51 protein-coding genes and 1 pseudogene (1 of these 52 cut by a window edge) are annotated in these 57,671 nt (G+C 46.0%); 9 read left to right on the plus strand and 43 right to left on the minus strand.

Features of this window, described 5'->3' with window-relative positions:
• The 3 genes from MHI15_RS24610 to MHI15_RS24620 all read left to right on the plus strand — a co-directional run.
• Window positions 1-80 carry the 3' portion of a hypothetical protein gene (locus MHI15_RS24610; protein WP_076189885.1) on the plus strand. 283 nt of this gene lie to the left of the window's left edge, so the window shows 80 of its 363 coding nt (coding positions 284-363); the start codon falls outside the window, past its left edge; it ends in the stop codon at window positions 78-80.
• A 112-nt stretch (window positions 81-192) separates the two neighbouring features.
• On the plus strand, window positions 193-462 hold the full coding sequence (locus MHI15_RS24615) for a hypothetical protein (RefSeq protein WP_076189884.1): 270 nt from the start codon (window positions 193-195) through the stop codon (window positions 460-462).
• Window positions 463-932: 470 nt separating this feature from the next.
• On the plus strand, window positions 933-1,793 hold the full coding sequence (locus tag MHI15_RS24620; RefSeq protein ID WP_341164982.1) for a YitT family protein: 861 nt from the start codon (window positions 933-935) through the stop codon (window positions 1,791-1,793).
• Between the two features lie 2,303 nt (window positions 1,794-4,096).
• Here the strand turns inward: MHI15_RS24620 and MHI15_RS24625 are convergent.
• The 4 genes from MHI15_RS24625 to MHI15_RS24640 form a co-directional block, all read right to left on the minus strand.
• Window positions 4,097-4,384: a stage VI sporulation protein F gene (locus MHI15_RS24625; protein ID WP_036686212.1), complete on the minus strand. Its 288-nt coding sequence runs from the start codon at window positions 4,382-4,384 to the stop codon at window positions 4,097-4,099.
• Between the two features lie 66 nt (window positions 4,385-4,450).
• Window positions 4,451-6,502 (minus strand): ATP-dependent DNA helicase RecG, encoded by a 2,052-nt coding sequence (gene recG, locus MHI15_RS24630; RefSeq protein WP_076179558.1) that lies wholly within the window; start codon window positions 6,500-6,502, stop codon window positions 4,451-4,453.
• Between the two features lie 9 nt (window positions 6,503-6,511).
• A complete protein-coding gene (locus tag MHI15_RS24635; protein ID WP_341086363.1) occupies window positions 6,512-7,375 on the minus strand; it encodes a DegV family protein in 864 nt (287 codons plus the stop codon).
• A gap of 83 nt (window positions 7,376-7,458) precedes the next feature.
• Window positions 7,459-9,243 (minus strand): DAK2 domain-containing protein, encoded by a 1,785-nt coding sequence (locus tag MHI15_RS24640; RefSeq protein WP_341164983.1) that lies wholly within the window; start codon window positions 9,241-9,243, stop codon window positions 7,459-7,461.
• Window positions 9,244-9,433: 190 nt separating this feature from the next.
• Between MHI15_RS24640 and rpmB the strand changes: the two genes are divergently transcribed.
• Entirely contained in the window at window positions 9,434-9,622 is a 189-nt protein-coding gene (rpmB, locus tag MHI15_RS24645; protein WP_036686205.1) for a 50S ribosomal protein L28, read from the plus strand.
• Window positions 9,623-9,724: 102 nt separating this feature from the next.
• Here the strand turns inward: rpmB and spoVM are convergent, their stop codons facing one another.
• From spoVM to MHI15_RS24725, 16 genes are all read right to left on the minus strand, one after another.
• The gene (spoVM, locus tag MHI15_RS24650) at window positions 9,725-9,805 is read right to left on the minus strand and encodes a stage V sporulation protein SpoVM (RefSeq protein WP_020431362.1); all 81 of its coding nucleotides are present in this window, start codon (window positions 9,803-9,805) and stop codon (window positions 9,725-9,727) included.
• Window positions 9,806-9,982: 177 nt separating this feature from the next.
• Window positions 9,983-10,648, minus strand: coding sequence for a ribulose-phosphate 3-epimerase (gene rpe / locus MHI15_RS24655; RefSeq protein ID WP_076189881.1), 666 nt, complete (start codon window positions 10,646-10,648; stop codon window positions 9,983-9,985).
• A gap of 4 nt (window positions 10,649-10,652) precedes the next feature.
• Window positions 10,653-11,558 (minus strand): ribosome small subunit-dependent GTPase A, encoded by a 906-nt coding sequence (rsgA, locus tag MHI15_RS24660; RefSeq protein WP_341144192.1) that lies wholly within the window; start codon window positions 11,556-11,558, stop codon window positions 10,653-10,655.
• Window positions 11,559-11,654: 96 nt separating this feature from the next.
• The gene (gene pknB, locus MHI15_RS24665) at window positions 11,655-13,901 is read right to left on the minus strand and encodes a Stk1 family PASTA domain-containing Ser/Thr kinase (RefSeq protein ID WP_341144191.1); all 2,247 of its coding nucleotides are present in this window, start codon (window positions 13,899-13,901) and stop codon (window positions 11,655-11,657) included.
• Window positions 13,901-14,674, minus strand: coding sequence for a Stp1/IreP family PP2C-type Ser/Thr phosphatase (locus tag MHI15_RS24670; RefSeq protein ID WP_076129149.1), 774 nt, complete (start codon window positions 14,672-14,674; stop codon window positions 13,901-13,903). The genes pknB and MHI15_RS24670 overlap by 1 nt, the downstream gene beginning before the upstream one ends.
• A gap of 6 nt (window positions 14,675-14,680) precedes the next feature.
• Window positions 14,681-15,721 carry a 23S rRNA (adenine(2503)-C(2))-methyltransferase RlmN gene (gene rlmN / locus MHI15_RS24675; protein WP_036686196.1) on the minus strand — a complete coding sequence of 347 codons (1,041 nt, stop codon included), beginning with the start codon at window positions 15,719-15,721 and terminating at the stop codon, window positions 14,681-14,683.
• Between the two features lie 151 nt (window positions 15,722-15,872).
• Window positions 15,873-17,189 carry a 16S rRNA (cytosine(967)-C(5))-methyltransferase RsmB gene (rsmB, locus tag MHI15_RS24680; RefSeq protein ID WP_405132627.1) on the minus strand — a complete coding sequence of 439 codons (1,317 nt, stop codon included), beginning with the start codon at window positions 17,187-17,189 and terminating at the stop codon, window positions 15,873-15,875.
• Between the two features lie 152 nt (window positions 17,190-17,341).
• Window positions 17,342-18,277 (minus strand): methionyl-tRNA formyltransferase, encoded by a 936-nt coding sequence (gene fmt / locus MHI15_RS24685; RefSeq protein ID WP_076129147.1) that lies wholly within the window; start codon window positions 18,275-18,277, stop codon window positions 17,342-17,344.
• 5 nt (window positions 18,278-18,282) lie between these two features.
• Window positions 18,283-18,762, minus strand: coding sequence for a peptide deformylase (gene def / locus MHI15_RS24690; protein WP_036686193.1), 480 nt, complete (start codon window positions 18,760-18,762; stop codon window positions 18,283-18,285).
• An 85-nt stretch (window positions 18,763-18,847) separates the two neighbouring features.
• Complete coding sequence (priA, locus tag MHI15_RS24695) at window positions 18,848-21,379, minus strand: primosomal protein N' (protein WP_341164984.1); 2,532 nt, start codon at window positions 21,377-21,379, stop codon at window positions 18,848-18,850.
• Complete coding sequence (gene coaBC, locus MHI15_RS24700; RefSeq protein ID WP_076183392.1) at window positions 21,379-22,614, minus strand: bifunctional phosphopantothenoylcysteine decarboxylase/phosphopantothenate--cysteine ligase CoaBC; 1,236 nt, start codon at window positions 22,612-22,614, stop codon at window positions 21,379-21,381. The genes priA and coaBC overlap by 1 nt, the downstream gene beginning before the upstream one ends.
• A gap of 215 nt (window positions 22,615-22,829) precedes the next feature.
• The gene (gene rpoZ, locus MHI15_RS24705) at window positions 22,830-23,030 is read right to left on the minus strand and encodes a DNA-directed RNA polymerase subunit omega (protein ID WP_036686188.1); all 201 of its coding nucleotides are present in this window, start codon (window positions 23,028-23,030) and stop codon (window positions 22,830-22,832) included.
• A 51-nt stretch (window positions 23,031-23,081) separates the two neighbouring features.
• A complete protein-coding gene (gene gmk, locus MHI15_RS24710; RefSeq protein WP_076129144.1) occupies window positions 23,082-23,651 on the minus strand; it encodes a guanylate kinase in 570 nt (189 codons plus the stop codon).
• A 19-nt stretch (window positions 23,652-23,670) separates the two neighbouring features.
• Window positions 23,671-23,931, minus strand: a complete 261-nt coding sequence (remA, locus tag MHI15_RS24715; protein ID WP_006209218.1) for an extracellular matrix/biofilm regulator RemA — start codon at window positions 23,929-23,931, stop codon at window positions 23,671-23,673.
• 48 nt (window positions 23,932-23,979) lie between these two features.
• A complete protein-coding gene (locus tag MHI15_RS24720) occupies window positions 23,980-24,873 on the minus strand; it encodes a YicC/YloC family endoribonuclease (RefSeq protein ID WP_076129143.1) in 894 nt (297 codons plus the stop codon).
• Window positions 24,874-24,911: 38 nt separating this feature from the next.
• Window positions 24,912-26,780, minus strand: coding sequence for a bifunctional homocysteine S-methyltransferase/methylenetetrahydrofolate reductase (locus tag MHI15_RS24725; protein WP_341165004.1), 1,869 nt, complete (start codon window positions 26,778-26,780; stop codon window positions 24,912-24,914).
• 185 nt (window positions 26,781-26,965) lie between these two features.
• On the opposite strand from MHI15_RS24725, the gene MHI15_RS24730 reads away from it, so the two are divergent.
• Window positions 26,966-27,223 (plus strand): hypothetical protein, encoded by a 258-nt coding sequence (locus tag MHI15_RS24730; RefSeq protein WP_036686181.1) that lies wholly within the window; start codon window positions 26,966-26,968, stop codon window positions 27,221-27,223.
• On the opposite strand, the gene MHI15_RS24735 is transcribed toward MHI15_RS24730, so the two are convergent.
• The 5 genes from MHI15_RS24735 to MHI15_RS24755 form a co-directional block, all read right to left on the minus strand.
• The gene (locus MHI15_RS24735) at window positions 27,196-28,296 is read right to left on the minus strand and encodes a GerAB/ArcD/ProY family transporter (protein ID WP_076129140.1); all 1,101 of its coding nucleotides are present in this window, start codon (window positions 28,294-28,296) and stop codon (window positions 27,196-27,198) included. The genes MHI15_RS24730 and MHI15_RS24735 overlap by 28 nt on opposite strands.
• A gap of 22 nt (window positions 28,297-28,318) precedes the next feature.
• Entirely contained in the window at window positions 28,319-29,605 is a 1,287-nt protein-coding gene (locus MHI15_RS24740) for a Ger(x)C family spore germination protein (RefSeq protein ID WP_081383232.1), read from the minus strand.
• Window positions 29,523-31,184: a spore germination protein gene (locus tag MHI15_RS24745; protein WP_076280822.1), complete on the minus strand. Its 1,662-nt coding sequence runs from the start codon at window positions 31,182-31,184 to the stop codon at window positions 29,523-29,525. The genes MHI15_RS24740 and MHI15_RS24745 overlap by 83 nt, the downstream gene beginning before the upstream one ends.
• 146 nt (window positions 31,185-31,330) lie before the next feature.
• Window positions 31,331-32,167: a diaminopimelate epimerase gene (gene dapF / locus MHI15_RS24750; RefSeq protein ID WP_076280823.1), complete on the minus strand. Its 837-nt coding sequence runs from the start codon at window positions 32,165-32,167 to the stop codon at window positions 31,331-31,333.
• Between the two features lie 137 nt (window positions 32,168-32,304).
• Entirely contained in the window at window positions 32,305-35,121 is a 2,817-nt protein-coding gene (locus MHI15_RS24755; RefSeq protein WP_076280363.1) for a calcium-translocating P-type ATPase, SERCA-type, read from the minus strand.
• Window positions 35,122-35,412: 291 nt separating this feature from the next.
• Between MHI15_RS24755 and MHI15_RS24760 the strand changes: the two genes are divergently transcribed.
• Window positions 35,413-37,302: an Rqc2 family fibronectin-binding protein gene (locus tag MHI15_RS24760; protein ID WP_076189873.1), complete on the plus strand. Its 1,890-nt coding sequence runs from the start codon at window positions 35,413-35,415 to the stop codon at window positions 37,300-37,302.
• Window positions 37,303-37,389: 87 nt separating this feature from the next.
• Here MHI15_RS24760 and MHI15_RS24765 read toward each other — a convergent pair whose 3' ends face one another.
• The 10 genes and pseudogenes from MHI15_RS24765 to MHI15_RS24810 form a co-directional block, all read right to left on the minus strand.
• Window positions 37,390-38,277, minus strand: coding sequence for a PHP domain-containing protein (locus MHI15_RS24765; protein ID WP_076190152.1), 888 nt, complete (start codon window positions 38,275-38,277; stop codon window positions 37,390-37,392).
• 72 nt (window positions 38,278-38,349) lie between these two features.
• Window positions 38,350-38,802, minus strand: a pseudogene (locus tag MHI15_RS24770) (GNAT family N-acetyltransferase); the annotation flags it as partial.
• Window positions 38,803-38,825: 23 nt separating this feature from the next.
• On the minus strand, window positions 38,826-39,725 hold the full coding sequence (locus MHI15_RS24775) for a selenium metabolism-associated LysR family transcriptional regulator (RefSeq protein ID WP_076129135.1): 900 nt from the start codon (window positions 39,723-39,725) through the stop codon (window positions 38,826-38,828).
• 160 nt (window positions 39,726-39,885) lie between these two features.
• Entirely contained in the window at window positions 39,886-40,323 is a 438-nt protein-coding gene (locus MHI15_RS24780) for a hypothetical protein (RefSeq protein WP_076129159.1), read from the minus strand.
• Window positions 40,324-40,487: 164 nt separating this feature from the next.
• Window positions 40,488-40,751 (minus strand): YlbG family protein, encoded by a 264-nt coding sequence (locus MHI15_RS24785; protein WP_036686170.1) that lies wholly within the window; start codon window positions 40,749-40,751, stop codon window positions 40,488-40,490.
• Window positions 40,752-40,791: 40 nt separating this feature from the next.
• Window positions 40,792-41,229: a YlbF family regulator gene (locus MHI15_RS24790; protein WP_076129134.1), complete on the minus strand. Its 438-nt coding sequence runs from the start codon at window positions 41,227-41,229 to the stop codon at window positions 40,792-40,794.
• A gap of 20 nt (window positions 41,230-41,249) precedes the next feature.
• Window positions 41,250-43,175 (minus strand): helicase-associated domain-containing protein, encoded by a 1,926-nt coding sequence (locus tag MHI15_RS24795; protein ID WP_341164985.1) that lies wholly within the window; start codon window positions 43,173-43,175, stop codon window positions 41,250-41,252.
• The gene (locus MHI15_RS24800; protein ID WP_076189871.1) at window positions 43,172-44,884 is read right to left on the minus strand and encodes a DNA repair helicase XPB; all 1,713 of its coding nucleotides are present in this window, start codon (window positions 44,882-44,884) and stop codon (window positions 43,172-43,174) included. The genes MHI15_RS24795 and MHI15_RS24800 overlap by 4 nt, the downstream gene beginning before the upstream one ends.
• Before the next feature lie 119 nt (window positions 44,885-45,003).
• Window positions 45,004-45,435, minus strand: coding sequence for a CBS domain-containing protein (locus MHI15_RS24805; RefSeq protein WP_076129131.1), 432 nt, complete (start codon window positions 45,433-45,435; stop codon window positions 45,004-45,006).
• Between the two features lie 63 nt (window positions 45,436-45,498).
• A complete protein-coding gene (locus tag MHI15_RS24810; RefSeq protein ID WP_076189870.1) occupies window positions 45,499-46,680 on the minus strand; it encodes a M20 family metallopeptidase in 1,182 nt (393 codons plus the stop codon).
• A 239-nt stretch (window positions 46,681-46,919) separates the two neighbouring features.
• On the opposite strand from MHI15_RS24810, the gene MHI15_RS24815 reads away from it, so the two are divergent.
• Together MHI15_RS24815 and ftsW are read left to right on the plus strand one after the other, a co-directional pair.
• Window positions 46,920-47,267 (plus strand): YugN family protein, encoded by a 348-nt coding sequence (locus MHI15_RS24815; protein ID WP_036686159.1) that lies wholly within the window; start codon window positions 46,920-46,922, stop codon window positions 47,265-47,267.
• A complete protein-coding gene (gene ftsW, locus MHI15_RS24820; RefSeq protein ID WP_081387374.1) occupies window positions 47,264-48,505 on the plus strand; it encodes a putative lipid II flippase FtsW in 1,242 nt (413 codons plus the stop codon). The genes MHI15_RS24815 and ftsW overlap by 4 nt, the downstream gene beginning before the upstream one ends.
• 88 nt (window positions 48,506-48,593) lie before the next feature.
• Here the strand turns inward: ftsW and MHI15_RS24825 are convergent, their stop codons facing one another.
• Entirely contained in the window at window positions 48,594-48,959 is a 366-nt protein-coding gene (locus MHI15_RS24825; protein ID WP_019911482.1) for an Asp23/Gls24 family envelope stress response protein, read from the minus strand.
• A 154-nt stretch (window positions 48,960-49,113) separates the two neighbouring features.
• Between MHI15_RS24825 and cax the strand changes: the two genes are divergently transcribed.
• Complete coding sequence (gene cax, locus MHI15_RS24830; protein WP_036686157.1) at window positions 49,114-50,184, plus strand: calcium/proton exchanger; 1,071 nt, start codon at window positions 49,114-49,116, stop codon at window positions 50,182-50,184.
• Between the two features lie 87 nt (window positions 50,185-50,271).
• On the opposite strand, the gene MHI15_RS24835 is transcribed toward cax, so the two are convergent.
• From MHI15_RS24835 to MHI15_RS24865, 7 genes are all read right to left on the minus strand, one after another.
• Window positions 50,272-50,568: a YlaN family protein gene (locus MHI15_RS24835; protein ID WP_036686156.1), complete on the minus strand. Its 297-nt coding sequence runs from the start codon at window positions 50,566-50,568 to the stop codon at window positions 50,272-50,274.
• A gap of 202 nt (window positions 50,569-50,770) precedes the next feature.
• Window positions 50,771-51,016, minus strand: coding sequence for an HPr family phosphocarrier protein (locus MHI15_RS24840; RefSeq protein WP_036686154.1), 246 nt, complete (start codon window positions 51,014-51,016; stop codon window positions 50,771-50,773).
• Between the two features lie 106 nt (window positions 51,017-51,122).
• Complete coding sequence (locus tag MHI15_RS24845; RefSeq protein ID WP_036686152.1) at window positions 51,123-52,238, minus strand: aminopeptidase; 1,116 nt, start codon at window positions 52,236-52,238, stop codon at window positions 51,123-51,125.
• 95 nt (window positions 52,239-52,333) lie between these two features.
• A complete protein-coding gene (locus MHI15_RS24850) occupies window positions 52,334-53,161 on the minus strand; it encodes a hypothetical protein (RefSeq protein ID WP_139331051.1) in 828 nt (275 codons plus the stop codon).
• 104 nt (window positions 53,162-53,265) lie between these two features.
• The gene (locus MHI15_RS24855; RefSeq protein WP_179086238.1) at window positions 53,266-53,418 is read right to left on the minus strand and encodes a hypothetical protein; all 153 of its coding nucleotides are present in this window, start codon (window positions 53,416-53,418) and stop codon (window positions 53,266-53,268) included.
• A gap of 456 nt (window positions 53,419-53,874) precedes the next feature.
• On the minus strand, window positions 53,875-54,111 hold the full coding sequence (locus MHI15_RS24860; RefSeq protein WP_076189868.1) for a hypothetical protein: 237 nt from the start codon (window positions 54,109-54,111) through the stop codon (window positions 53,875-53,877).
• A gap of 1,220 nt (window positions 54,112-55,331) precedes the next feature.
• Window positions 55,332-57,335, minus strand: coding sequence for a sensor domain-containing diguanylate cyclase (locus tag MHI15_RS24865; RefSeq protein ID WP_076189867.1), 2,004 nt, complete (start codon window positions 57,333-57,335; stop codon window positions 55,332-55,334).
• Between the last annotated feature and the right edge of the window lie 336 nt (window positions 57,336-57,671).

A 57,671-nucleotide genomic window follows, 5' to 3' on the forward strand; every position in this document is an offset into this window, starting at 1 on the left:
CAGTGATTTATAAATTCCTGCTTCGACTGCGGCTGTACCTGTTAAAATTCACGTCTCATTTTCTAATTTCACTCCACTAACGAAGTTCACCTCTGCCCTAAATGAATGTCGGCTGAAGGGAATTTAGAACTTCAATTGATAAAAATCTTAGGTTCATGAATTATAGAGATGCGGATTTCCCGGTGGCTATACATGCTCGCATTGCTCATCATCCACTGGAAGAAAGCAAGTATCTTGGCTGAACCATGTTCTGGATATCCGTTCCGGAGCGCTTTTACATTAGTAATATTCGCAGCACTATTCTTGATTGCTGGATTCTCCGAGAGTACTCGTCTAGCAGACAGAAGTTATTGGCGCACTACTAGTGGACTTGTCCTCGCTGAAACCGAACATGTTAGACGAATTGAAAAGCTCGTGATCCTATTTCGTTATTTCTTAGGTGCCATCTTCTTCTTCAGCTAGAGACTGAGGTACATCCACCCACCTTAGGCGGTGAGGCGCTCTAAGCTCCCTTGCAGCAGTTGTCGTTACGCTGATTGGCAACTTCGTTGCAGGCTTGCTGGCCGGACGAAGCGTTGGTCACAGCCTTCATGCTTCATCTATCATTGGATGCCTATAGTCTCACGGGATAAACTTTAAATTGTTTTAGCCAATTTGGGTAAAGAAAGCGGAGTGCTGGCTATTCTTCACTATTTGCAGCCATTTGCAGCCGTTTGCAGCTATTTGCAACCATTTGCAGACATTCCCAGACATTTACGTGCTGATCCTTGTTGTCCTTGGACATTGTCTGACGAAGGAATCTAAATAGATTTATAAAATAATGGATAAAGTATTCAACTTTGAGAAACGACATGATGCACGAATATCCAAAAAATCTGCCATAGCCACTGAAAATAAGTAAGGTCGTTTCCCCTGTTGAAGGAGGAAAAACTATGCAGAACAAAATAAATCAACGTCAACAGCTACAAAGAAGCTCTACCTTCCGAGTTCTCACAGTCATTACCGGCGCATTGCTTGCTGCTGTAGGATTGGAATTATTTTTAATGCCACATGGCCTTGTTGTCGGCGGGATTACAGGTTTATCCGCATTATTCGCTCATACTACTGAAATGCAGCTTGGATTGTTTCTATTTCTATTCAATCTGCCCTTTATATTTATGTCGCGAAAGCAAGTAAATCTCCGCTTTGCTCTTTACACTGTTTTGGGATTAACCTGCCTAACCATCGCGTCTCTTGCGCTGCATCGTTTTCCTGCTGTGATTAGCGATCCTTTACCTGCCGCAATGGCAGGAGGCATCTGTCTTGGAGTAGGTATTGGAATATCTGTGAGATTCGGCGGTGTAAATAAACAAGCCAGTGACCAGGGGTATTCTCTGCTGAGCGGCGGACCTCCAAAATCAACGGAAGTCGTTATTATGATCCTGAACTGTGCAATTCTGCTTTTTGCAGGTACATTGTTCGGTTGGGAGCAAGCAATGTATTCTATTATTGCCTACCTGCTGGCTTTCGAAGGTGTTCGTATCTCACTACGGGGATTATCCCACTCCCGCACTGCTTGGATTACCAGCAGCCGATGTTTGGACATTCAGCAAGCAATCGCAACCTCCCTAAATCGAGAAGCTGCGATTGCTGAAGGTTCAGGGCAAGATGGAGAGGTTAGCACGTTGTTTTGTCTGACGAACAGAATGGAAGAAGAGCATCTTCGGGCACTCGTTCTACAGTGTGATTCAGAGAGCCAAATTGTGTTTAGATCAGCCACTAAAGATCATAGACAAACACGCTTACACGAATAAAAAGAAGGGAGCGCCCTTAAGCCATCAAAATGGCTGGAGCGCTCCCTTCTTTTTGAATTAGCCTTTGATCGCAACCAATTTTTCTGAGCGAGACCTAATTTCTTGAGCGAAGACTCCTTTTTTTTGTTTGAGACCCAAAACTTCTTGATCGAAGCCTCAAACTCCTTGTGTGAGGACTCAAACTTCGCTTAATCTAACATGTTTGCGCGATTGAGGCAGCTATCGGACATAGGAGACCTTATACGCGAAATAATCCTGAATTTTGGATGCTATCGGACCCCATAGCTCCTATTGGCACAAAAAACGCCAACTATGAGCTTATTTCTTATGAATAACTGCACTGGGGTCCGAAACCTCGCTCCAAAGGCGATATATTTGCGAATAACGTCATTGGAGTCCGAAAGCCACAGCGGATGATCATGATTCGGCGGTAGCGACTTGCGGATGAACAAGATTCGGTGGTACCCGACAGCAGATGAACTTGATTCGGTAGCATCAGACGATGGATAAGCATAATTCAGCGGTACCCCACGGCAGATGAATGGAATTCGGTGGCATCGGACACAGTGGGCCTTATACGCGAAATAATCCTGAATTTTGGATGCTATCGGACCCCATAGCTCCTATTGGCACAAAAAACGCCAACTATGAGCTTATTTCTTATGAATAACTGCACTGGGGTCCGAAACCTTGCTCCAAAGGCGATATATTTGTGAATAACGTCATTGGAGTCCGAAAGCCACAGCGGATGATCATGATTCGACGGGATCGACTTGCGGATGAACAAGATTCGGTGGTACCCGACAGCAGATGAAGTTGATACGGTAGCATCAGACGATGGATAAACATAATTCAGCGGTACCCCACGGCAGATGAATGGAATTCGGTGGCATCGGACACAGCGGACCTTATACGCGGAATTATCCTGAATTTCAGATGCTATCGGACCCCATAGCTCCTATTGGCACAAAAAACGCCAACTACGAGTCTATTTCTTATGAATAACTGCACTGGGGTCCGAAACCTTGCTCCAAAGGCGATATATTTGCGAATAACGTCATTGGAGTCCGAATGCCACAGCAGATGATCATGATTCGGCGGTAGCGACTTGCGGATGAACAAGATTCGGTGGTACCCTACAGCAGATGAACTTGATTCGGTGGCATCGGACAGTGGATGAACAAGATTCGGTGGGAACCGACGGAAGATGAATGTGATTCGGTGGCATCGGACACAGCGGGCCTTATGCGCGAAATTATCCTGAATTTTGAATGCTATCGGACCGCATAGCTCCTATTGGCACAAAAAACGCCAACTATGAGCCTATTTCTTATGTATAACTGCACTGGGGTCCGAAACCTTGCTCCAAAGGCGATATATTTGCGAATAACGTCATTGGAGTCCGAAAGTCGCAGCGGATGATCATGATTCGGCGGGAACAGACGGTGGATGACTATGATTCGGGGTCAGTAGACGATGGATGAACATGATTTGGTAGCATCAGACGATGGATAAACATGAATCGGTAGCATCAGACGATGGATAAACATAATTCAGCGGTACCCCACGGCAGATGAATGGAATTCGGTGGCATCGGACACAGCGGACCTTATACGCGGAATTATCCTGAATTTTGAATGCTATCGGACCGCATAGCTCCAATTGGCACAAAAAACACCAACTTCGAGTCTATTTCTTATGAATAACTGCACTGGAGTCCGAAACCTTGCTCCAAAGGCGATATATTTGTAAATAACGTCATTGGAGTCCGAATACCTCAGCGGATGAACATAATTCGGTGGGATCGACTTGCGGATGAACATGATTCGGGGTCAGCGGACGGTGGATGAACTTGATTTGGCGGGATCGGACAGTGGATGAACATGATTCGACGACATCGTACGGCGGGTGAATGTGATTCGGGGTATCGGACGGCGGATGACTATGATTCGCTGTATTAGACGTAGGATGGATATAATTCGGCGGGATTGGATAGCGAATGATCATATTTCTACGGTATTGGACAACTGTTGACTATGATTCAGTGGCATCTGACGAAGGTTGACCATGATTCGGTGGCATCAAACGATGGATGAACATCATTCAGCGGTAGCGGACGACGAATGGCTATGATTCGGAGGCAACGGTTGTCCGAAATAGAGTCACTATTCAGCAAGCCGTAACTACGGCCAAAAAAGCAAAGCAGCGATCCTCCAGTAATAGGAGGATCGCTGCTTGCAGACTGTCACATACGATGAAAAAAACATCTATGGACAACCCCTACTTTTCATTTAATCCGCTACTTAACGGAACATTCCCCACAAGCGGATTAAATGAAAGGTGTTGTTCGGATCGATTTTCTGCGCGATGATAAACTTTACAATTTGTTCTTCCTGTGTCGAGGTCAATTTCTCGTTCAATACACCTGACGCTTTTCGTACCAATCTGCGAACAACCGCAGGATCCTGCAGCTCCTGTTTCGAGATGCCCTCAATCATACTTTTGATACGATCCTTCACAGTCGAGTTTTTCATCTTCAGCTTGATGCGATCCACCAACTGAGGGCTAATTCCGAATTGTTGATAACCCAAGTGTAGCACCTCCCGTCATATCCAATCTTTCACAGTATATGAGCCTTCGGTGCTACATGTGCCTAGTTAGTCAATTAATTCTCCTTGGAAGATTTGTTCACTCTGTAAATAATGCCGAAGAGATGCATATTCAGGTGATGTCCAAAAGGCTTCATCCTTAAGCAGCTCAGCAACATCATCCCGCGCCTGCTCGAGAATTTCAAAGTCAGCCGTCATATCTGCCAGCCGAAACTCCGGCAATCCACTCTGCTTTGTCCCAAAAAAGTCCCCCGGACCACGCAGCTCCAAATCCCTTCGGGAAATCTCAAATCCGTCATCCGTATCGGTCATGGCAGTCATTCGCTCACGTCCAATTTCAGATTTTGGATCAGCTACCAACACACAAAAAGAGGCATGCTGCCCTCTTCCTACCCGTCCACGCAGCTGGTGCAGCTGTGACAGGCCAAAACGATCCGCATCCATAATGATCATCAATGTAGCATTAGGAACGTCTACACCCACCTCCACCACCGTAGTGGACACAAGCAGCTGCAGCTCATTGTTATAAAACGCCCGCATCACTTCATCTTTTTCAGCGGGAGTCATTTTACCATGTAAAAGCCCAACTTTATAGCTAGGGAAAGCTTGGCTCATCTGAATATGCAAATCAATAGCATTCTGCACATCCAGCTTCTCTGACTCTTCAATAAGCGGACAGATCAGATAAGCTTGACGACCGAGATCAATTTCACGCTTAATCAAATTCAGCACACGATCCATAAGATCATGCTTTACCCAGTAGCTAGTTATTGGCACCCGGCCTTTCGGCCTCTCAGATAAAGTGGATACATCCATATCGCCAAAAACAGAGATGGCTAGCGTACGAGGAATAGGCGTCGCCGTCATCGTCAGTACATCCGGATTATATCCTTTACGCCGCAATACACCACGCTGATTCACACCAAAACGATGCTGCTCGTCAGTTACTACAAGTCCCAGATCACGGAAAAATACATCCTCCTGAATCAAAGCATGTGTTCCTACCACGATATCAAGCATCCCCATTTGCAACGAGGCCAATAATTCTTTACGTTTTCGGCCAGTCACACTGCCCGTCAGGAGTCCTACAGTAATCCCAAACGGCTCAAACATTCTGGTAAGTGAACGCATATGCTGCTCTGCTAAAATCTCTGTAGGCACCATAAGTGCGCCCTGAAAACCAGATCTTACCGTAGCAAAAAGCGCCACTGCCGCAAGCACTGTTTTACCCGAGCCAACATCTCCTTGCAGCAGACGATTCATGCAATATGGTGAACGCAGATCATGTAAAATCTCCAGCTCTACACGTTTCTGCGCATCTGTAAGCTCAAAGGGCAGACTGCGTACGAACTGGCGTACCGTCGCGTTATCCACTGTGTGGACTACCCCATCCATCCGCCCGCGGTTCAGAACCCTGAACGCTTGCATCTTCAACTGGAACAGGAATAGTTCCTCATATACCATCCTACGGCGCCCCTGCTGCCCTTCACGAGTGTCCTCAGGCCTATGAATTGTGGCAATGGCCCGTTTACGCGGCATGAACTCATATTCCCTCATAATAGAATGCGGTAAAATTTCTGGAATCAGATCCCCATACTGCTGAAGTCCCTGATTAATAACCTTCCTGATCCAGGATTGCGTGATCTTACCACCTACTGAATAGACTGGCTGCAGTGTTCCCGTCTTCCCTTCACCACGATCCGGAAATTCATAATCAGTCACTGTAATCTGATTGCGCTTCTGATCCCATTTTCCGGTCAGCACAATTTCCCGTCCCACAGTGAGTTGCTCTCTTACGTAATGGCGGTTAAACCAGGTTGCTGTGAACATCCAGGGCTCTGCAACCATCTTACAGCTAAGACGAGACTTGCCGCCAAAGCGCTGCAGCACAGGGATACCGATCACTTTTGCCTCAACGGTCACTTTATCCCCGTGTTTAGTCTCGCTAAGCGAGCGGGGCCGATAATCCTCGTAGCGGAACGGATAATACTCTAATAAATCCTTTACTGTAAAGACGCCAAAGGCGTGAAGCTCGCTTTGCTTTTGAGCACTCACGCCAGTTATGTTTTTTACTTCAATTTGATTTAATGCCAGTGTCATATTTATCCCTCATTTTGCAGGCCAAATGAACACAGCTAATGTACCGTTACCGACATGGCTGCCCACGACAGGGCCGACGTTCGTCAGCACTTTTTCTTCCAAGGTGAAGTGTCCTGCAAGCTCATTCAGGAACTCCTCGCCGGAAGCCGGTTCAGCCGTATGACCCACGGCCACATTGATTTTGTTTACACCCTGCAGATCCCGCTTGAACAGTTCAATCATACGGGCGACAGCCTTCTTACGGCCTCTAACTTTCTCCACCGCATAAATAATTCCTTCTGCATCAATGGACAGGATCGGCTTAATATTCAGAAGTGTCCCCAGAATAGCGGAGGCTTTCCCAATTCTCCCGCCTTTTTGTAAATATTCAAGTGTATCTACTAAGAAGTAAAGCTTACGCGTTTGACGTAGGCTTTCTACAGCCTCAAGTATCTCTTCAGGTCCTTTGCCCTCAGCAGACATTCTGGCAGCTTCCACTACCATAAATCCAAAACCATAAGAAGCGGAGAGAGAATCCACAACAGTGATTCCTTCTCCCTCTTCCTCCAGCATCGATTTAGCCAGCAATGCAGATTGATAAGTCCCGCTCAGTCCAGAAGAAATATGAAAGGAAAGGATAGAACAGCCCGGGTTACGCTCCAGAATACTGCGGTACACATTCATATATTCAACCGGTGAGGGTTGAGAAGTAGTCGGCAGCTGTGAGGTACGGGGAAGACGCTCATAGAACTGCTCCGGAGTCATATCCAGATTGTCCCTAAAAGCCTCTTCGCCGAACATTAAGGTCAACGGTACTACCTCAATTCCGTACGTTTCCGCCATTGTTGGCGGGATATCTGAAGTGCTGTCGGTGACGATAATGGTACGATTCATGGATTTTCTCCCCCAAGCTATAATTTTGCCAACTACGCAATAGCAAATTTCTACTCCATTGTTAAAGAACCATTAATTCCTACCTATGGCTCTACAGAGAACAGATAATAATACAGGGGTTGGCCACCCTCATGAATCTCAACTTCCACATTCGGATAAGTCTCTTCCAGCCACTCACTCAAAGAATCAGTAGCCTCGGATTCTGTTTCTGCACCAATAAGGATCGTGACGATTTCGTCGCCATTCTCCAGCATGTTGGATAACAGCGCCTGACTTGCAGCCAAAAGATTATCCGCCGCAGCAACAATTTTAGAATTAGAAATCCCAATAAATTGGCCCGATTTAATCTCCAGCCCATCAAAGCTTGTATCACGCACAGCGTTCGTTACTTGTCCGGATTTCACATGAGAGATTGCTTCCAGCATATTCTCAGAATTAGTCTCCACAGCATCTTCCTCTTGGAACGCAAAAGCTGCTGCTATTCCCTGTGGAATACTTTTACTTGGAATCACCGTAATCTCACGTTCGCCTTCTAGAAGATCTTTAGCTTGTTGAGCGGCAAGAACAATGTTCGAGTTATTCGGCAAAATATAAACATGCTTCGCAGATATAGAAGAAATCGCGTTCACGAAATCCTCCGTGCTAGGATTCATTGTTTGACCACCAGCTAGGACTACGTCCACTCCAAGGCTTTTGAAAATATCAGCAATACCTGCGCCAGAAGATACCGCAATGAAGCCGTAAGGTGCCAAATCATCAGCTGGTGGCTCAGCAGGAGACATTTGCACTGCACTCTTCTCATTCGGCATATCAGCGAATACATCAGGCATTGGTGCAATATCCATACCCGCAGTCAGCAGGTCACGATGCTGCTCTCGCATATTAAGAATATGAATCTGCGTGATCTCCCCATAAAGAAGAGCCAAGTTCATCACTTCACCTGGAGCCTTAGAATGCACATGCACTTTAATCGTCTCATCATCCGAAATTACAATAATGGAATCGCCATTAACTGACAACGCTTTCCTAAAAGCTTCCTCATCAAAATTAGTTCTCACGTTAGCGCCTAACTGGCGATTAATGAAAAACTCCATATCATATAGAAATTCTATATCTTCAGTAGATAGCTGTGACTGCGCAGAAGACTGTACAGAAAACAGTTCATTTTCAGGTTTCGTTAACACGGGTTTAGGCGCTGGTGCAACTGGTGTGTGGGTTTGTCCTTGCACAGATTCAGACAGACCGGTACTTCCGTTCGTCAGATGCTGGTGAAACCCTTCATAAATGTAGACCAAACCTTGACCGCCAGAATCTACAACACCGACTTGCTTCAATACAGGTAATTGCTCAGGCGTATAAGCTAAGGCTTCTTTTGCTTTGGCTAATACCTCTGTCATCAGCTCCACAACGTCAGTAGTACGGCGGGCATAATAAACAGCATGTCTTGCAGCCTCTTTAGCTACAGTAAGAATAGTTCCCTCTACAGGTTTTACAACTGCTTTATACGCAGCGTCCACTCCGGTTTGCAGCGCAGCAGCGAACTGCTGTGTATTAAGCTCATCATGTTGAGCCGCATACCTGCTAAACCCTCTGAATAACTGGGACAAAATAACGCCGGAATTCCCGCGAGCTCCCATTAATAAGCCCTTGGAGAGTACACCTGCACATTGGCCCACAGAAGTGGTGTTATTTTTCTTTAATTCATTCGCACCTGCGGTCATCGTCAAATTCATGTTTGTACCGGTATCTCCGTCTGGGACCGGAAAAACATTTAGGGAATTGACGTGTTCTGCATGCTGTTGCAGCTTATCCGCTCCAGCCAATACCATAGCGGTAAAATCTGTTCCGTTTATAGAACGCTTACTCAATTGAGAATTCCCCTTCCTAACTTCATGCCTAATCATTCTATGATTAACAGGACATAATGCACTAATTTACATTGTACTATAAGTATTAAAAGAAATAAATGTTTTTGAATCGGTTGACGTAGCAAAATTTGCTGTGATATTATAGATAAGTATTGTTTATGCAGGTGTTAGGAATAAGGAGGTGTAATCTATGTCCCGCAAATGTGCAGTAACAGGCAAGAAACCGAGCAGCGGCAACCACGTGTCTCACGCTAATAACCGCAACCGTCGTTCTTGGGGAGTTAACGTTCAGAAGGTCCGTATCCTCGTGAACGGTAAACCAAAACGCGTGTACGTCAGCACCCGTGCTTTGAAAGCCGGTAAAGTTGAACGCGTTTAGTCTTTAGCAATTTTTAAGACCGAACGATAACTTATATGAAGCAAAAAGCACCCTTTACATTTGTAAGGTGCTTTTTTTCATGTTTTCTTTTCTGTTAGAGGCTTAACTCTTCTGAAATGTGTTCAATATTGCTTTAACAAAACCTCCCAAAAACCTTGGCAGCTTAAACGTGTAAAATTTCATGATTTACCCTCCCATCAATTCATGCCGTACGCAGGAGACTTTCCTCTTGTCAATAACGGAAACGAACTGCAGTCCTCCCTGCCAAAACAAAAAAAGGCTACATGAGATTTCTGCTCATGTAACCATATTTATGCACCGAGGACTTGGCCTATACCTCTAGTCTCAATCGCCTATTTTTTAACACAGTGCTGATTCGGCTGCTTCTCGAATTCCTTGGATCGCCGCAGCACGATCACTCCGGCCAAAAACTGCATTCCCCGCTACCAAAACATCGGCTCCAGCTGCCACAACCAATGGTGCTGTATCTTCCGATACTCCACCATCTACTTCGATCAATAAATCTGGATTCACTTCATTCGCCCATTCTCGAATTTGAGTGATTTTGCGCAAAGTGTTAGGAATGAATGCTTGACCACCAAAGCCTGGATTAACGGTCATCACCAGAATCATATCCACATCCTCCAGCACCTCACGCACCGCTGATGCCGGAGTACCCGGATTAATTGCTACACTTGCCTTCAGCCCCAGTTCCTTGATCTGATGAACCACACGATGCAAATGAACGCATGCCTCAGCGTGAACGGTGATCACACTTGCACCAGCTGCAGCAAAATCAGGGATATAACGTTCTGGTGATTCAATCATCAAGTGAACATCAAGTGGCAGCTTGGTATGTAACGATACAGCTTTTACAATAGGTGGACCCAACGTGATATTCGGCACAAAATGACCGTCCATTACATCCACATGTATCCAATCTCCACCACTGGCTTCCGCCTCTGCAACTTCTGGACCTAAACGCGCGAAATCCGCCGACAATAAAGATGGTGCTATTCGTATCATGATGTTAGTACCTCCGCTTTTTATCTTTCATTTCATTAAAAAACAGTTTGTAATGATCATAACGACTATCCGCAATTTTCCCTGCTTTCCAAGCCTCTATTACACGGCAGTCTGGTTCATGCTGATGACTGCAGCCCCGGAACTTACAATCGGATGCGTATTGAGCAAATTCACGAAAACAAGTGGACAGCTCTTCTACACCAAGCTCCAAGAAATCAAGCTGACTAAAACCTGGGGTATCTGCAACAAAACCTCCACCACCAATATCCATCAGCTCCACATGACGGGTCGTATGACGACCACGTCCCAATCGTAAACTGATCTCTCCAGTCTCCAGTTTAAGCCCTGGAACAATACGATTCAATAAGGTGGACTTACCAACCCCGGATTGACCCGCAAATACGCTGATGCCTCCAGTAAGCCTTTGTCTTAGCTCATCGCTTCCGGCACCAGTAAGTGAACTTGTGACCATCACTTCATATCCGATATCCTCATAAAGTTCTTTAACATAACGGGTAGCTTCACCATCATCATCCGCCAAATCCTGTTTAGTCAGAACAATTAGGGGTTCCAGACCCGAATGCTCAATATGAACTAGAAACTTGTCCAACAGATTCAGGTTCATATCGGGCTCCCGAACGGAGAATAAAAGCACTGCGAGCTTAACATTCGCTACAGGTGGACGAATCAGTTCAGATTCTCTAGGTAGAAGTTCATCCACCATTCCTTCTCCATTCTCAGTAAGGATATAAATAACCCGATCTCCAACTAGCGGAGCGATCCCTTTTTTCTTGAGAATTCCTCGGCCTCTGCATTGAACAGAATGCTCTTCAGTCGCAATTAATCCTTCGCGGAGCGGTTTCACATAATAATAACCGCTTAACGCCTTAACAATTATTCCTTCAGGCATACATAGTGAGCCTTCCTCTCCTGATTTTGCGAAAATGACCCAAGTCTGATATCCCCGGGTCATTTCGCTACGCCAACCGTTCAGGTTAAACCCTGTTTAGTTGTTGTTTTTATCTTTAGATTTATCCTTGCCTTTATTGTTGTGCTTATTATTGCCATTATTAGTCGATTCACTATTTATAGAACTATTGTTTATGAACCCTGTTTGATTCACCGCCCCGTTATTCCCTCCGTCATTCTCTGAACCTGAACCCGGCAAGATCTCCGGTTCAATCGTAGGTTCAATTGTAGGCGTAGGTTCAGCAGAAGGTGTTGGAGTTGGCTGTGGTGTTGCTATAACTGGTGGTTCAGGCTCCTGAACGGTTCCGTTCTTCGCATCGATATAAGGAATGACATAAGTGTCCAAAAGCACACCGTCACGGGTAACAATAACCGAACCATCTTTATTAGGAGCCAATACTAGATTAACGGATAACACTTGGCTCTTTCCAATGGTACGTGTTCCCCAATCCTGTTTCTCTCCATTATTGCGTGCATCCACGAATTCGATACGAATCTTGCTCTTTTTCCCATCCTGAGCAGGAGCGACTGGCACATTAAAGGTATAATTCAGGGCTTCAGGTGGATAACCTGTACTTAAGTAAATCGTAATCGCTGTTCCAGGTGGAACAGAAGTACCTGTCCCTTTATCAAATGCCCAAGTCTTTGTTACTTTACCTTCTTCAATACTGAAGCTGGATTCTTTCTTCACTTCTCCAAGAACAAGCTTGGCACCTTCAAGCAGCGCCTTTGCCTCACTCTCCGTCTTACCGATGAGATCTGGCAACAGTACACTTTCTTCTCCTTTACTAACGTAAAGGGTGATTTGAACCGTCTCAGGATCGAATTCAGTATTTAATGCAGGGTCAGATTTTACAATGAGACCTTCATCTGTATTTTCGTCATAGAGAGGTTTATTATCAATTCTGTCTTGGGCTATACCCAGCGCCATCAATGCCTTAACCGCATCATCAAAGCTCTTGTTAACTACATCTGGCATCTTGGGTAATGGCTTAGCCGTATTCACAGTGAGTATAAGGGACGCTCCTTTTTTCACTTTGGCATCCTTTTCCCTACTCTGCTTAATGACCACATTCTCTTCAAAATTCGGACTGTAGTCATACAGAATAGGATCAGCAACCTCAAGCCCCAAATCCTCAAGCTCAGTTTGTGCTTGTTCTATCTGTTTACCTACTACATAAGGAACGGAAACCTCAGGAACAACTAGCTGTGATTTAACGTACCATACGAGACTGGCCATAGCCAACAGCAACAGTAAGGTAAGCCCAATCCATAATGTGGGTTTTGCCCATTGTTTTTTACCTTTGCTTGAAGGCACCGGTTCATCATCTTCATCACGAACCATCCGTTCCTCACGATGATTACGATTACCATTGCTTCTTTGAATCGGTTTTATCGCCGGGATAACCCGCGTACGATCCTCATCTTCTTCATCGTTGAACAGAATCTTCGCCTCACTGCGGCGCTCCGGCAATAAACATGTTTCCAAATCCTGTAACATTTCTTTGGCAGAGTCGTATCGCTCCTCCGGGTTTTTACGCATTGATCTCAGAATTACATTCTCAACGCTTTGCGGAATGAGTGGATTCAGAAGTTTTGGCTCTTCAAACTCTTCTTGCAGATGTTTTAAAGCTACACTAATCGGACTCTCTCCCAAAAAGGGCAGGCTTCCAGTAAGCATTTGATAAAGTACAATACCTAATGAATACAAGTCAGACTTTTCTCCTGTAGAGACACCTTTGGCATGCTCTGGCGAGAAATAATGTACTGAACCGACCACAGAACCGGTCTGTGTAATGGTTGTTGACGTAACTGCGCGGGCAATCCCAAAATCGGTTACTTTCACCCGTCCATTGCGTCCGATCAGGATATTATGTGGTTTTATATCACGATGAATAATTTGATTCTGATGCGCATGATCTAGGGCATCACAGATTTGTGAAGCGATCCGTACGGATTCATCAACCTGCAATGGCGCTCGTTCTTTTATAATTTCATTAAGATTCTGACCCTCAATATACTCCATGACAATGTAATGAATTTCGTCTTCTTGTCCTACATCGTATATGCTGACGACATTCGGATGAGACAAAGATGCGGCAGACTGCGCCTCACGCCTAAAACGGCGAATAAATTCCTCGTCATGCACAAACTGATTGCGCAATACTTTGATGGCGACATTTCGGTTTAAAAGAATGTCATGTGCTCTATAGACGAGCGCCATTCCACCTCCGCCGATCCGTTCGATGACTTGGTAACGGCCGCCCAATTCGTGACCGATCATCAATCCCACTCCTTTGTTTCGGGCACAGCGGCCTCTCCATGATGTTCTAACAAAGCGACGCTAATATTATCGCCACCGCCGGCGAGCAGTGCCAGCTGAAGTAAACGGTCCGCTCTTTCCTCTAACGATATCTCATGTATACCTGCTACTTTGCCTAAATGCTCATTTGTGACAAAGTTGCTTAAACCATCGCTGCATAGAAGCAAAATTTCCCCTGGTAACAGAGCTATAGGCGCCATATCAACCTCAACCTCAGCATCTGTTCCAAGCGCCCTCGTCAGCACATTACGACGCGGATGATTATCCAATTCCTCCACACTGATCTGACCGTTCTTGAACAGCTCATTGACTAGCGTATGATCCTCGGTTAGTTGAACTGCCGCACTGTCTTTTATTAAATAGGCTCTGCTGTCTCCGATATGGCCAATATATCCGTTTGATCCATTCAAAAGAACAGCAACGACAGTAGTACCCATATTATGATACTTATCGTCACCGGAAGCCTCCCTGAACACAGTGCTGTTAGCTTCCAAAATAGCAGCTGACAACGCATCACGCAGAGCTTCGTCTTGAAGTTCAGGCTCTAACCCGTCCAGGTTATTCCTCATTGTCTCCAAAGCGAGCCTGCTTGCGGTTTCACCAGCCTGATGTCCACCCATCCCATCGGCAATAATACCGAGTGTATAACCGTGGCGCGTCGCGCCGATCCAGACCGAATCCTCATTGACAGAGCGTACTCGGCCAATATCGCTGGCATGAACTGTTCTGATCAAATATCCTCACCCCAACTCCATATGTTTGGCACGCAGCTGTCCGCATGCGGCCGCGATATCATGGCCTTGCTCACGGCGAATAGTAACATTCACCCCGTTATCAGCCAAAATACGTTGAAACTCAAAGATATCATTGCGTGAAGTACGTACATATTTCCGCTCAGGCACATGGTTTACCGGAATCAAATTGACGTGGCACAGCATGCTCTTAAGCACCCCGGCCAATTCCTCAGCATGCTCCGGTTGGTCATTTACCCCGCCGATCAAGGCATATTCAAAGCTGACACGTCGTCCCGTCTTAGCTTGATAATAACGCAATGATTCAATTACATCATCAAACGGAAAACGGCGGTTAACAGGCATTAGCTTTGAACGCAAGGCGTCGTTAGGCGCATGAATCGAAATCGCCAAATTAATCTGGGTATCTTCTTCTGCAAATTTATAAATGCTCGGTACAATACCGCTGGTGGAAACAGTAATATGCCGTTGTCCGATATTTAGGCCCTTCTCATGAATCATAAGACGCAAGAATCTCATTGTTGCATCATAGTTCTCAAACGGCTCACCAGTACCCATGATAACAATGCTGCTGACACGTTCGCCGCGCGCATCAAGGATTTGTTGGGAACGGACAACCTGAGCTACAATTTCTCCCGCTGTCAAATCCCGTTTTAATCCACCGAGTGTGGAAGCACAGAAAGTACAGCCGATTCGGCATCCTACTTGGGTTGTTACACAAACGCTATTGCCATAATTATGTTTCATGATAACTGTTTCGATAGCATGATCGTCATGCAATCCAAACAGGAATTTTACAGTTCCATCTTTAGATTCCATTTTAGTAATTTCTGTTAGCGCTGCAATAGAGAATTGTTCATTCAGCTTCTGGCGAAGCCCTTTGGACAAATTGCTCATTGCTTCGAAGTCATTCACACGTTTTACATACAGCCAATCAAAAATTTGTCCACCACGAAAAGCAGGCTCACCATTGTCTTTCGCCCACTGTTGTAACTCTTCTAAAGAAAAATCATATATTAAAGGTTTCATTATTATCTACACCTGTTCTTTCATAAGGATATGCGTATTATTTCTCATTCTTCCTATTTTAACACAAATTTCAGAGACGGTAAAAGAAAACGCCCGCCGTACGGTAGCCCGGCGGGCGGAGGATACTACAATTGTCAGAAAATTTGCTATATTACAAGACTCTCTGCAGCTTGGAAATATAGAACCCGTCGCTCCCATAATGATGAGGCAGCAGCTGAATTCCCTCACCCTCAGCCAGCGCAGTACCCTCCAGCCTGTCCCATAATGGGGAGGCAAAAGTTACAGCGGTGAAGTCAGGATTCTGCTTCAAAAAGTCAGCTACTACTTCACTATTTTCCGCTTGTTCAGTAGTACAGGTACTATATACCAGAATGCCACCCGGTTTCAACAGTTTAGAGACCGACTGCAGCAATTCCCGTTGCAATGACGCTACGCTAGCCACATCTTTCGGCTGCTTACGCCATTTGAGGTCTGGCTTACGGCGAATTACGCCGAGTCCAGAACAAGGTGCGTCGAGAAGAATTCTATCAAAGGATTGATGCTCTAAAGTGTGCTCCAGCTCCAGCGCATCTGCACTGCCTGTAGATACGCAATCAAGACCTAAACGTTCTGCTTGATCTGAGATCAATTTCGCTTTATGCAAATGCAGATCATTAGCGTAAATTGATCCTTCATCTTTCATGAGCTCGCCCATATGTGCTGTTTTGCCCCCCGGAGCAGCGCAGCAGTCAAGCACCCTCATCCCAGGCTCCGGAGCTACCGCTTCAGCTACTAGCATAGAACTCTCATCCTGAACGGAGAGATATCCATCACGATACCAAGAGGTGAGCGCTAGGTTTCCGCCGCCTTTCACAACAATGCCATAGGGACTAACCTCAGATGCTGAAGCTTGCAGACCTTGTTCAATCATCTGGTTCAGCAGAGCTTCACGACTGATCATCGTTGTATTCACACGTACGCTGACCGCAGGCGGCTCATTATTAGATGCACAAATCGCTTCCGCCGTGTCGACACCGTACTCGGTAATCCAACGTTCCACTAACCACAACGGATGTGAGTATAATATCGATATCCGCTGCGCTTGACTCAGCCCCTCAGGCAGAACCGGTAGATCACCAGCGCGCAACACACTGCGCAGCACACCGTTAACCATCCCTGAGATTCCCTGGTGGCCTTTTTTCTTCGCTATATTAACAGCCTCATTTACAGCTGCATGGGACGGTATACGATCCAGATACATAATTTGATATAAACTTAACCGCAGTAAATTACGGACCCATGGCTGTAGTTTAGCTATCCCTTTACTAACAAATCCTTCAAGCACATAATCCAAGGTGTTCATCCGCGAAATAGAGCCATAAACAAGTTCTGTGACCAGTCCGGCATCTTCTTTGCTAAGTGTAGCCTTCTGTAGACTGCTGTTGAGCAGCAAATTGCTATATGCACCTTGCTGCTCAACTTTAACCATTATATCAAGCGCGATTTCCCGGGCAGAAGCAGGGGCAACCTTACCCTTATTGCCAGCTCTGCCGTTGTTGCCAACTGCTTTGGAATTGTTCCCCTGTCTCTTCCCAGCGTTAGGATTTACTACTGATCGGCCAACACCATTTCCACCGCCGCTCAACCTAACACCGTCCCTGGCTTCATAACAGCACCACGGCTAAAATCGGCCGCACTCATTGCTTTTTTGCCAGCAGGTTGAACCGTTGTCAGCAGCAGACTTCCGTCACCTGTTTTCACTTCGACACCTTGCTCGGTTACAGAAAGCACCGTTCCTGGAGCACTATCGCTTGCTTTCTGCTCTTCAGGCAGTTTAGAAGCCCAAGCTTTAAAGGTCTCACCATTCCAGAGCGTGAATGCGCCGGAAAAAGGAACTAATCCACGAATTCGATTATAGTTATCACGCGAGCTCGCGTTCCAATCCAAACGTTCATCCTCGCGATTAAGGTTAGGAGCATAAGTTGCCTCACTATCGTCTTGCTGAACAGCTTGAACTTTTCCACTCACTAAACGTGGCATTTCAGACTTTAACAGATCTCGTCCCGCTAGGCTTAGCTTCTCAAAAAGAGTTCCAGAGGTATCTTCAGCCTCAATAGCCACTTCGACACGAGAGATCATGTCACCGGTATCCAGCCCTTCCGCCATATACATCAAAGTAACGCCGGTCACTTTCTCACCATTGATGATACTACGCTGAATCGGAGCACCTCCCCGATATTTAGGAAGCAACGAACCGTGTACATTCACACAACCATTCCGCGGTAAGTCCAACACAGCTTTAGGCAAAATTTGACCATAAGCAGCCGTGACGATCAAATCCGGCTCATATGCAGCCAGCTCAGCGACTGCCTCAGGACGACGCATGCGTTCAGGCTGAAGCACAGGTAATCCGAGAGCTAATGCGGCTTCCTTAACTGGTGAAGGAGCCAAGATCTTTTTTCTCCCCTGCGGACGATCCGGTTGGGTGATGACAGCTACAACTTCATAGCCTTCATCTACCAGCATTTGCAAGCTTGGCACCGCAAAGGCTGGAGTTCCCATGAAAACAATCTTCATATTCCTCACTCCTCAGTCTCGTTAGCAGTCATCTCGTACACTTTTTCAGCGATATCTGTAAACAGAACTCCATTCAAATGGTCAATCTCATGCTGAAAAGCCCGGGCAAGTAAACCACTGCCGGTTATCGTAATCTCTTTTCCCTCACGGTTAAGGCCACGTACAGTTACAGTCTCCGCACGGCGTACATCACCATTCAAGCCAGGAATACTAAGACATCCTTCTGGTCCTAGCTGTTCACCTTCCATGCTGATGATTTCAGGGTTAATCATTTTGATCAATCCATGCTCTTCATCCGCATCCACCACAATTAGACGTTTCAAAATTCCGACTTGGGGTGCCGCCAGCCCTACTCCTTCAGCGTCATACATCGTATGTGCCATATCATCCAGCAATTTTTTAACATTAGGAGTAACTACAGCTACTTCTTTAGCTTTTTTGTGCAATACTTCATCCGGTTCCTTAACGATCAAACGTATAGCCATTACAAAACACCTTCCCGTTCTGAACATTTCTATATTTAAAGTCAATTGATAAAGCTCTTTTTTTACATTGTAACATGATACGGATTTACATCAACATCTGCGGATCCACATCAATGCTGATCTGAAGACCAGTATCCCGTACAGAATCCTCTAACTCTTCAGCCACTTGGCGGACAAGTCCAATTACATCGATGGCGCCGCGCCATTTTATCATACACTGGAATCTATATCTACCCTTTAATCGAGGGATAGGTGAAGCCACAGGACCCAACAGATCTAACACATCACTGGTTAGCTTATCGAGACTTCCATACCATCTTAGCTGTCTGGCTTTTCCTTGAAGATTCAGAGCATAATTCTCTGCCATCCGCAGTAGAAGCGGCAGCTGTTCATGAGACAATGTGACCAGGATGAGTCTGCAATACGGCGGATAATGGAGGCCTCTACGATGCTTCAGCTCTTCACGTACAAAAGAGAGATAGTCATGTCCGCTGGCATGAATAATGGAATAATGCTCTGGCGTATAGGACTGAACGACCACTTCGCCTGGAAGCTGATGCCGGCCTGCTCTGCCTGCAACTTGTGTAAGCAATTGGAATGTCTTCTCTGCTGCGCGAAAATCGGGCAGGTTCAACGCTGAATCTGCTGTGATTACACCAACAAGAGTGACATCTGGAAAATCCAGTCCCTTTGCTACCATCTGAGTCCCCAGGAGAACATCCGCTTTTTTGTCCCGGAATTGGTTCAGCAGCTTCTCATGTGAGCCTTTTTCTGTTGTTGTGTCCACATCCATTCGAATCACTCTTATGCCTGGGAACAGCTTACCAAGCTCTTCTTCCACACGCTGTGTACCCGTTCCGAAAAACCGGATATGCTCACTCCCACACTCCGGACAAAGCTTAGGTGCTGGTTCAGCATGGCCACAATAATGACAACGCAAATTGTCACTACGGCTATGATATGTTAGTGAGATATCACATTCTGGACAACCGGCTACGTAACCACAGCTACGACACATGACAAAGGTTGAGAAACCTCTACGGTTAAGCAGCAGCACCGTCTGTTCTCCGCGTTCCAGCCTCTCTTCCAGTGCTGAATGAAGCTTTCGGCTGAACATCGAACGGTTGCCTTCTTTAAGCTCTTCCCGCATGTCTACTACGTTCACCTTTGGAAGTTCATTTCCAAGCGCACGGGTAGGCATCTCCAGCAGTACCGGTGAAAAATGAATATCACTCTGCGATCTTGCAGCATGATAGCTTTCCAGCGAAGGCGTGGCAGATCCAAGAATCACAGCTGCCCCACACTGCTCCGCTCTACGAATAGCAGCATCACGGGCATGATATTTCGGATTCTCCTCCTGTTTATAAGAGGTCTCATGTTCTTCATCCATAATGATCAGCCCTAAGTTGGAGAAAGGAGCAAACACGGCCGATCTTGCGCCTACAGCGACTGTGGCCTTTCCTTCACGGATTTTACGCCACTCATCGTATCGCTCACCAACAGACAGCCGGCTATGCATAACCGCGACCCCGCTGCCGAACCGTCCCTTAAACCGCTCCACCATTTGTGGCGTTAAAGCAATCTCTGGAACAAGAACAACAGCCTGTCTACCCTGATCTAAACAACGTTTAATACACTGCAAATAGATCTCTGTCTTACCACTACCCGTAACGCCATGAAGCAGAAATACTTCGTGAAGCTGCTCTTCTACGGTTCGAGAAATCCTTGTATATACGACCTCTTGTTCCGCTGTGAGCGGTAGAGGTGCGGTAGGTTTAAAATCTCGCCCTTGATAAGGATCGCGATAGACTTCAATTTCACTGATCTCGATAAATCCTTTTTCCTCCAAGGCCTTTACAGTACTTGCCGTTACTTGGAGTGCAGACAAAATTTCTTTAAGGGCCATGGGGAGTGTAGCTTCCATATCAACTAAAAAGCTCAGAACTTCCTTCTGGCGTGCTGATTTTTTCGGAAATTTGTTCAAAGCCTCACGGGCAGCAGTGACACCTATCGCCAGATCGACTGCCTTGAGCTTTTTCTTGCCCATTTTATCCTTAATGGATTGACTCTCTATAAGTACTCCACGCCGCAGCATGAACTTCACCGTCTCAGCAGCCTCAGGAAATGCACGAGTAAGCTGCTTCATGGAAACTTCGCCACTACGTCCAATAAATTCTGTGATTAGCCGTTCCTCATCCCCTGTGTCCGCAAACATTGGGAACAATTCTTCCTCTGGAAATGCTGTCTCTTCCTGCACATCTCCAAGTGAAATCAGCCGTTCTGCCTTCCCTTTTAGAGCGGTGGGCAACATCGCCTGCAGTGCTGAAATTCGTCTACATGCATATCTTTTACTCATCCAGTCCGCAAGCTCAACTAATTCAGGAGATAAAGGCGGGAGCAGATCCAACACTTCTTGGATTGGCTTCAGGCTAGGATTCACTAGGGTCTCGCCTGATTCTAAAGAAACTACAAAACCTTGGACTGTCCGGTGCCCAAACGGAACGGCTACCCGACTGCCCACTTCAATCCATAATTTCAGGGATTCTGGAATACTATAATCAAATGGCCGGTCAGTGCTGCGTACAGGCACATCCACAATGACCTTGGCGATATCCATTATAATGAAGCTCCAGTAATGCGCTCTGCCACGAGCGTCAGCAAACGACGAGCAACCTCATCCTTCGACAATTGTGGCAATTCAAGCACCAATCCATTCACATCATATATCGAAACGATATTCGTATCCGCTCCAAATCCGGCTCCTGCAGCCGCTACATTGTTAGCAACGATGAGATCGCAGTTTTTGCGGACCAGCTTGTCCTTAGCATAAAATTCCGTATTGCCCGTTTCCGCAGCAAAGCCAACCAAAAACTGCTTGTTTTTGTTCTTACCGAGTGTTTCCAGAATATCCGTTGTCTTCACAAGCTCAAGCGTCATCGTCTCTCCGCTTTTTTTAATCTTAGAAGGCTCACTATGCTTCGGACGGTAATCCGATACAGCCGCCGCCTTGATCATAATATCGCAGCTGTCCCACTGTGCGGTAACTGCTTCATACATTTCCTGTGCAGATTGAACACGAATGACTGAAATCTCTGGATCCTGTGGAGGAGCCTCATCTGTACGCGCAGCAATCAACGTTACCTCAGCTCCCATTGCGCGTGCAGCACGTGCTAATGCGAAGCCCATTTTACCTGATGAATCATTGGAGATATAACGTACTGGATCAATGCGTTCTACCGTTCCACCCGCTGTGATGACGATTTTTTTACCCACAAGAGGTTTGGATGCGACGCTTGCTTGATGTGCAAAAAAATTCTCAACCACACTCACAATAGCCTCTGGCTCTTCTAGCCGACCTTTGCCAACGTATCCACATGCCAGCAGTCCTTCACCAGGCTCAATAAATTGAATGCCCCGACTAGCGAGAATATTCAAATTATTAAGTACAGCTGGATGCTGATACATATGAACATTCATAGCTGGTGCAACCATAATAGGAGCCGTAGTAGCTAGCAGCGTTGTAGATAACATATCATCGGCGATCCCGTGCGCCATTTTGGCAATCATATTTGCGGTCGCGGGTGCTACCAGCACAAGATCCGCAGCATCTGCCAGATCAATATGTGAAATGGAGGATGGATCTCTCTCCTGGAATGTATCGCTGTATACTCGTTGCTTCGATAGTGACTGTAGAGTTAATTCTGTAATGAACTGCTTCGCCGAAGCTGTCATAATGACATGGACCTCGGCACCTTTTTGGACAAGCTTACTGGTCAAGGACGCCGCTTTATAAGCAGCAATTCCTCCTGTGATCCCAAGTAAAATAGTCTTCCCCTTCAAGCTCTTCAACATGATCTCCCCCCTGTTCCCTACTCTTACAACGAATGGCTATCTTTACGACGAGAAAAAAATAACAACCTTCCGGTTGTCATAAAGAGCCCGGTTCTGGGCTTTCATCATAAATTTAAGACCCGTAAATGCTCCATAACCCAAGAAGAAACGGCAGCGCCTCAAACAAATAGGCGGCATCCGTTTCTACAATAGGTCATTATTACTTATGCTTGAGACTACTCTTCACCGCGGGTTAGAGTAATGCGATCTTCGTAAATTTCCTCAAGAGCAACACCAACAAATTTATGCGATCTAGGATTCTTCACATCTGTCTTGCCACCCTCACGCAATTGTCTAGCACGACGTGCAGCAGCGACAACGAGCGAATACTTACTGTCAACCTTAGTCATCATTTCATCAATGGATGGATATAGCACTGGGACACCTCTTCATAGTTTACTGTTAATACATTTGACCTTCAGCATAAATTATCTGACTTTACAATGTTCGGCGATAATAATGCTTTCTATTCTCTTACAAGCCAGATCAATCTCATCATTCACAACAGCATAATCATAATGCTGCATTAAGTTGATCTCATCCTCCGCTACAGTCATGCGGTGATCGATCACATCTGGATGCTCAGTACCCCGTCCGCGAATGCGGTCCTTCAACTCGTCCATGGATGGAGGAAGAAGGAACACAAAAATCCCTTCAGGAAATTTCTCTTTAACTTTGAGAGCGCCTTGAACCTCAATTTCGAGAATAATGTCTTTGCCGCTATTGAGAGTTCTCTCCACAAAATCACGTGGAGTACCGTAATAATTACCTACGTACTCCGCGTATTCAAGCAATTGATCGGCTTCGATCATTGCCATAAATTCATCTTTGCTTTTGAAAAAATAGTTGACGCCATCTTCCTCACCCGCACGCGGACTGCGAGTAGTAGCAGAAACTGAGTAGACAAGTTCGGGCATCTTCGGACGTAGTGCTGTACAAACAGTACCTTTACCTACGCCGGAAGGTCCGGATAATATGATGAGCAATCCTTTTGACATAATACACTCCATTTAGTTGTTATTCGTCGTTGTCGTCATCTTTACTGGATAAGCGATGCGCCACAGTCTCCGGCTGTACAGCCGATAGGATGACATGATCACTATCTGTAATGATTACGGCACGAGTCCGTCGGCCATAGGTGGCGTCGATCAACATATGCCGATCACGTGCCTCCTGGATAATACGTTTGATTGGTGCAGATTCCGGACTGACGATAGAAATAATGCGGTTGGCAGACACAATATTTCCAAAGCCAATGTTAATAAGTTTGATTGCCATGTTCCGGTAGTTCCCCCCATAAAGTTCTATGCTATTACCTATTCCCGATTACTCTATGTTCGCAGCTTGTTCTCGAATCTTCTCCAGTTCTGCTTTCATATCTAGCACAAGACCCACGAGAGTTAGATGATTGCATTTCGATCCGATTGTATTCGTCTCACGGTTCATCTCCTGAATGAGAAAATCCAGTTTGCGTCCTACCGGTCCTTTCCCCTTCAGGAGGGCTCTGCATTGCTCGAAATGACTATACAACCGGGTCAACTCTTCATCAATATTACAGCGATCTGCAAAAATAGCGATCTCCATCCCAAATTTATGCTCATCAAAAGCGAACGTCCCATCATTTAGTTCATTTAATCGATGTCGAAGTTTCTCTCGATATTCAATGATTACGACAGGTGCAAGTTCAACCATTTCAGCATGCATGTTCTCAAGATGGTTCAGGCGCTGTTCAATATCAGCGGCTAGAAAACTTCCTTCACGGGCGCGCATCTCCAGCAGAGACTGCAAACACTGCTCAAGTCCCGCCTCCAATACTTCGGAGTAGTCTTCTAATGTCGCAGACACGGCACCCGCAGCCTCGTCTTTGCTGTCCATAATACCGGGTATAGAAAGTATATCACGTAAAGTCAACTCACCACTCAAACCATATTCATTCTTAAGCTGCTCTGCTGCCTTTAGATAGGTCATTACAGCAGAGTGATTCAGAACCGGTCTAACAGTCGACTCATCGTGCTCTCTATTGATGGTAACATCTATTCTTCCCCGTTTGATGTGCTGTTGAACCTTTCTTCTCAACACATCCTCATAACCCGTCCAATCCCGGGGCATCCGCAGTACAACTTCGCAGTACCGGTGATTCACCGATTTCACTTCGAACATAATCTTGTAGCCGCCGAATTGCAGGGACGATTGACCGTATCCGGTCATGCTAAATGACAACGGAATCACATCCATTACACTATTGTAATTGATTATTACTAGCGAAACAAGGGGGACAATTTGCGTCCTGATTTCTCCCACACATACTCCATTAGCTGTGCGCTCATATCGTAGAACATGAACGGAGTCATCAGATAGATCCCATTAAAATGGGCAGTAGCAACATCTAACAGTTCCTTAGCGATAGCGACACCTTCTGCTCTTCCAGCTTCCCCTTCAAGTCCCTTCATCCGGTTGCGGACATCGTCCGTAAGCTGAATACCGGGAACCTCATTATGTAGAAACTCTGCATTTCGTCCGCTTGCCAGTGGCATAACCCCAATGAATACAGGGATTTCCAGATGTGCTGTTGCCTCAGCTATCTTCACGATAAGTTCCTGATCATAGACAGGCTGGGTCATAATATAGTCGGCACCAGAGGCGATTTTCTTCTCCAGACGTTGCACTGCCTTATCCAAATATTTAACATTCGGGTTAAACGCAGCTCCGATTACAAAATTCGCTTTCTGTTTCAAAGGTTTACCTGAGAAGGAAATCCCGTCATTCAGCTGCTTGATCATTCTAATTATCTCAAAAGAAGTTAAATCATAAACCGAGCTTGAGCCGGGAAGATCTCCAAATTTCGCAGGATCACCTGTTACGGCCAGCACATGATCAATTCCAAGCGCATCAAAACCCATCAAATGGGATTGAGTACCAATCAAATTACGATCCCGGCAAGCAATATGCACTAGCGGACGAAGTCCGGTTTTAGCGTGCACCAAATGCCCCAACGCCATATTGCTCATCCGTGTAACAGCCAGAGAGTTGTCGGCGAGTGTCAACGCATCCGCGCCTGCTCTTCTTAGCGCTTCTGCACCCTGCATAAACTTTGCGATATCCAATTCACGAGGTGGATCAAGCTCAACAATAACCGTATGTCGTTCCTTTACCAGATCAACCAGGTTCGGCTCTCTACCCTCTCTATTATCATCGCCAAAATTATCTTGCAGCGATACACGCTCCACAGTAGGTGGCAACGGTTTAGGAAGCGGTTGCGGTACATAATTCTTCAGTGCAGACGAGATTTCTGCGATATGCTGCGGAGTTGTACCACAGCAACCACCGATTATCCGGCAGCCCATCTCCGCAAAAGTCTGCGCCATTTGCCCAAAATATTCTGGAGAAGCCCCGTACCGGTATTCTCCGTCTACATAATCCGCTACACCCGCATTTGGATACACAGAAGCTGGCAAAACCAGGCTCCCTTGTACAGCTTTGAGCGCCCGCTTCATTCCGTTCGGGCCTGTGTTACAGTTAAATCCGATAACATCAGCGCCATCGCTTTCCAGGATACGAAAAGCTTCCGGCAAAGTTAATCCATCTAATGTGCGTGCTGTTTCATCGACAGCTAATTGGCAAACTACAGGAAGCGAGCTGATCTTGCGGAGCGTTCTTAGAGCTAAATGCAGTTCCTCAACATCGTAGAAGGTTTCCAGCATAATGCCATCTACGTCCTCTTCTAACAATGCAGCAATCTGCTGTGTAAAATATTTTTTCAGTTCTGTGGAAGAGAGATTCGCACGTTTGCCCGCGCGAATAGATCCTACAGCTCCTAATACATACCCATGATCTCCAGCAGCCCGGCGAGCGATTCTAACCCCGGCTCGATTGATTTCCTCAACCTTAGATTCTAGACCATATTTAGAGAGCCTGTCATAGTTCGCCGAGAAGGTGTTGCTCTCCAGCAGCACTGCCCCTGCCTCAATATAGCTGCGGTGAACATCTTCGATTACCCCCGGAGAGGTCAAATTCAATTCTTCATAGGAAATGCCGACCGGGAAACCCTTCTGATATAAGTAGGTGCCCATCGCTCCGTCTCCGACTAATACTTTATTTCCCCATGCGGAACGTAAATCCGGCTTCACAACAAGATCCTCCCCTGCCACATTAGTTTCTAACTTTAGTTTCATACTAATGTAACATAAATCGGTATGGATGATAAGCTTTCCAAAAGAAATGCATTTAGACCAAAATATCCACCATGCATGTTCATCTATAAAAAGCTTCATACTAACGTTAATGCTGATATTTCCATAAAGGAGAGAATACTTTGAAGAAAAAAACAAGAAAGTTTCTGATCCGAAAATACGCTGTAACTTTACTGCTAGCCACTCTCTGCTTATTGTATATTTATTTGCTAGATTGGCTGTATGGCTATGGGCTGGGTAACGTCGGCTATATCCTTAATTATCTATTCTATACCGCCTCTGAGAAAGCAACGGCTTGTATTTTGCTGCTCTGCTTGTTCATCCCCGATATCTACTACTGGAAAACAGGACATCAACCAGAACGTGGCGGGGAAAGATGACTTCTTATCGCCGCAACAATGACAAGAATTACAGGGATCAACACCATAAAGAAGGGGAAAATCGTATATAACAATCTCCCTCCCTCATTAATATGTTCAGTAAAGCTCCGCGCGTTCAACATCGAGCTGAACAGAATGATCAGAGCACAGGGATAGACCATTCTCCGGTAAGGAATTTTGAACAATTCGGAAATCCCTATAAGTGCCGCCGCAAAAAACACTGACATTTTGAAAAAAACGCCGATAATCAGCACCATAACTACTAGAATATCCACACGTTGAATAAAATCGGAGATTGAAATCTTGCTAATCGTGGGCATCAGAGGGAGGGGTGAACGTTTCACAATATCTGTGCCCAGCACGGAGATATTCAGCATCATAGTCAGACTTAAGAGCAAACCTGAAACAAATATCCCTGCTCCGATGACCCAAGGACCTTTTTTAACATTGTTCAGATAGGGCATTAGCATGGTAAAACAAATCATTTCACCAAAAGGGAACATATAGTTCTGGCGAATGACAGATTCGATCACAGGCTGGAACCCATTCTCAAAAACAGGAAGCAATCGATTCAAATTAATGGAGCCCGATAACATCAGCATAATCGAGCAAAATATACCTATCAGCATTACGAGAGTTGCGAATACCAATGAAGTTCGGGATAACACCTCTACTCCTTTATGCAAAACATACGCAGAAGATAAGATCATCAATGTAGATATGATAAACAACGGTGTGCGGTGCATAGTAGCCATAACCAGCATGGAACTGCCATCCCGTAAATCACGACCCGCTAAATTGAGAAAAAGAATAATGTAGAGAACGGAAATCACCGTACCTAAGGATCTTCCCAGCAGCTTGCGGGTATATGCCGTTAAGGGGAGATCCGGAAACTTTCTGTATAAATAAGTGTACCCCGAAAAAATAATCAAACCGATCAAATTTCCGAGCAGTATGGATATCCACGCATCTTTACCAGACTCCATCCCAAGATTCACTACCAGTGCTGTTCCAAGTTCAAACAACAAAGTCAACGTGAAAAATTGGAGTAGTCCTATTTTTATTTTTCCCATAGCTGCTCCTCCTTTATCGTCATTACTTATACTTGGACTGAAAGGAATCACTCCGCATATCCGTATGCCTGATCACAGCATCCGTATTGATATTAATCTGGCAGGTTTCAAATATACGATCCCAATGATCTTTTACTTGTTTCCAGCCACGTGGATTAGCTCTTTCTGCTGCTTCACCAAAACCTAGATAATCACTTTTTAACGAACGGGCAGTTGTTATGGCAGCGCGAATCTGTTCTTTAATATTCTTTTCCAAAAGCTTCGAAAGATTATTTAACACCGTCGGATCTGTTAGATCCAAGCCATTGGGCGATTCCTTTAATCCAGCCTGCTGAGTGACGTTAATCGTGAAGATAGGATGCTCTATGTCTTTCGCATCAGCGTGGATATGTACCTGTGATAAATACACATTAAACGATATATAATCATTCTCACCTATCGAGACCAGTACCGGCATCTGAGAGATTTTATTCTTAAGCAAAACGGTACCGATCGCCTCCTCCCCTTGCAGCCACCCTTTAAGCTTGTCTTCTTTAAAAGCTGCAAGACCCGTAACTTTTATTATGGCCTCCGGTCTTATTTTTTTTAAATTATCATTACTTTCCCTCTGCTCCAAATCTCCAGTCACTAGCACGCCATTGATCACTGGCCCCCCACCAGGAACCTGTATCCCCCGGATAATATCATCCACTTCCATCCGATAGTTATATCCGAATTGTTTAGAGGTCGTCTGCAGCTTTTCCACCAAATCGTTGGATGGAATTCTTCCGAACACGGTCATAGTCGTCATACATTCACTAGCAGGCTGTCCCTTGGAAATAAAAATCAGGCTTGTCAGCCGGGTTTCACTTTCCCTTTCCAGCACATCCATGATATCCTTGATGCCTTCTTGCGCGAACTTCTCGGAAATGATGACTACCCGAATATGTCCTAAAGACAAAAAACGTGCAGTCTGACGCGAGGCATTGGCTAATGCTTCAAACATAGAGCGGCCGCTACCTTTATATACCGAAACAGGTGAAGTCCCTCTAGCGTTCTTCCCAGAGATTTCGTCAGCAACGATAACCTGAAAGGATACTACGTATTTCTCTTCTTCTGTAGGTCCTCTATCTATGGACACACCCGAAACGATTGCTCTTCTGTTTAATTCCACACTATCCCAGCAGCCTGTGAGACTAAGACAGATCAATACGCAAGGTAAAAGTCCTGCTAAGAAAAAATTGCATTTACTCAGAATCTTGCTTTCCTTTCTTATGCGACTGTGTCCCTTTAGTCTTATCAAGAATTTTTGGAGATAGGTTCTGTTCATGTCCGGTTGTGATCTCCTTCCCTTCTGAAATGTTCCCTTGCTGCGCAGTAGCAGGAGCTGGTTCTGCTGTGCCAAGCGCCCACAAAGGCAGCCTTAAGACAGCATCCTTCTGACCTCTGGATGACAAAGGCACGATTGGAGACAAATAAGGAACGCCAAAAGTCCGCAGACTGTTCATATGTGCAACCAGTACGATTAAACCCAATGTAATCCCGTAAAAACCAAACATACCGGCCAATATCAAAAAACCAAAGCGGATAATTCTGCCCGCAATCGCCATGTTATACGCTGGAATGGCAAAGCTCGCAATCCCGGTCAACGCGACCACAATCACCATAACGGGCGTAATAATTCCAGCCTCTACCACGGCCTGACCAAGAATCAGAGCACCTACTACAGATACGGTCTGCCCAACTGCACGCGGCATTCTTACTCCCGCTTCCCGGATGATCTCAAACGCACCTTCCATTAGAATAGCTTCGACAAAAGCGGGGAAAGGCACATTTTCTCGTTGCGATAACAGGTTGATCAGCAAAGTCGTAGGGATCATCTCATAATGAAACGTCGTCAAAGCTATATACACGGAAGGCCCTAGAATAAGCACGATAAAACTGATATACCGAATAATTCGCATCAGAATAGCAATATCGAACCTTTGCGCATAATCCGAAGCTGACTGAAAAAAAAGAGTGAAAACCGCAGGCAAAATCAATACAAAGGGGGTGCCATCAACGACAATCACTACCCTCCCTTCTAACAGATTCGTTGCAGCCACGTCTGGCCGCTCGCTGTTATTGATCGTTGGAAAAGGGGTAAAGGTCTTATCCTGAATCAGCTCTTCGATATAACCGGATTCCATGATGGCATCTACATTAATCTGTTGCAGCCGTTTTCTAGCTTCTTCAACCAGCTTCTCGTCCGCAGTATCCTTGATGTACATTAAAGCCACATCGGTCTGAGTTACCGACCCGATCTTCACATGCTCGAGCCTTAGTTTGGGTGATCTTATTCTTCTGCGTATTAATGAGACATTCGTAGCCAAAGATTCAACAAAACTATCCTTTGGACCACGCACAACTAGCTGAGTCGAGGGTTCGGTGACAGAACGAGCTTCCCCTCCTTCAGTCTCACACATGATGCCACTGTCATAACCTTCAATGAGAATCAGTGTCTTCCCAGAAAGAATTCCGAGCAGCACCTCGTTCCAATCCTCCTGCAGCTGCGCTTCACCTATTTCCAGGGCACGGTTTAAGATGAGGTCATTCAGATTATTTGCTGCAGTATTACTTTCCTTGAGCATCTCATCCGTAATAGAGAGCAATGAACCCATTACAAATTGATTAACGGTTTCTGTCTTAGCTAGACCATTAAGATGTACCGCAGCAGCCTCAACAAAGGATTGCTCACCAAGCTTTACCTGGCGGATTCTAAGATCCGGACTATCTCCCAGCTCGGTAATGATATTGTTTAGTGTCTGCTCCAGATGAATGGTTAATCTGGCTCCAGAACCTGAACCCGCCGGGTCTGCTTGCTGTCCCTTACCGGATTTATTTCTTTTAGTTAACCCGTTGATGTTCAACAAGCTCCCCTCCTTTTTTCATAAACATTGTAGTATTATTCTCGGTTACTCCTTCCATTATTCGGCTGCTTAAAGTCACATCAGGTTAGAAACACAAAAAAGGCAGTCCAAGAATGCGCTCTTGGACTGCCTTTTTTGTTATTTTTTTATATTGCTACACTGCCCGTGAATACGACCTCAGCAGGTCCAGTCATATACACATGATTATCCTCTTCATTCCATTCAATATAGAGATCGCCGCCCTTTAGACTAATCCAAGCTGCCCGGTCTGTAAGATCGTTCAGCACAGAGGAGACAAGGGTTGCACAAGCTCCAGTGCCACAGGCAAGCGTAGGTCCTGCTCCACGTTCCCATACGCGCATATCCACTCTACCCCGATCAAGCACCGTTGCGAATTCAACGTTCACCTTTCTCGGGAACAAAGGATGTACCTCAAGCTTAGGTCCCCATGTGGCAAGATCAAAATTCACTGCATCTTCTACGTAAATCACGCAATGAGGATTTCCCATGGATACCGCTGTGAACGTAAATTCGGTTCCGTCCGCTTCAATCGGCTGATAGAGCACTGGCTCTGCATCAATAGATACTGGAATTTGCAGACCGGACAATACAGGTTCGCCCATATCTACGGTTACAGTCTCCACAACACCGTCTTTCACGTTTAATGTAACCTTTTGTTCTCCGGCACCAATCGTTTCTATTACAATCTGCTCTGAGCTTACCAGTCCGTGGTCATATACATATTTAGAGACACAGCGAATGGCATTTCCGCACTGCTCCGCCTCCGAACCATCAGAATTCATAATACGCATCATGAAATCGCCACGCTCAGAAGGAAGGATATATACCAGTCCGTCAGCACCGATTCCAAAGAACCGGTTGCATAGGGTTACAGCAAGCTCCGCTGCATTACTTGGCAGCTCTTGCTCTCCGAAAACAACGATGAAGTCATTACCGAGGCCGTGCATTTTTGTAAATTCCATTAAAAGTCCACTCCTAAAGGTTATATTATGTTAGCATTCGCTTAAGCTTAAGGTTCTGTGTAATTTAGCATTTCGCAAGCATATGAGCGGTTAACTGCAACAAGTATACCTTTAGGAATGGAGCATTAGTATTGACTTTATGCTGAAATTTTTGTACTTTTTATCATCGTACTGCCGCTGCGTCCACGATTACGTTTGCCGCCCCAAACACTGCCGGCACCCATCAAGAAGGTTGGGATCCCCGCTGTTACAAACACCAGACACCATTCGCGGAAATTGAGCGGCACTGTTTTGAAGACAGGCTGGAGCACAGGCACGTACATTACGGCCAGCATCAGTAAGACTGATGACAATACGGCAAGTACTAGATACTTATTCTGGAACGGATTGCGGTGGAACACTGAGCGCGAGCTGCGGCAATCGAAGACGTGGATCAACTGTGCCATAACGAGTGTCGCAAAAGCCACCGACTGTGCCCGAATCAATTGTGCAGGATTGTCTGGTGCTATACGTAAAGTTAGCCAAAATGCTCCTAGCGTACATAAGCCAATTAAGAGTCCACGGCTTATAATTTTCCAGCCTAAGCGGCGGGCAAAAATATTCTCTTTCGCACCACGCGGTTTATGCTCCATCAAATCCTTCTCGGGCTGATCCACGCCAAGGGCCATCGCTGGCAGTCCGTCTGTCACCAGATTGACCCAAAGGATTTGAATGGGAACGAGTGGCAATGGCAGAGCGAGCATCATGGCAAAGAACATTGTCAGAATTTCTCCTACATTGGATGCCAACAAATAACGAATGAATTTACGAATATTCTCATAGATGTTTCTGCCTTCTTCGATGGCAGCAACGATCGTAGAGAAGTTATCATCTCCGAGAACAAGTGATGATGCTTCCTTGGTCACATCTGTGCCTGTGATACCCATGGCTATTCCGATGTCCGCAGCCTTAATGGCTGGAGCGTCATTCACTCCATCTCCGGTCATAGCCACTACGTGACCATGACGTTGTAGCGATTTAACGATCCGAAGCTTATGCTCTGGAGATACGCGGGCGAATACATACACATTGTCCGATACCTTATCCAGCTCATCATCATCCATCCGGGTTAACTGAGCACCTGTCAGCACCGTTCCACCACGCTGCAGAATTCCCAGCTGGTGAGCAATAGCCTCGGCAGTTGTTCCATGGTCACCGGTAATCATAACCGTCTTAATCCCGGCCCGGCGTGTGACGCTGATGGCATCGCGGACTTCACGACGTGGCGGATCAATCATTCCAGCCAAACCAATAAAGACTAATTGATTCTCCGCATCCTTTTCACTATTCACATGTTCATTTGGACGCATATCCCGGTAAGCCATACCTAGCACACGAAGGGCTCCAGAAGCCATCTGCTCATTGGCATCAAGCACCTTTTGCCGCAAAGTCGGCGTACAAGGCACAACACCGCCCTCCCAAAGCATGTATGAGCAGCGATTGAGCAGTACATCGGGCGCACCTTTTGTACATACCATCCGTCCTCCAGGATGGCCTACGATCACAGACATCAGCTTCCGTTCAGAATCAAACGGAAATTCCTGTTCACGAGTGTAGGTTACAGCAAGCGTCTGAGCGGTCAGACCCATCTTTCCTGACAGTGCCACGAGTGCTCCTTCAGTCGGGTCGCCCTTCAGTTCCCAAACGGAAGTGTTGTCTGCAGACTTTTCAAGAATAGCATCCTTATCCTTCCCTTTGCGTTTGCCTCGCACTTCAGACTGGAAGGTCTCGATGATTTCCGCGTTGCTGCATAATGCGCCGACCTGCAACATCCGCCGTAAGCTTTGATCATGTTTTAGATCCACTGCTTTACCTTTCTCCAGAACCTGTCCATTTGGAGCATACCCTTCGCCTGTTACCTCAAGACCACGTCCACCCGTCCATAATCGGGTCACCGTCATTTTATTCTGCGTTAAAGTTCCTGTCTTGTCTGAACAGATTACCGAGGCACAGCCCAGCGTTTCCACTGACGGCAATTTACGAACGATAGCTTTGCGTTTGATCATCCGCTGCACACCTAGCGCAAGCGCGATAGTTACAATAGCGGGGAGCCCTTCCGGAATCGCGGCAACTGCCAAGCTCACACCAGCCAAGAACATGGAGGTGGCAGGCTGTCCATGCAGAATACCTGCTGCCACAACTACAATTGTCAATCCCAGAGATACGTAGATCAGAATCTTTCCTAGTTGCTCAAGCCGGTGCTGCAAAGGTGTTTCCTGAGAATCCGTATTTTGGATTAGATCTGCTATCTTACCCATTTCCGTATTCATACCGGTACGGATTACAACAGCTCTCCCTGTTCCTCTGGTTACCATAGTGCCCATGAAGCCTAAATTCTTCTGATCACCAAGCGGAATCTCTTCTGCACGGATCGCTTCCGAATGCTTCGAGACAGGCAATGATTCCCCAGTAAGTGCGGATTCTTCCACATATAGAGCACTGCATTCCAACCAACGTACATCAGCAGGAATCCGATCACCACTCTCCAGCAAGACAATATCGCCTGGCACCAACAGCTTGGCTGGGATAATCTCGCTATTCCCTCCACGTAGCACTTTCGCAGAAGGTGCGGAGAGCTGCTTTAAAGCTCTGAGCGAACGTTCGGCGCGAAACTCCTGAACAAATCCAAGCGCTCCATTCAGTAGGATAATCGCGATGATCGTGATGGCATCCAAGTATTCGCCTAGCAACCCGGATACAAGCGTTGCACCCATGAGCACAAGCACCATGAAATCCTTGAACTGGTTCAACAGCAGGGTAAACGGAGATACTGTCTTTCCTTCCGACAGCTCGTTGTACCCGTTCTCCTTTCGTCTCTCCGCGGCTTCCTCATCACTGAGGCCCGTCCTTGGCTGGACATTGAACATTTTCTGCAGCTCTTCTGCACCGAGACGGTGCCAACTGTTTTGTTCCATGACTTTTCTTTCCCTCCCGGTCGTTTCTTTACTTCCGGCGGCGCACAGCTTTTCCACCTGTTCATGACAAATGTATTCAAGGTCGTCCAATAATATCACCCCTATCCAATTCCCCTTTTGCGCGAATGTCCTAAAGTATGGCATCATAGAGAGGTAAGCATAAACGTCTTTGGCGTCCTTATAAGGACAGGTAGGCGTTTGAGCGAGAAATATAAGACATAAAGTATTGTGTGAAACTTTTACTTTCTTATATTTAAGAAATTCATTTCACGGCGACAGGAGAGCTTTATCATGGCATTAGACGGCATTGTTACCAAAGCTATCGTGCACGAATTGCAATCATTCATAGGTGCACGTATAGGAAAAATATATCAACCGAACAATCACGATTTAATTTTTAACCTGCGCGGCGCAGGTGGCGGCGGCAAGCTGCTGCTCTCTGCTAATCCTACGTATCCTCGGGTGCATTTTACCGAAAGAAACAGCATTAATCCTTCGGAAGCCCCCATGTTCTGCATGCTTATGCGGAAGCATTGTGAGGGAGGGACCATTGAAAGCATTACGCAGGTAGGCATGGAACGAATTATTCACATAAACGTCAAGACTAGAGATGAGCTTGGTGACGTATTTGCCAAAAAGATCATCATAGAGCTCATGGGTCGGCACAGTAACATCATTCTTACTGATCTCAGCTCTGGAACGATCATAGACGGCATTCATCATGTAACTCCATCGATTAGCAGCTATCGGATTGTGATGCCCGGCATCGCCTACACAGAGCCGCCTCAGCAGCATAAGCTGAACCCTTTGGAAATCGGCCAGGAGCAATTTCTCAATTTAATCTCAGCTGCTGAAGAAGCTGCGCTGATAGAGGATGTTGAGGAGAAAGCTGAGCCAGAAGAAATCATTGAGGGAGAGCTTGCTAATCTGATCACAAAAGAAGCAGTAGAGCAAAAACCTGACGGCTCTGGCGGTCCATCTCCCTCAGCTGACCCGGTAGGCTGGATGGTACATGCTTTCAGCGGAATGAGCCCGCTGATTGCTGGTGAAATTGCTCTTCGTCTGAGAAACACCTTGGATAAAGGCGAAGTTACAGAAACCGAAGCAGCGTTTCCAACAAAATTATGGGTTGCCTTCCATTCCGTAATGGGACCCGTATGCGATAACGAGTTTTCTCCTGTTGCAGGTGCAAACGCAAAAGGTAAAATGATTTTTTCTGCGATCCCCTTAACACTTCTGGGTGAGAGTGCGAAACATTACAACTCCATCAGTGAATGTATGGAGGATTATTACGGGGATAAAGCCGAGCGCGATACTGTAAAGCAACGGGTGAGTGATTTGATCCGTTTCCTCAGCAATGAACGGAGCAAAAACGTTAAAAAACTCGCGAATTTGCAGAAGGATCTCGACGAAGCTCAGGATGCTGATCGTTACCGCATTTGGGGTGAGTTGCTTTTCGCTTCATTACACGCGGTATCCAAAGGGGATAAAGAAGCCTCCTTGGTCAATTATTATGATGAAAATCAGGCGGAAATGGTGGTTCCGCTCGATCCGTTATTAAATCCTTCGGACAATGCACAACGTTATTTCAAAAAATACAACAAATATAAAAACAGCCTGCTTGTTATTAATGAACAGCTTTTGAAGACGCATGAGGAAATTTTGTATATGGAGAGTCTGCTGCAGCAACTTGCCCACGCTTCCCTCAACGACATTGAGGAGATCCGCGACGAGCTTGTAAGCCAAGGTTATCTGCGTGACCGGAGCAAAAAGGGTAAAAAGAAGAAAAAGGCCACCAGACCCACATTACAGGTCTTCACCTCTTCGGAAGGAATCGATATTTATGTCGGCAAAAATAATTTGCAGAACGAATACGTCACCAATCGGCTGGCTTCTCCGAATGATACTTGGCTGCATACCAAGGACATCCCCGGATCACACGTGGTCATCCGAAGTGAGCAATTTGGAGATGCAACGCTAGAAGAAGCCGCTCAACTTGCCGCTTATTTCAGCCAAGCCAAACAGTCCAGCAGTGTGCCTGTGGACTGTACATTGATCCGCTATGTACGTAAGCCAAGCGGTTCCAAGCCGGGATTTGTAATCTATGATCATCAAAAGACACTGTTCGTCACACCTAATGAGGAAAGAATTAAGAGTCTTCCAAATACTTTGAGAAGCTAACTACTAGATATAAAGAAACCTCCAGCTGCAGATGTTGAACATCTAAGGCTGGAGGTTTTTATAATTCGCTCCGCAAATCGACTAATTTCATGCCTTCTTGTTTAAAAACTTCAGTACTTTTGTAGAAACCGTAACACTGCCGATATCCCCGTGAAAAATCACGCCTTGACGGGCACCATGAAAGTCAGAACCTCCGGTTATTAACAAATTATAATCCTCAGCCATAACTTGATAACGTTCTTCTTCCGCAGGTCCGTGATCAGAGTGATAGACCTCAATCCCTTTAAAAGCGCCTTGCTCCAGAATATCTCGCACCAGAAGGTCATCCCCGTACAAGCCCGGGTGGGCTAATACTGGAGACCCTCCTGCCTCAATGATCCACTCGCAAGCTTCCTCCGGTGTAATTCTGGGAGGTGACACATAGGCTGCTGCACCCTCGGCCAAATACTTGTTGAAGGCATCTCTCATATCGGTAGCTGCCCCAAGCCGAACCAGCTCGTCGGCAATATGTGGCCGGCCGATGCTTTCGTCAGGCTTCAATTCCCGCCCGATCCCCGCTATAACCTGTTCCAAGGTAATCGCAATCCCAAGGTCTTGCAGCTTGGTAATTATCGCTTCATTCCTAAGTGCCCGGGTATCTCTTAGCCCTTCCAAACGTGAGAGAAATTGTTCATTCTCAGGATCAACATAATAGCCCAGCACATGAATGTCTTTGCCACCAGCACGCGTACTGATCTCTACACCAGGCACAACGGTTATTCCGTACTTCTCTCCTGCTTCACAGGCTTCCTTCACGCCAGCTACTGTATCATGATCCGTAATGGCAACAGCGCTTAGCCCCTTCTCCTTAGCAAGACGTACATTCTCCGCTGGCGGCTGCATGCCGTCAGAGGCTTGAGTATGGGTATGGAGGTCACATGCATCCTTAGCAGATAGGTTACCTGCATTCTCCCACTCTTCCCGCAGAATCCCCATTTTTATGGCATCATAGTATTCTCCTCGCACGATTCGTGCTTTACGGACGCGAGCTTCCTCCACCATGCCACATTTCGTTGCCAACCCGATCATTCTTTTATTCCCTGACCAGGTGCCTATTCCAAGACGGACTGTATCAAGAGAATTAAATAAATAATCTATCCACATCTTAAACGCTTCCGTACCGTAACCACCTGACCAATAACTAGAATCAAAGATTACTATACCAATCTCCATCCAGTTGGTTTCTTGCGATATCCAGTAGCGCCCTACTTTGCCCTTTACCTTGCCGTCTATTTCTATGATCAACAGGTTACGCGGGGTTTCCGTCTCAACTAACGCCAAATGACCTATGTAGTCCTCGGTAAACTTTTCGAATCTTTGATGTGCCAGAGATTTATAGGGACCATCCCATTTCAAGTGTTCACGGTCTTCAGCTTCATGATAGTGATAATAAAGCTTCTGAAAATCAGCCTCTGTAATATCGCGCAATACTAGCTTTTCTCCACGTAGAACAATTGACATTGTAATATCCCCCGCTTTAACTATCAGATTTGATTCGAATGCTCACGCAAATAAGTCAGGAAGGTTACTGCAGAAATTGGCAGCAGTGTTGATTTTAGATGAATAGCGTAGAATTGTCTTTTAAAAGAGGCATCGGAGATATTCACAATTTTCAACAGTCCCAGCGCAACTTCATGCTTAACCGAAGAGGTCGATATGATCGTTATGCCAAGACCTGCTTCCACCGCTGATTTCACAGCTCCCGTACTTCCAAGCTCCATCACGATCTTCATAGTTCCCGGATCAAGTCCCTTGGAGAACAGCTGCTCCTCCATCACACGCCGCGTTCCTGAGCCCTGCTCACGCAATACAAAAGGATGCTGAAGCACTTGCTCCAAGGTAACCTCTTGCTGCTCCGCAAGTGGATGATCATGTGGCACGATCAACTTCAGTTCATCCCCCATCACGGGCTCGATCTCCATGTCCGGATGTGTGACCGGGGCTTCAATTAAACCAAAATTCAGTTGATGCTTGAGGATTTCCTCCATAATTTGCGAGGTATTCATCACTTTCATCATAATTGAAATGTTAGGATATTGCTTTCCGAAAGGGCCTAACAGCCGTGGCAGCACATATTCTCCTATCGTAAGACTCGCCCCAAGCTGCAGCCGCCCCTCCAGCATATGTGTGAATGCTGACATCGCTTGATCCGTCTCACGCATCAGCTGAATACTGCGCAGCGCGTATGGCATCAGGGTGTGCCCTGCTTCGGAGAGTACGATTTTTTTGGTGGAACGGTTAAACAATTTGGTGCCAAAATAATCCTCCAGTGCCTGTACCTGCATGGTCACAGCTGGTTGAGTCATATGTAAAGTCTGCGCCGCCGCCGAGAAGCTTCCCCGCTCGGAGACCGTATAAAAAATATGCAGCTGATGAAAGTTCATGCTTCGCAACTCCTTATATTACAAAAAGAACGTCCTTTAAAGACGACAATCGTTTCTCGTAGAAACTTAAGAATATTATAATCGTGCTGTATATAAATTCTTATATTTTTAAAAAGGACATGCAGACTCGCCGCATGCCTCTTGCCCGTTTCTTTATAGACTATTTGCGTCTTCGTTTCTTCTTCGACAGCTTTGTGCGGTGAGAATTACGCAGCAGTGAAAAATAGGTCTTTAAATCTCTCAACTGTGGCATCTCCGAGATTCTCCCAAGAAACGAAACGATGATCATAGAATATAATGGCTGGCCTGAGAGATCTCTCTCACCTGTCAATTCCGTAAACTCAGCGATTACTACAGAGTCATCGTCAATTAAATATGCGTTATAATCACTGCTTGAAAAGGGCTTGATCCGATTCTGCATTAGGCACTGCCACATCCATGCAGCGACCTCTTCGGCATTGCTTGCACCATTGCTGATGCGGTCCATATAACGGCTCTTCGCATGATTGGTTATAACGATATCGGCGACCCTGTAATCGTTCAGCATGATGTGGAAGGGCTCATAAGTGCTGGGCCAATCCGTCCCCTTGTTGCGCATCATCATCACACTCCACCATAAGGGTCTTAGTATGCACTTAATGTTGTCATCTTACCTCATTGCCGAAAGTTGTACAAGTTTCTACCGTCGAGAGTAATGGCGTTTTTTTGTAAATAAGCATAAAAAAAACAGGCGCTGTTTAAGCGCCTGTTTATCTCCTGGAATCACATACTGTAATTACGGGACTTGTCCGGTCCATTACTAGTATACTCTGTCTTAATTTCGTTACGATAAGATCTTTCAATCTTTCGCACATAGGAGAGTCTGCGGACATTCTTCATAACTTCCTCGGCCCGTTCTGCATTTACATACATAACTGCATAATGCATTTTCCGAGAAACATAATGTAATGTTCCGTATTTCTCAAGGTTACGTGCCGCTTTAACGTCACTTACCCAAATGATGTATCCTGTCCGTTCCGCAAACATAAGCTAAACCGCCTTTCTCTCTCTAAATCCTAAGGGAAGCTTATCCGCAGGAGCATTTTCCCCCGCTGCCGCATCCACCTTTAGGGGAAGGATCATTACTTGGTACTTTAATGCTATCGGATACTGAAAAAGCAATCGCTTCCGACATGGAATGCAGAATGTCGTCAAGGGTCTTCTCTGCCAGCTTGAAACGAACAACTTCTTCGAACCGCTCCAGTTCCGCTTCTACTGCCGAAACCTCATCCTTTGCTGAATGATAATTCGGGTGGAAATGTCCGAATCGCTGTGTTTCTTCAAACAACTCCTTCTTAGTCTGAAGTCGTTTGACCATGGCCTGAATTTCGGGGTTCGTATCAACCCGTCCTTTCCAGTATAAGTAATCCGACACCTCGGCGGATTGATTAATCATATCGCCTAATTCATAGGCGTATGTCAGCACTTCAGCCATATCGACCGTATTTATTTCAGCTACGCTCATGAACTCAGCTCTTTTCTTCGTTAATGATCTACCGATTCAGTAGACTTTTCTATCATACCATAATCACTCGCTTGAGCAGAAGAGGAATTTCTTCGTCCTTTGGGAATAACTAACTTCATTTCCTTCCAGTCTTCCGGAGTGAGCTCTATATCTTCAACCGTTTCACCATCGTGATAGAGCAGCTGTCCGGAAACTCTCCATGGATTTCCGCTTATGCGGGAAGGGATAAAATCTAACATCTGATCTTTTAGTGCAAAACGCACTTTGACTCCCCATCTTAACCCTTGCACCATCACCTTTTGTGCAGTCGAGCTATGATAATGCCGCCATTCTTTGCTCCAGATCTGCGGTACATTTTCTCCACCGAAGAGAATCTCCTCCTCTTGTTCAGGAGCAATAACCGGCAGGTTAAGAAAAGGATTCCCTTTGGACAGCAATCCTAGTTCTACATTCAGCTCTGGAAGAACATACGTTGCCTCGGGGTTTCCTGTTTCATGAGGAAACCAACTCCACCCTACGTTTGGATCCTCCCCTTGTCCTCCAATGATTCTGGAAGGCGCTAGCCCCGCGGAGTACAGTTCTTTTCGTATCTGTTCCATGTATTCCGGGTCCACTATGAAATGTAAAGGACCGATACGTTCAAGATTCTCCTGTAAACGCGGGTGAGCTGCGATAGCAGCTCCATCGGCTTCCGTCTGACAGGTCAAGAGAATTACTTGCGATAGTGAAGTACGGCCAATGCTTTTTGCCCATTGCTCAAGGGACATTTGAACCACCGAAGGAAGCCCGCCCATTGCATGCTCCCTTATCCAGGAGATGATGTCATTCGGTGACATTCCACGCTCAGCTGCAAGTTCCAACCTCTCTTTCGTCAGCCGGAAGCTCCATATCGTATCACTTTGCTGGAGCTCAGCGCAGCCAGCCAGTGTCCATCGTACAGAATAGGGGACCTCCGGTGGAACCAGCACCTCGAAATCCGGCTGCACAATAAACTGTTCCTGTGTATCTCCAGACCCAACAGCAGCGAATGATCCCCTCTCAGCAGATAGCATTGGCTTAGCAGCGGTCCAGCGAAAACACAACATGCCCTCAGCGGTTTCTCCCAGTTCACACCAGCCAAAGCCTGTTAAACAACGTAACCAGTTCAAGCTTGACTTCTCAAGCTCATTACGGGCAACGTTACCTGTGAGATTAGAAGCCATCATCCAGTCTAATAGTGCGGGCAGCATTATCCATTTCCCGGGGATAAAATCTGCATTAGAAATTATATAACGAAAATGTTGATCGGCTGGGCCCACGCTTCCAGAGCGATTAATTACAATCCCATAAAGAATGTCACTCATCGTCGCTTCAGGAAGCTGCAGCCAACGATCCAACAGCTCCAGATCAAGCGTGTATCCGGCACTCTGCCTGCGAATAAGTCCAAGACACAGCAGGATATCCACCGTCGCTATGACAGAAAGTGTGTTCTGTTCCTCTAAAAGAGAACCCACGGAGAGCCCTTGCAAATGCTCCTCCCCAAAAGAGAGCTGCGCCGCTAAGCGGTTTAGATGCTTTTTGTGAATAATCCCCTTGGCTGTCAGCGGCAACCCTTCCCAAGCGGTGAACAGCAAAGCCCGAAATAAATCTATCGCCAGTCCGGCTCCTGCTTCCATGGTAAGACTCACTAAATGCCCGGCAATGAATTGCGGCTGATACGGGAAAAATTCTTGTTCAATTGCCGGCAGCTGATCAACAGGAATCTGGTACAGCTTTTCGCCTAATATTTTATGCCTTGCAGTTAACAGCCCCTCGCGGCGCAATTCGTTCATTGCAAGCTTTTGCTCAGCACGACAAAGCGCCACAGGGCGCAATCGTTCTTCCTTCCCTTCCTCAAACGGCTGGGCAGCATAAGCTGCACATAATCGCTTTAAGACCTCTAATGCTTCTGTTGACAGCTGGTTCAATGGATGGTTCGCTCCTCTCCACTCGGCATCTTTTTAACGACATATTCATAGCCCTGCTCAGTCAAAAACATCCGGCGGCGCAAAGCGAAATCCTGTTCCCGGCTATCTTCAGATACCAGTGTATAGAAATAGGCTTTATTCTCCCCCGCTTTGGGACGGAGGATTCGACCTAGTCGCTGGGCTTCCTCCTGCCGTGATCCATAAGCTCCCGAGACTTCAATAGCAATTGACGCGTCAGGTAAATTCACCGCGAAATTCGCTACTTTTGACACCACCAGTACCTGTATATCTCCCTCGTTAAAAGCCGCATATAGCTCGTCTCTTTCACGCTGCTTCGTTTTGCCAGTAATTAAAGGCGCCCCGATCCTGTCAGCCAGTTCACTTAACTGGTCGAGATATTGTCCAATAACCAGCACCGAAGAACCTGTATGGACCTTTAGAAGCTTGGCTACAATTTCAGCTTTGGCAGGATTGCAGGAAGCCATACGAAATTTTTCTTTTGCCGCCGCGTACATATATTCTTGTTTAAGCTCCGGATTCATCGGCACAATGATCTCTACACATTCCACTTCAGCGATCCAGCCCTGCTGCTCCAGCTCCTTCCAAGGCAAATCGTAGCGTTTCGGTCCGATTAAAGAGAACACATCCCCTTCCTTCCCGTCTTCTCTAACCAAAGTGGCTGTAAGCCCCAGTCGACGTGTAGCCTGAATGTCTGCTGTAGCCCGAAATACAGGCGCTGGAAGCAGGTGAACCTCATCATATATAATCAAGCCCCAATTGCGTTCGTTAAACAGCTTCATATGGAGAAACGGACCGTCTTTGGACGAACGATGCGTTAATATTTGATAGGTGGCAATGGTAACTGGCCGCACTTCTCTTTTTTCACCCGAATATTCACCTACTGCCTCTCCAGCCAAATCTGTTCGCTCCAGCAATTCATCCATCCATTGCCTTACGGACGTTGTATTTGAAGTTAAAATCAGGGTTTCACATTGGAGACTTTCAAGTACTGCTACTCCTACAATGGTCTTCCCTGCGCCACAAGGCAGCACCACCACACCGCTTCCCCCTTGTCCTTCTGTCCCTTGAAACAGCTGAACGGCCTCCTGCTGATATTCACGTAAGCCAAATGAATCGTTTGCCGAATCAGCCTTGCAGGTATCGAGATTCTCCTTCCAGGTCAAGCTAAGCGCTTGCCCTTCATGATATCCGGCGTAGTCGAGAACTGGATACCCCAATCTCATCAGCTCTTGTTTCAAAAGCCCTCTATTCTCCGCAGGGCACGAGCATTCCAGAGGATTTATTCTCAGTAGACCCAACGCTTTTAGACCTTGTACATCACTCAACTCATTCAAAAGCTCAGGAGCATCCGTTCTTAACATAACGACCTCATTCTGAGTCTCTTGGCCATGAAGAGTCAGCTTTCCATATCTGGACAAAAGAGTTTCAATTTCCTCCTCCAATCCTGTGGGAACACCCCAGCGTGCAAGGTGATGCAGGCTAGTGATAATCTCCTCAGCAGTATAATTAAGCGCAGCTGCATTCCAAAGAGATAAAGGGGTAATTCGGTAGGTATGGTAAGCAGGAGGACTTTTTATCAGCTCCGCGAAGGTCCCTAGCTTTTTCCTTGCCACCTCAAAATCCGGATGAGCACATTCCAGTAAAATTGTCCGGTCCCTGCGTACGATGCAAGCTCCTGATCCATTCATAGCTTTTCCTCCCTAGTGTTCAAGTGATTTAAGCTTGCGCTATGTAATTTTGTTTATTTTCATATAACAGGAAAAAGCCCATCCCCGCATAACGGTCATGAGCTTCCCTATCTGACTATTTAATGTAAGTGCTGCTGCGAAATATCATGGAGGGCTTCACCAGCTTCATCCGCAAAAATGTCGCGCACAGCCAGATCTCCAATCGACACTACGCCCACCAGCTTCTGGTCACGTGTCACCGCCAGCCTGCGAATTTGCCAGCCAGCCATTAACTCTGCAGCCTCATCTACTGAAGTATTCTCCGAGACGGCCTGAATCTCTTTACTCATTACAGTTTCCACTGAGGTTGAACCAGGGTGTTTAGCCGCATAACCTCTAATCACGAGATCGCGGTCAGTAATTACACCGAGCAGTGTCTTATGTTCTTCATTATCAACAACAGGTATAAATCCAGTGTCATAATCTCGCATTTTCACGGCAACTTCATACACATTATCTTGCAGCGTAACCGTTGCAGGCTCCTTCGTCATAACCTCTTTCACTGTCTTCAAGAATGAACCCTCCTAATCATGGTCTCCATGTTATGGGAATAGGTTCTCCTCTATGAAACGAAATTATACGATTGTGTCCTCACGCATACAGGAATTCGCCATAGCAATGAGCAGCTTCATTCCGTGCAGCATGGCATCTTCGTCAAAATCAAATTTGCTATGATGATGTGGATAGTCAGCCTCTTTATCCGGATTTCCGGCACCCACAAACATAAAGCAGCCTGGAATCTCCTTAACATAATAGGCAAAATCCTCAGCTGGCATCAGCTTTTCCATCCGAATCACTTCAACAGATTCTCCTAAAGCCGCTGGGGCCACCTCGAAAAACCGCTGCACTTCACCATCGTGATTTACGAGGGGAGGATATCCCATAACGTAATCTATCTTAGCTTCTGCCCCGTAAGCGCTGGCAATAGAAACGGTCATTTCTTCGATTCGCTGGCGTATCAAATGCCGTGTCTCCTCGTCGAATGCCCGCACTGTCCCTGTGATCCGGCATTGCTCGGCAATGACATTCTGGGCGAACCCCCCTTGAATGGTTCCTACACTGAGTACAGCGGGCTCCAGCGGGTTCACAGAGCGGCTTACAATGCTTTGCAGCTGGGTCACCAGCGCCGCTCCCGCCACGATGCTATCAATGGTACGGTTCGGCATGCCGCCATGTCCGCCTTTGCCAATGATATCTATAAAAAACTCGTCCGCAGACGCCATCAACGGTCCCGGAGCACTCCCAACAGTTCCCATAGGCAATGGAGTCCACAGATGCAGACCATACACCGCATCCGCTCCTTCTAACATGCCTTCGGCAATCATCCCCTGCGCCCCTCCTGGGCATACTTCCTCTGCGGGCTGAAAAAGAAAACGCAGCTCCCCTTCCAGCTCCTCAAGCCGGCTGCTGTAGTAAGAGGCTACACCGAGCAGTATGGAAGTGTGGCCATCATGTCCACAGGCATGCATTACCCCTTCATTTTGCGAAACGTAATCCTTCTTGTTCTCCTCTTTAATAGGTAGGGCATCCATGTCCGCACGAAGAACAACGGTTTTCCCCGGCCGCTTTCCCCGTAGTATGCCAAGCACACCATACCCTGTCCCGCTTTTTCTGACTTCAATTCCGAATTCGGCTAACTTATCTGCTATAAATGCTGACGTTTCCTTTTCATGAAAAGACAACTCCGGATGACGATGCAAATGGCGTCTCCATTCCACGATCTCCGGCATGAGCGAATCAACCGCTAAGCTCTTCATAAGTTCTCCATCCCCTTCTCGATAAACCCGCATCCATAGCAAGCGATAGCAGTCCTGTTCACTTTGTTCCAGCCGCGAACGACTATAATTCTTTTATTGTAGCAGAAACGCAAAAAACTGGGTATTGTTAGGCACTGCCTACTCTTGCACAACCTTTAGAAACATACTATCATGAGGTAGAACATCAGCAATCGGATCAGAAATTCATCATTATACTTCATAAGGGGGATATGCGTGCTATGATTTTTGAGAACACGGGCCTCGTAGGATTGAAGAGTGATCTTCTCTATCTGGACGAGAGTGCCACAAAAGCTGGCTTCATCCGCTGGCAATGGGAATACTATCGTGCCACTTACGACTGCAAAATTGAAGACCCACAGGATGGTGGCGAATACTTCCTACGCATTAACACTCGCGCTGTCGAGGGAAAGCTAGAGAAGTCTGATGCCGTACTTGCAATTGAAGCCGTATACTTAGGAAAAGCAACCTTCCCTCATGGCCTGGAATATGAATCTCCGGTGCCAAAACCAGTATTGGACACTGCTGCTAAGCGGATTCTTGAATTAAAGCAGCTGTTAGAGGCTTGAGTAACAGAAAGGGAACGACGAAACAAAATGTCAGCCTGCCCAAAAGAGGAACACCCGATTTCCAACTACTTATCTTAACACTACTACTTGTGGGTTTCGGTCTAGTCATGGTCTTCAGTGCTAGCTCAAGCTTAACCTTAGCAAGCCCGAAGTTCGGTAATGACCCTCTATTTTTCATTAAACGCCAAGTGATCTGGATCGTACTCGGAACCATTGTTATGTTTATAGCTATGAACATTCACTACAGTAAGTTTAAGAAGTGGTATGTACCTATTTTTATCATCACCGTTATACTTCTGCTCGTGGTAGCCTTCTCTGAAAAAATTAATGGTGCCAAGAGCTGGCTTAGTATCGGAACACTTGGAATTCAACCCACCGAATTAGCCAAAATATCGATTATCCTGTATATCTCAGCACTCATCACCAAAAAAGGTGAACGGTTTAGAGATTTCCGTACAGGATATATCCCTGTAATGGTCATCGTGGGTATTGTTGCCGGACTTATAATGATGCAGCCGGATTTAGGTTCTTGCCTTATTCTCGTAGCTACCAGCGGACTTGTTATTTATGCCGGTGGTGCCAGCATGAAGCATATTCTGGGCTCTATAGCACTGCTAGTGCTGGGTGTAGGACTAGTTATAGGCGCCAAAGCAGCGATTGATTCCTTATCTCCATCCGATAAAGCCACTGACACTCAGGATTATAGAAAAGGTCGTATCGTTGCCTTTTTAGATCCTTATCAGGTTGCTGAGGGTGATGGTTATAACATTATTCAATCCTTAACCGCTCTTGGCCAAGGTGGAGTAAGTGGTTCCGGCTTCGGCAAAAGCATTCAAAAGCTGGACTATCTAAAATACCCTTATACGGACTTTATCTTCCCCGTAATTGGTGAAGAGTTCGGCTTTCTTGGGACCTCCATATTTTTGATGTTATATCTGTATTTTATCTGGCGAGGTATTCTAATCGCTTTAAGGTGTAAGGATCCCTTTGGTACGCTCGTCGGAATTGGGATTATGGGCCTCATAGCCATTCAGGCCTTTGTCAATATCGGCGGTGTAACCAATACAATCCCTCTTACCGGCGTTACCTTGCCGTTTATCAGCTACGGGGGCTCTTCACTCCTTGTCAGCATGCTGTGCATGGGAATTATGCTAAGCATCTCAAGAGAAACCAACCTTCCTGCCAAAGAGGAAGTAACGAAATCTGTAACAACGGTTAGACAGGTTCGTTCCCGGTAAGCTTTATAAAGCCGGAGGTTAGGGAATTTACACATAAAAAAGCAGCCCAGGGAATTAACCTTGGACTGCTTTTTTGTGTACAAGTTTTTTAAGAGATTTCATCATTCTTGAAAGCTACGCCTTCAACTTTGACATTTACCTCAACAATATGAAGTCCAGTCATGCTCTCCACAGCTTCACGTACGTTCTGCTGAAGCATCCGGCACACTTCGTGGATCGGTGTTTCATAGAGAACGATAATTCGTAGATCTACTGCTGCTTCCAGCTGTCCTACTTCAACGGTAACGCCCTTCTGAACGTTCTTACCGCTTAGACGTTTCGCCCAGCCTTCTGACAGGCCACCAGACATGGCTGCAATTCCCGGAGTCTCCAAGGCAGCCAAACCGGCAATTTTTGAGACGACGTCATTTGAAATTCGTATATTTCCCATTTCCAGTTGAAGTTGTTCTGCCATGCCATATCCCCCCTACACTCATTATCAATTATTGTAATTCCAAAACAGGCTAAAAAGCAAATCACTTTATCGCTTTCTCGTTTACACCTAGGAACAATTTGGGTATATTGATTATGAATTCAATCTAAATACATAGATAGGAGTGTCCTTTACATTGAAAAAATGGATTTCACCATCACTGATGGGTATCGCCTTTATCCTTAGTGCGATCGGCCATTATGCCGATTGGGATCATACCCTGCAGTTCATTCTCTCAGCAATCGCTGTGGTGTTTGTGGCTGGATTTCTCGGCCGGGCCACTGAAAGTGTAGCTCATTATGCCGGACAACGACTGGGCGGCTTCCTAAACGCCACCTTCGGCAATGCTGCTGAGCTAATCATTGCCTTCTTCCTGGTCAAGGAAGGATTGTTCGACATGGTCAAAGCCAGTCTTACCGGTTCTATTATCGGCAACCTGTTGCTTGTTCTAGGATTGAGTATTTTCGCCGGCGGGATGAAGTTCAAAGTTCAGAACTTCAACGTAACCCTTGCCGGAATGAATGGCTCCCTGATGATCGTTGCCGTCATTGCCTTATTTGTTCCCGCTATGTTCTTTACCACCCACTCTATTACGGAGAAGGATACCGATGTGCTCAGTTTAATCGTTGCCGGGCTGCTCATCGCTTCGTACATAGCTTGGCTAATCTTCTCCATGATCACGCATAAGAAACATCTAGAGGACGTTACAGAAGAGGGTAAAGAAGAATTAGCTCATGAACATGCCCCTGCTTGGTCCAAAAACAAATCCATCCTTTATCTCGTGCTTGCCACTGTAATGGTAGCCTTCGTGAGTGAGTGGCTGGTAGGAACGTTAGAGACTTTGACAGAACGTTTCGGATTCAGCGAGCTGTTTGTAGGTGCGTTCCTCGTAGCTATCATCGGTAATGCCGCAGAGCATAGTGCAGCCATTATGCTGGCCATGAAGAACAAAATCGGTGCGGCAGTAGAAATTGCGGTTGGAAGCAGTCTGCAAATCGCCCTGTTCGTAGCACCTGTCCTAATCTTCGCCAGTTATTTCATGGGTGATACAATGGACATAGTTTTTACGACCATCGAAATTGTCGCCATCGGTGTAGCCGTCTTTATTGCCAAATCAATTACTCAGGACGGCTCAACTAACTGGTATGAGGGTCTCTTGTTATTAACGGTCTACCTGATTTTAGGAGTCTCCTTCTATCTCGTATAATCATTATTAACCATTGTACACAACAAAAAGCGCACATGAGCGATTCGTCCTCATGTGCGCTTCTATAAATACTTAAGAAACCGATATTTATTCTTCCTTCGCTTTGTTGTTCAAAGCCTCGTAGAGTACTGCTAAGTTACGCTCCAGCTTACTTAGTACCATCTTACCAGTAATCTCTGGGACCAAACCTGCTCTAACCGCAAAATCCACTTCTCTGGAGAAACCGTACATCTGGGTATCCAGCACTTCCTCATAGAGAGGGCAGTAGCGTGTTGCCAGATTCTCCATCTGCACTTCTATAAGTTGCTGAATTTTATCGGCATCTTCTTGTAGAAGATTGATTGCTTTAAGATTATACTGTTCCTGTAATTCCGATGAAGTCATGCCTCTATCCCCCCCATGTCCAAAAGTTAAGCTGCTTTTACTATTTTACTTAATATTAGACGAAATCCGGTATCAATACAACAATTCAGTTTATACTAACCATATATTTAAAAGAACCTGCTGCGTTATCCTATCAAGTTTCGTATCTACTTCTAGAAAAAACGCCCCACCGAAAACCGGTAGGACGTTTTTAGCACGACTATTACTCAGCAACAACTGTGAATTTCAAACCGTGTTTTGCAAACACTTCAGTCATTGCCTTCTTAGCTTCTTCAGCATCTGCCCCATGAACATGAAGCTCATAGCTTTGGCTGGACACCAAAGTAGTGAACAAACCAAGGATACTTTTAACATCAATGTACTTGTTGTCCGCTTGAAGAACGATTGAAGAGTTGAACTGGCCTGCCGTTTGGGCAATATCGACAATTGCCGCATTGTTACTGGACATAGAAATCCCTCCGCAACTTGATTATAAAACTTTAGTCTTTTGTTATCATTTCTTATGATACATTGAATCCGCTTACTTGTGCAAGGAGTTTTCTTGTTATTACATTTTATTTCAAGTTTTCAGGATTCAGACCTTCGAGTTCCGGCAACACAAAAATTCCATCCTTACGGATCAATACATCGTCAAAATAAATTTCACCGCCGCCATAATCGGGACGTTGGATCAACACAAGATCCCAGTGAATGGAGGAGCGGTTACCGTTATCTGTAACATCATATGCTTGTCCTGGCGTAAAGTGCAGGCTGCCTGCGATTTTTTCGTCAAAAAGAATATCATTCATCGGGTGAAGAATGTAAGGGTTAAAACCAATAGCGAATTCGCCAATATGACGCGCGCCGTCATCTGAATTCAAAATTTCGTTCAAACGGGCGGAGTCATTGCTGGTGGCTTCAACAATTTTTCCATTCTCGAATTTGAATTTGATATTTTCAAAGGTCACTCCATTATATACTGACGGTGCATTATAGCTGATCGTTCCATTTACAGAATCGCGAACTGGGGCGCTGTAAACCTCGCCATCCGGAATATTTTTTTGCCCGGAGCATTTCTCTGCACCGATTCCTTTAATCGAGAACTTAAGATCTGTTCCAGCACTCAAAATATGTACCTTATCCGTTCTGCGCATGAGATCAGCTAAAGCATCCTGAGCCTTGTCCATCTTGGCGTAATCCAAATTACACACTTCGAAATAAAAGTCCTCAAACGCTTCAGTGCTAATATTCGCAAGCTGAGCCATGCTCGCATTCGGATAACGCAGTACTACCCACTTCGTATGCTTCACACGTTGTTCGCTATGCACTGGATGAGAGTACAACGAGTTATACAATTTCATATTTTCTTCAGGAACATCGGACAGATCGTTCACATTCTCACCTGCACGAATCCCGATATAACAATCCATTTGCTTCATCCGGTTCAAGTCAATTTCAGCCCATGTCTGAAGACTCTCACGAGTTGCGTATTTAAGCATGCTGCGCAGGACTGTACGATCTGTTAATTGTACAAAAGCATGACCGCCGGCCTTGCCGATTTCCTCTACAACAGCTTTGATTAAATCTCTTTCATTGCCAATCATTTCGACGAGCACGTTCTCGCCTGGCTGGACATTTACGGAATAACCGACTAGGTTAGCTGCCAGCTTTTGAATTCTGGGATCTTTCATTGTGTATTCTTCCTTCCTCTGTCTAAAAAATAAGCAAGCTTTTCTATTGTAGCACGCCCTGTATGGAGCGCAAGACCTGTGGGATAATGTGAAAATCAACGAAAGCCTGAAAAATTCACCTGTGATACATAAGTTTCATTATCAGATTCATTCCCCGCTTCCGAATAGGTAACCTTACGATTTAAGGTGAGCTTTCTCGGCAGATTATGTTTTGTATCAACGGTTAAATGGTAGACAGTCTCAACATTAGCTTGTTTCAGCTTTTGCTGTAATTCATTATTTTTCTTCTCCCATAGCTCCACCAAAGCTTGCGTAACCGCCTGGTCGTTCTTTGTTATTTTTCCAGCAGAATCTGGTGTTTCAGGTCGAAGGTCTTGCATCTCTTTTTCCAATTCAGCAGTCAGCTGCTTTCTGGCCTCAGCAGGCGTCAGCTCGATCCGCAGCACATTTGTCCCTCTGCCTGCACCCGCATCTTCAGTCACATTAGCCTCCATGGATTGCAGCTCCTCCAGCTGTTTCAACGGATTAAGCAAAGCAAGCGGATTTCCGTCCTCAGAGGAATCTTCAGTGGTCAACGCTACCCATTCCCCCTCTTTTTTCTCTAGCTGACTATGGAAAGCTTTCATAGAAGTGATGCTGCTTTTTAAATCTTTAGCGCTATTTGCTGATTTTTTTGTGGCTGAGGATTTATCAGGAAGCAGTGTATACAGATTGACCTTCTTATGGTCCTGTACTGTGCCTTCGTAAAATATCATGGATTCCGGAACGGTCTTTCCACCTTTTGTAAGCATGGTTGACCCTTTAAAAGTAACCCCATCGCTGCCCGTTATACCCGCTAACACCAAACTTAGATCTTCCTTGGCTGGTTTGTCTCTAATAACGCTGCAACCGCTGTTGAACACGCAGGACAAGGTAAAAATCATAAGAACTAACCCCTTCAGTAATAATGACTTTCTCACGGTCATCAGGCCTTTCTTGGAGTATTTTACTTTACAGCCCACTATAGGGTTCTCCCTTCCTGCGCGCCTTATACAGATGCAAATACGTTGCTGTAATCGGTTTCCATACATTGCTCTAACTTATGCGCGTTTGTCGCTTGCTTCTGAATGTCAGTACATACCACCTTCAGACTCACGAAGTTACCGCTGCCAGTCGCCACGCCGTTGTCTCTATCGGACACAGTTGACCTTAATTACAGTATTTTGCGGTATTTCGTATGCCAACGGACTCCAGCGCAGCTATTGACCCGAAATGCGCCCGATATGCCCTCATACTAAGCAATAGCGTCTCTGGTGTCCGAAACCTCACTTAAAAAGCTAAAATCATGCCAATAACGTCAGCTGAGTCCGAAGGCCTCGTAGCGGCATGATGGATACACCAGTCGAAGCAGCCAGCCAACTATCAAAAACAATGACCAGCAACTCCTTATTACGGGAGAACCGCTAGTCACGTACCGATGCGCGAATATTACCGCTGCAGTTGCCACGCCGTTATCTCTAACGGACACAGCTGACCCTTAACGCAGCATTTCCCGATATTTCCCATACCAACGGACTCCAGCGCAGCAATTGACCTTAAAAACGCACAAAATGAGTCCTTTTCCAAGCAATAGCGTCTCTGGAGTCCGAAACCTCACTTAAAAAGCTAAAATCATGCCAATAGCGTCATCTGGGTCCGAATGCATCGCAGCGGCATATTTGATACACAGTCGAAGCGCCAGCCAACTATTAAAAACAATGACCAGCGACCTTCCAATTACGGGAGAACCGCTGGTCAAATGCCGATGTGCGAATATGACCGCTGCCAATCGCCACCCCGTTGTCTCTAACGGACACAGCTGACCCTTAACGCAGCATTTCCCGATATTCCCCATACCAACGGACTCCAGCGCAGCTATTTACCCGAATTGCGCCCGATATGCCCCTTTACTAAGCAATAGTGTCTCTGGTGTCCGAAAACATGCCCCAAAGGCAAAATACATGCCAATAGCGTCATCTGAGTCCGTAAGCCTCGCAGCATGATGAATACACCAGTCGAAGCAGCGAGCCAACTAACAAAACAATAACCAGCAACTCCTTATTACGGGAGAACCGCTGGTCAAATGCCGATGCGCGAATATGACCGTTGCAGTCGCCACGCCGTTATCTCTATCGGACACAGCTGACTCTTAACGCAGCATTTCCCGATATTTCCCATACCAACGGACTCCAGCGCAGTTATTGACCTTAAAAACGCACAAAATGAGTCTTTTTCTAAGCAATAGTGTCTCTGGTGTCCGAAAACATGCCCCAAAGGCAAATACATGCCAATAGCGTCATCTGGGTCCGAATGCCTCGCAGCGGCATATTTGATACACAGTCGAAGCAGCCAGCCAACTATTAAAAACAATGACCAGCGACTTTCCTATTACGTGAGAAATGCTGGTCAAATGCCGATGCGCGAATATTACCGCTGCCAGTTGCCGCACCGTTATCTCTAACGGACACAGCTGACCCTTAACGCAGCATTTCCCGATATTTCCCATACCAACGGACACCAGCGCAGCTATTGACCTTAAAAACGCACAAAATGAGTCCTTTTCCAAGCAATAGCGTCTCTGGTGTCCGAAACCTTGCTTAAAAAGCTAAAATCATGCTAATAACGTCATCTGGGTCCGAAAGCATCGCAGCGGCATGTATGATACACAATCGAAGCGCCAGCCAACTATTAAAAACAATGACCAGCGACTTTCCAATTACGGGAGAACTGCTAGTCACGTGCCGATGCGCGAATATGACCGTTGCAGTCGCCACGCCGTTATCTCTATCGGACACAGCTGACCCTTAACGCAGCATTTCCCGATATTTCCCATTCCAACGGACTCCAGCGCAGCTATTGACCTTAAAAACGCACAAAATGAGTCTTTTTCCAAGCAATAGTGTCTCTGGTGTCCGATAACATGCTCAAAAGGCGAACATCGCGCATATAGCGTCATCAGAGTCCGAAGACCTCGCAGCAGCATGATGAATACAGCAGTCGAAGCAGCCAGCCATCTGCCAAAACAAAAAGCAGCGACTCTCCAAATACGGGAGAACCGCTGCTCTGCTATTTCTTTTACTTATGAGGCAATTCCTTCACACCGCTGCCATTCTCTTTAGTGTCAACGATCACCTGGTTACGCCCATTGTTCTTAGCTTTATACAGTGCCATATCCGCTCGATAGAACAGGGATTCGACGCTTACACGTTCGTCCATCCAGCTCCATTCTGCTATACCGCAGGACACTGTTACATTAGGTTCGGTTTCATTCATCACTCGCTTACGAATACGTTCAGCCACATTTACTGCCTGTTCTACTCCCATTAATGGTAAATAGACCGACAGTTCTTCTCCACCCCACCTCGCAGCAATATCCCCTTGACGGATGGAGGACTTCACAATTTCACTGACCTCTTTTAAGATCTTGTCGCCCTTTTGATGACCATAGGTATCATTCACCATCTTGAACTGATCGATATCCACAACGATTAAGCAACCGCAAAAATCTGTAGACTGCCGTTCCTTTATTTCTTCGTCCAGATAATGACGAGCATAAAGTCCAGTTAGGCTATCTCTGTTCGCTAATCGTCTAACTTCGGCATGCAGCCTTGCGTTCCCTACAGCTAGTCCAATATGCCCCGCCATCGCTTGAAGCAATCTGTAATTGTCATAAGAAAAATAATGGGCATCGCGATGGGCCAACATGATGGCACCACGCACTTCACCACCTACACTTAAAGGTGTGGCAATCAGCGACTGCGACCCGGTAGCATTCATTAAACGAGAAGTAGTATTAGGATTATCTATGTAGTTAGACATGATTAATGATTCCCCAGTAGTATAGACCTTCCCGCCTAAACCTTGTCCTACTTCTAAAATTTCATTTTGCAAGGAGGAATGATTGCAAGCAATAACCTCTAGCCCGCCCTTTTCTTCGTTCATATGTAAAATACAGCAGTAGTCTGCACCAAACATCTCCAACAGCTCTTCAAACGCAAATTGAAAAATATCCCCTAAACGCAAGCTTTGATTCAGCCGTTGTGTAAGTTCGTTACTCATACGCAGCTCACGAATGAGCTGATTGGAGCGTTCATACAGCTTGGCATTCTCAAAAGCAGTACCTGCGGTATCCGCCACCATCGAGAGAAACCGTAAATCTACATCCATAAAGATCGAGTTATCCATCACCATGTGGAATACGCCATAAACCCCTTGCTTCCCGCCTAGCGGAAGACCAATCTCTACAATGTGTTGATCTTCGGTGTTGGTGTTCAGAGCAACACGGCCGTCTTTAAATGCTCTAGCACAGACATCATCACTGGACATCTGAAACGGTAAAGGTTTGACCTGCGGATGAGTGCTGCGGTGATCTTGCGACATAAACAGCTCAAGCCTGGCACCAGGGTACATTGCAGAAATGCTATCTATAACCTCCGTAAGCACAGCGTTCACATCAATATTGTCATGCATCCGCTGAACGATCTGAAATAACAAGGAGCGGCGATTGCTCTCACGTTCAGCATGTTGATGAACACTCGCAAGATCAGTTACAAAAATATGTTCAAACTTATGATAGAATATGGTCCGGTACTGCAAAGATATAGCCTCAGCAGTATCTCGTCCACCCATTAAATATTGTTGTGTCGGCATAGCACAGCCTAGGAAGGCAAAAATTTCTTTGTCAACGCGAGTGATGAGCGGTATAGTAAAAAAGCTCATAGCCTGACCCTGCACCGTAAGTTGAACAGAGGAGGTTGCGCCAGAAAGTAAACTAGCTGCAGCCGCTTGCTCCCATTGGTGCCTCCATCGTTCTTGCTGATCGGCAATATTAGCAAAATATCTGCCTTCAAAATTCAGCACACACCAATCCCATGATTTAGCGAATGGTAGAGCCTCTAGCCCATCGATCCATTCCTCGAAGCTGTCTGCAATCAGATTGGCCAAATATGGGAAGTCATGGGACACTATTTCCGTTTCCCTAAGCCAGGCGGTGGGATCTTCGGAATCTCTACTAGTGTGCAATTTGTCCTGTATCAGCATACGACTGTCTTGAGAAGCGTATGCTTTCTGTTCTGACATAACGAAGATCCCCTTTGCTTCTCATTTAAGAAAAAAAACCTTCCCAATTAACATCTAATTAACTATATTTTACTCCCTTTCTTTGTGTATTGCATTATATTTTCCTTATTTCCGGGATTTTTTTTAGGACCAAAGAACTAACGACAAAGAATGACAAAAACTCTTTTAATATGCGCTTGACTTTATATGCTACTTTCATATAATATTTATTGTTGAACAAGACTGTAACAAGTCTTACTTGGGCGTAACGTTGTGTCACCCTCACGCATTTCGTTACTGCCAGGGCAGCGGCTGAACTTCCCTGGTAGTGTGAAAGCCAATAATGCTAATCACGGA

It is taken from the genome of Paenibacillus sp. FSL H7-0918, assembly GCF_038007025.1.
GTDB lineage: Bacteria > Bacillota > Bacilli > Paenibacillales > Paenibacillaceae > Paenibacillus_AQ > Paenibacillus_AQ odorifer.

Excerpts from the sequence above, each read along its gene's own strand:
- MHI15_RS24615 (WP_076189884.1), top strand. The coding sequence starts at position 193 with ATGCTCGCATTGCTCATCATCCACTGGAAGAAAGCAAGTATCTTGGCT.
- MHI15_RS24620 (WP_341164982.1), top strand. The coding sequence starts at position 933 with ATGCAGAACAAAATAAATCAACGTCAACAGCTACAAAGAAGCTCTACC.
- recG (WP_076179558.1), bottom strand. The coding sequence starts at position 6,502 with ATGACACTGGCATTAAATCAAATTGAAGTAAAAAACATAACTGGCGTG.
- MHI15_RS24635 (WP_341086363.1), bottom strand. The coding sequence starts at position 7,375 with ATGAATCGTACCATTATCGTCACCGACAGCACTTCAGATATCCCGCCA.
- rpmB (WP_036686205.1), top strand. The coding sequence starts at position 9,434 with ATGTCCCGCAAATGTGCAGTAACAGGCAAGAAACCGAGCAGCGGCAAC.
- spoVM (WP_020431362.1), bottom strand. The coding sequence starts at position 9,805 with ATGAAATTTTACACGTTTAAGCTGCCAAGGTTTTTGGGAGGTTTTGTT.
- rpe (WP_076189881.1), bottom strand. The coding sequence starts at position 10,648 with ATGATACGAATAGCACCATCTTTATTGTCGGCGGATTTCGCGCGTTTA.
- rsgA (WP_341144192.1), bottom strand. The coding sequence starts at position 11,558 with ATGCCTGAAGGAATAATTGTTAAGGCGTTAAGCGGTTATTATTATGTG.
- pknB (WP_341144191.1), bottom strand. The coding sequence starts at position 13,901 with ATGATCGGTCACGAATTGGGCGGCCGTTACCAAGTCATCGAACGGATC.
- rlmN (WP_036686196.1), bottom strand. The coding sequence starts at position 15,721 with ATGAAACCTTTAATATATGATTTTTCTTTAGAAGAGTTACAACAGTGG.
- rsmB (WP_405132627.1), bottom strand. The coding sequence starts at position 17,189 with ATGGTTAAAGTTGAGCAGCAAGGTGCATATAGCAATTTGCTGCTCAAC.
- fmt (WP_076129147.1), bottom strand. The coding sequence starts at position 18,277 with ATGAAGATTGTTTTCATGGGAACTCCAGCCTTTGCGGTGCCAAGCTTG.
- def (WP_036686193.1), bottom strand. The coding sequence starts at position 18,762 with ATGGCTATACGTTTGATCGTTAAGGAACCGGATGAAGTATTGCACAAA.
- priA (WP_341164984.1), bottom strand. The coding sequence starts at position 21,379 with ATGGATATCGCCAAGGTCATTGTGGATGTGCCTGTACGCAGCACTGAC.
- coaBC (WP_076183392.1), bottom strand. The coding sequence starts at position 22,614 with ATGTTGAAGAGCTTGAAGGGGAAGACTATTTTACTTGGGATCACAGGA.
- gmk (WP_076129144.1), bottom strand. The coding sequence starts at position 23,651 with ATGTCAAAAGGATTGCTCATCATATTATCCGGACCTTCCGGCGTAGGT.
- remA (WP_006209218.1), bottom strand. The coding sequence starts at position 23,931 with ATGGCAATCAAACTTATTAACATTGGCTTTGGAAATATTGTGTCTGCC.
- MHI15_RS24735 (WP_076129140.1), bottom strand. The coding sequence starts at position 28,296 with ATGGGAAAAATAAAAATAGGACTACTCCAATTTTTCACGTTGACTTTG.
- MHI15_RS24740 (WP_081383232.1), bottom strand. The coding sequence starts at position 29,605 with ATGAACAGAACCTATCTCCAAAAATTCTTGATAAGACTAAAGGGACAC.
- dapF (WP_076280823.1), bottom strand. The coding sequence starts at position 32,167 with ATGGAATTTACAAAAATGCACGGCCTCGGTAATGACTTCATCGTTGTT.
- MHI15_RS24755 (WP_076280363.1), bottom strand. The coding sequence starts at position 35,121 with ATGGAACAAAACAGTTGGCACCGTCTCGGTGCAGAAGAGCTGCAGAAA.
- MHI15_RS24760 (WP_076189873.1), top strand. The coding sequence starts at position 35,413 with ATGGCATTAGACGGCATTGTTACCAAAGCTATCGTGCACGAATTGCAA.
- MHI15_RS24765 (WP_076190152.1), bottom strand. The coding sequence starts at position 38,277 with ATGGGGATTCTGCGGGAAGAGTGGGAGAATGCAGGTAACCTATCTGCT.
- MHI15_RS24775 (WP_076129135.1), bottom strand. The coding sequence starts at position 39,725 with ATGAACTTTCATCAGCTGCATATTTTTTATACGGTCTCCGAGCGGGGA.
- MHI15_RS24780 (WP_076129159.1), bottom strand. The coding sequence starts at position 40,323 with ATGCGCAACAAGGGGACGGATTGGCCCAGCACTTATGAGCCCTTCCAC.
- MHI15_RS24785 (WP_036686170.1), bottom strand. The coding sequence starts at position 40,751 with ATGTTTGCGGAACGGACAGGATACATCATTTGGGTAAGTGACGTTAAA.
- MHI15_RS24790 (WP_076129134.1), bottom strand. The coding sequence starts at position 41,229 with ATGAGCGTAGCTGAAATAAATACGGTCGATATGGCTGAAGTGCTGACA.
- MHI15_RS24800 (WP_076189871.1), bottom strand. The coding sequence starts at position 44,884 with ATGAATGGATCAGGAGCTTGCATCGTACGCAGGGACCGGACAATTTTA.
- MHI15_RS24810 (WP_076189870.1), bottom strand. The coding sequence starts at position 46,680 with ATGAAGAGCTTAGCGGTTGATTCGCTCATGCCGGAGATCGTGGAATGG.
- MHI15_RS24815 (WP_036686159.1), top strand. The coding sequence starts at position 46,920 with ATGATTTTTGAGAACACGGGCCTCGTAGGATTGAAGAGTGATCTTCTC.
- MHI15_RS24825 (WP_019911482.1), bottom strand. The coding sequence starts at position 48,959 with ATGGCAGAACAACTTCAACTGGAAATGGGAAATATACGAATTTCAAAT.
- MHI15_RS24835 (WP_036686156.1), bottom strand. The coding sequence starts at position 50,568 with ATGACTTCATCGGAATTACAGGAACAGTATAATCTTAAAGCAATCAAT.
- MHI15_RS24840 (WP_036686154.1), bottom strand. The coding sequence starts at position 51,016 with ATGTCCAGTAACAATGCGGCAATTGTCGATATTGCCCAAACGGCAGGC.
- MHI15_RS24845 (WP_036686152.1), bottom strand. The coding sequence starts at position 52,238 with ATGAAAGATCCCAGAATTCAAAAGCTGGCAGCTAACCTAGTCGGTTAT.
- MHI15_RS24850 (WP_139331051.1), bottom strand. The coding sequence starts at position 53,161 with ATGATTTTTACCTTGTCCTGCGTGTTCAACAGCGGTTGCAGCGTTATT.
- MHI15_RS24860 (WP_076189868.1), bottom strand. The coding sequence starts at position 54,111 with ATGGGGAATATCGGGAAATGCTGCGTTAAGGGTCAGCTGTGTCCGTTA.
- MHI15_RS24865 (WP_076189867.1), bottom strand. The coding sequence starts at position 57,335 with ATGTCAGAACAGAAAGCATACGCTTCTCAAGACAGTCGTATGCTGATA.